Genomic DNA, 56987 nt, shown 5'->3' with positions numbered 1-56987 from the left:
CCCAACGTTCGATATTGCCGGTATTGGCATTGTAAAAATCGGGCGAGGTAAAGCTGGGGCCACGGGTGTTGGTTTGTGTTTTGTCGAAACCAAATAACAGATTGGCAAACACTTTGGCGGTATCGCTGAGATGATAGGCTCCACTCAGGTAACCATCGTAGTTTTCTTTCTTCGACTGTACTGTCCAGTAATTATTGTAGTATTGGTCTGTGGTGCAGCGCCCGTTTCTGTTCGTCACGTTACCGCCAAACAGGCCGCCATATCCTTGACATCCGGGGCTGATATACGCACTGGTTTCCAGATTACGTCGATATCCGACAGTAGAACCCTCGGGATAGCTGTTCATGAAATCGCGTTGGCTACCCCAGATAGGATCACGTTTAGTGGCTTCTAAACCGAAGAAACCATCAAAGCGGTCCCAAGTTCCACCGCCGCTCAATTGTAATTGATAGTTATCGCCGCCACCGCGCTCAGTAGTCCCTCCGCGTACATTGACGTCGACACCCTGGGCTTTGTCCTTCAGGATAATATTGACCACGCCAGCGATGGCATCAGAGCCGTATATGGCTGAGGCGCCGCTGCTTAATATCTCAATGCGATCGATAATAACGCTTGGAATATTGGCAATATTGGTGAAGTTCACCGATCCGCCATACGCATTGGGATAATCTGCCAAACGCCGCCCGTTGACCAGTACCAACGTATGGTTGGGGCCCAATCCCCGTAAATTAAGCGCATTGGCAGCGGGTTGCCAGGTGTTGCCGTAGTCTTCCCCCTGCGTCATCCCGGTATTCTGGGTCTGTGTGGCGATAGCATCATAAACGTTGCGATAGCCGCGCGCTTTCATCTCTTCCCCGGTTATCACCGTAACAGGAGAGGGGCCTTCCGCTTGCGCTCTGGGTATGCGAGAGCCGGTGACCGTAATCTTATTGAGGTTCTGATCCGGAATGGCGGTATCACGGGGGGCTGTATCAGTGGCTGACGCCGCCGCAGGGGCGATGGGTTCTTCCTCTGCCGCTACCGGTTCTTCTGCGGCGTGCAGATAAAACGGTATTGGCGCTAGCAATGATATTGCCAGCGATAAATAGAGTTTATTACGGATAATCCTTGTTGTTTTTTTTAATACCATTGCATTTAAGCCCGACATCCTCCCTCCTGATAAATTTGTCAGATATACCTAATGTGTGAGTGTTATTAGAGCGTCAATATTTAAGGCAAAACATCTTCGAGCCGATTTAAAAAAATCAGCTGTCAGTGTTGAAAATGGCCAATTAATTAAATTGGTCAGTGTTAAAATTTTATATTAATTACAACAACGTTTTGTTAACATAATTTCAATTTGTAAATATCCACTGAAAGTGTCGGGCATTGTGTCTTTGCATCGTTAGCTAAGGAAGTAATTAAACTGAGTTAGCATTTCTGAATTTTGTATTTAGCGTTGTTAATTAAATAATGTGAATAATATTCATGTGTAATCAGTGAAAGGTTTGGGGCGTGTGAACCTGGCGTGGATTTAATAAATATACCAAGGAGGTAATACGGTTAGGTGAGTTCGGGGAATATATTTATTTCTTGTTGTGATTATTACATGGCGTGATAAATTTCATTGCCAATAATAAAAAAAGAACCCGATGCCACAGCATCGGGTTCTTTAGCAGAATCAAACCGCCAATGCACCGGCGGTTAAAGAAAAACGGCCATTACAGCTTGTCGGCGTTTTCCGTCAGGTATTTGGCAACGCCATCCGGCGATGCGCCCATACCGGATTTACCTTTTTCCCACTGCGCCGGGCACACTTCGCCGTGCTCTTCGTGGAATTGCAGGGCATCAACCATACGCAGCATTTCATCAACGTTGCGGCCCAGCGGCAGATCGTTGACGACCTGATGGCGAACGACGCCTTCTTTATCAACAAGGAAAGAGCCGCGCAGTGCCACGCCAGCATCCGGGTGTTCAATGCCATAGGCTTTCTGGATTTCACGCTTCACGTCGGCGACCATGGCGTATTGCACCGGGCCGATACCGCCGCTTTTCACCGGCGTGTTGCGCCAGGCGTTGTGAACGAATTCGGAGTCAAACGAGACGCCAACCACTTCCACGCCGCGATCTTGAAACTCTTTGTAGCGGTGGTCAAAGGCGATCAGTTCTGACGGGCAGACGAAGGTAAAGTCCATCGGCCAGAAGAAAATCACTGCCGCTTTACCGCTGATATGCTTTTTCAGATTGAAGTTTTCAACGATTTCGCCATTGCCTAATACGGCAGCAGCGGTGAAGTCAGGGGCTTGACGCGTTACCAGGACCATAATAACTCCTGTAAAAGTGATTAAAAGGACGAGGATGAAAAAACAACAGGCAGTATAGGGTTTCTTCTTCTGTGAATACAGACCAACAGACCGATTAATGAGATAGGTTTTGTCTATCGAATTGGTTGGCAACACCCTGCATAAATTGACAGCCTTAGAGTTGTTGTAAGCGAGCCTGCTCCATAATGCGTGGATAGAAACACCAAAAATAGTCTTCAAAGGTGGTGTAGTGACGCTCGATATCCTCAAACGAGCCCGCTAACGCCGCTAACCGGGGGCGACGTATCGCCATGCGTTGCAGCACATCGGCAATAAAGGGCAGCTCGGCGTAGCGCTCCAGCCAGCGCTCACGCCACAGATAGTGATTCAGGTTTTGAAAGCGTTCTGGCGTGTCTGCCAGATGCGGCTCTATCTGAGTGCGAGCGATATCGACAAACGCTTCCAGCGATTGTTGCGGACACACACGCGTCCAGTGGCGGGCAAGAAAATGGTCCCACAGCACGTCAAGCGTAATGGGCGCCACGCGGCGGTAGTCGGCGCTGAAATGGGCGGCGGCGGCTTTCACTTCGGCCTGACTGTCCGTCAGCACATCGATGCGGCGGTGCAGGCGGATACCTGACACCACGTCATCGCTAAAGCCTTGTTGCGGGTTACCGCGCACAAAGTCTGCCATCAGGTTGCCGAGAAGCGAACTATCGGCTAGCGTGGCCAGGTGAAGATGAGCAAGAAAATTCATCCTGTCAGTTTACATCAATTTTATGCACCGTTTGCTTATTTGTTGCAGCCGCGCGCTTACGGCTCTAGACTAGACCGCCGTTTTTTTACCTGTTCCTGTTGAACACTCTTTCATAAATAGCACAACCAAGTGAATAGCCATGCGAGTCTCTGATTTTTCGTTTGAACTTCCCGAAGCGCTCATTGCGCACTATCCGCAGGCGCAGCGCAGCGGTTGCCGATTGCTGTCGCTGGACGGTCCGACGGGAGCCCTGACCCATGGTGTTTTCACCGATCTGCTGGATAAGCTGGCAGCGGGCGATCTGCTGGTGTTTAACAATACGCGCGTCATTCCAGCACGTCTGTTTGGCCAAAAGGCCAGCGGTGGCAAGATTGAGGTGCTGGTAGAGCGCGTACTGGACACACGGCGTGTGCTGGCCCATGTCAAAGCGTCCAAAGCGCCCAAGCCGGGAACGGAACTGTTGCTGGGAGAGGACGGCAGCGTTAAAGCCGTTATGGCTCAGCGTCACGATGCGCTGTTTGAGCTGCACTTTGAAGATACGCGCGATGTGTTGACGATATTAAACGATATCGGCCACATGCCGCTGCCGCCTTATATTGACCGGCCGGATGAAGATGCCGATCGTGAACTGTATCAAACGGTGTATAGTCAGCGCCCCGGCGCTGTTGCCGCACCGACGGCGGGCCTGCATTTTGATGAGCCGCTACTGGCTGCGCTGCGCGAGAAAGGGGTTGAAATGGCGTTTGTCACCCTGCATGTCGGCGCAGGCACTTTCCAGCCCGTGCGGGTTGATACCATCGAAGATCACATCATGCACGCGGAGTATGCTGAAGTGCCGCAGGAGGTGGTCGATGCTGTGCTGGCGTGTAAAGCGCGCGGTAATCGCGTGATCGCCGTTGGCACCACCTCAGTGCGTTCATTGGAAAGTGCGGCGCAGGCAGCGCAAGAAGCGCTAATTGCTCCTTTCTTCGGTGATACCCGCATTTTTATCTATCCCGGCTATCATTATCGCGTGATCGACGCGCTGGTGACTAACTTCCATCTGCCGGAATCAACGCTGATCATGCTGGTGTCTGCGTTTGCGGGCTATCAGCACACCATGGCGGCTTACCGTGCGGCGGTGAGCGAACAGTATCGCTTTTTCAGCTACGGCGACGCCATGTTTATTACGCGCAATCCTGCGGCTGAAGCAGAGCAGGTTGCCAATGCGGCGGACAGCGACGCCTAAGTTTTTTGAAAGCAAACGCATAATCGCGTCGCAGAGTGCAATCTGTTGGCGTGTTGACTGACTTACTATACCCAAAATAATTCGAGTTGCAGGAAGGCGGCAAGTGAGTGAATCCCGATGAGCTTACTCAGGTAAGTGATTCGGGTGAATGAATGCCGCTAACGCACCTGCAACTTGAAGTATGAAGGGTACAATAACAACATCGGACTGTTTATCCGGTGCTGGAGGCAAAGTGAAATACGAATTGTTGCAAACCGACGGCCGCGCGCGCCGTGGCCGTCTTGTTTTTGAACGTGGCGTAGTGGAAACCCCAGCGTTTATGCCGGTTGGCACCTACGGCACGGTAAAGGGCATGACGCCCGAGGAAGTGAAAGAAACCGGCGCACAAATTCTGCTGGGTAACACCTTCCACCTGTGGCTGCGTCCAGGCCAAGAGATCATGAAGCTGCATGGCGATTTGCATGATTTCATGCAGTGGCATGGCCCTATCCTGACCGATTCCGGCGGGTTTCAGGTATTCAGCCTGGGTGACATCCGCAAAATCACCGAAGAGGGTGTGCACTTCCGTAACCCGATCAACGGCGACCCGATTTTCCTTAGCCCGGAAAAATCGATGGAAATCCAGTACGATCTCGGCTCTGATATCGTGATGATTTTCGATGAGTGTACGCCTTATCCTGCTGATTGGGATTATGCCAAACGCTCGATGGAAATGTCGCTGCGTTGGGCGAAACGCAGCCGCGATCGTTTTGATGAACTCAATAACAACAACGCGTTATTTGGTATCATTCAGGGAAGTGTTTACGAAGATTTACGCGATGTCTCAGTAAAAGGGCTGGTAGAGATTGGCTTTGATGGGTACGCTGTGGGCGGCCTGGCAGTCGGGGAGCCGAAGGCGGATATGCACCGCATTCTGGAGCATGTTTGTCCGCAGATCCCGGCGGATAAACCCCGTTATCTGATGGGGATCGGCAAGCCTGAGGATCTGGTGGAAGGCGTGCGGCGTGGCATCGACATGTTTGACTGTGTGATGCCAACGCGCAATGCACGCAACGGCCACCTGTTTGTTACCGACGGCGTGGTAAAAATCCGCAATGCGGTACACAAGGATGATACTCGTCCACTGGATGAGCACTGTGATTGCTACACGTGTCGCAATTATAGCCGCGCTTACTTGCATCATCTCGACCGTTGCAACGAAATACTCGGCGCGCGCCTCAATACCATCCACAATTTGCGGTATTATCAACGATTGATGGCGGGTTTACGTCAGGCCATCGAAGAGGGTAAATTAGAGCACTTTGTGGCGGATTTTTACCAACGGATTGGCAAGCCAGCGCCTTCCCTTGCTGAAACGGCGGCAGGTCAACACGACTGACGACGCGGTTTTCATCGCTGCTGCGCGTGATGTGTACGGTTGAAGCGTTTTAGGCACATTTGGATTTCATATACTTTTGCACACGTTTGGTTTGATAACAAAGAGGATAGTTAAATGAGTTTTTTCATTTCTGATGCTGTGGCTGCAACTGGCGCTCCGGCACAAAGCCCGTACTCTCTGGTGATTATGCTGGCTGTTTTTGGTCTGATTTTTTACTTCATGATTCTGCGTCCTCAGCAAAAACGCGCTAAAGATCACAAGAAACTGATGGACTCCATTTCCAAAGGGGATGAAGTGCTGACGACGGGCGGTCTGGTGGGTCGTGTGACGAAAGTCTCTGAGACTGGGTACATCGCTATCGCGCTGAACGACACCAATGAAGTGGTTATCAAACGTGATTTTGTGGCTGCCGTATTGCCAAAGGGCACCATCAAAGCCCTGTAATTTTTGATTTTCCCGAAGGGAACTGCCGTGTTAAACCGTTATCCTTTGTGGAAGTACCTGATGCTGGTCGTGGCATTGCTCATCGGCCTGCTTTATGCACTTCCTAACCTGTATGGTGAGGATCCGGCGGTACAAATCACTGGCGCGCGAGGTATCGCCGCCAGTGAGTCAACGCTGATCCAAGTCCAGAATGTATTACAAGAACAGCAGATCACCAGCAAATCGCTCGCGTTAGAAAGTGGTGCGATCCTTGCCCGTTTCTCCACCCCCGATATTCAACTGCGCGTCCGTGAAGCGCTGGTGAATGCATTGGGTGAGAAATATGTCGTTGCATTGAACCTGGCCCCCGCTACGCCAAACTGGCTGCGCATGCTGCGTGCGGAACCCATGAAACTGGGTCTCGACCTGCGCGGCGGCGTACACTTCCTGATGGAAGTGGATATGGAAACGGCATTAGGTAAACTGCAAGAGCAGACCATGGATTCCCTGCGCAGCGATCTGCGTGAAAAGGGCATCCCTTACGCCACGGTGCGTAAAGCCGATGACAATACCGTAGAGATCCGTTTCCGCGATGCGGCAACGCGCAACGACGCTATTTCGTATCTTACCACCCGTCATCGCGATCTGGTGTTTAACGCCAGTGGCGATAACCTGATGCGTGCGATGATGAGCGCCGAGCGTCTGCGTGAAGCGCGCGAATATGCCGTCCAGCAAAACATCAATATCCTGCGTAACCGTGTTAACCAACTGGGCGTGGCCGAACCGCTGGTTCAGCGTCAGGGTGCGGATCGCATCGTGGTTGAGCTGCCCGGTATTCAGGACACTGCGCGTGCCAAGGAAATTCTGGGGGCGACAGCAACGCTGGAATTCCGTCTGGTAAACAGTTCTGCGGACGTGACGGCCGCGGCCAATGGCCGTGTTCCGGTTGATTCCGAAGTGAAGAACATGCGTGATGGCACCCCGGTGGTGCTGTATAAGCGTGTCATCCTCACCGGTGACCACATTACCGATTCCACTTCGGGTGCCGATGAATACGGTCGTCCGCAGGTGAATATCTCGCTGGACAGCGCGGGCGGTAACGCCATGTCCAATTTCACCAAGGACAGCATCGGTAAACCGATGGCAACCTTGTTTGTGGAATACAAGGACAGCGGTAAGAAAGATGCCACATCCGGTCGTTCCATTCTGGAAAAACATGAAGAAGTGATCAACGTCGCGACCATTCAGTCGCGTCTGGGTAACAGCTTCCGTATTACCGGTATCGACAACCCGAACGAAGCGCGTCAACTCTCACTGTTGCTGCGTGCCGGTGCATTGATTGCCCCGATCCAGATTGTTGAAGAGCGCACCATCGGGCCAACGCTGGGGATGCAAAATATCACCCAGGGGCTTGAAGCCTGCTTGTGGGGGTTGGTGGCGTCGATCGTGTTTATGGTGGTGTTCTACAAAGGGTTTGGTGTCATTGCGACCACTGCGCTGGTGGCTAACCTGGTGCTGATTGTCGGGGTGATGTCACTGTTGCCGGGGGCGACGCTCACCATGCCGGGGATTGCCGGTATCGTGTTGACGCTGGCGGTGGCGGTGGATGCCAACGTACTGATTAACGAACGTATCAAAGAAGAATTCAGGAACGGGCGCACGGTTCAGCAAGCCATTCATGAAGGGTACAAAGGTGCGTTCTCCAGTATCGTCGATGCCAACCTGACAACGATGATCACGGCAGTGATTCTGTACGCTGTGGGGACCGGTTCAATCAAAGGCTTTGCCATTACGACAGCGATTGGGGTTGCGACCTCGATGTTTACCGCTATTGTTGGCACCCGTGCGATTGTGAACCTGGTTTACGGCGGCAAACGCGTTAACAAGCTGTCTATTTGAGGAGTGCGTCGTGGCACAGGAATATACTGTTGAACAGCTCAACTATGGTCGTAAAGTCTATGACTTTATGCGTTGGGATAACGTCGCGTTCGTCATTTCGGGCACTTTGTTAATCCTGTCACTGATTGTTATGGGTGTGCGCGGGTTTAACTGGGGGTTGGATTTCACCGGTGGTACGGTGATTGAAATCAACCTGGAAAAACCAGCCGATCTGGACTTGATTCGTGACTCGCTGGAAAAAGCCGGTTTTGCCGATCCGTTGATTCAGAACTTCGGTAGCAGCCGTGATGTGATGGTGCGCATGCCGCCGAGCGTGGGCACGTCAGGTCAGGAACTGGGCAACAAAGTGGTTAGCGTGATTAACCAGGGCACGGAACAGAGTGCAACGGTAAAGCGCATCGAGTTTGTTGGACCGAGTGTAGGTAACGATTTGGCGCAAGACGGTGCTATGGCATTGCTGGCCGCGTTGATCTGTATCTTGATCTACGTAGGATTCCGCTTTGAATGGCGTCTGGCGTTGGGGGCGGTGCTGGCATTGGCGCACGACGTGATCATCACCATGGGGGTGTTCTCGCTGTTTCAAATCGAGATCGATTTGACCATCGTCGCATCGCTGATGTCGGTTATCGGTTACTCGTTGAACGACAGCATCGTGGTATCTGACCGTATTCGTGAAAACTTCCGCAAGATTCGCCGCGGTACGCCTTACGAAATCATGAACGTGTCGCTGACTCAGACGTTGAGCCGTACCTTGATGACCTCTGGCACCACGCTGGGTGTGGTATTGATGCTCTACATTTTCGGCGGTGCGATGCTGGAAGGTTTCTCGCTGGCAATGCTGATCGGGGTGTCTATCGGTACCATCTCCTCCATCTACGTGGCTTCCGCGCTGGCGCTGAAGCTCGGGATGAAGCGCGAACACCTGCTGGTGCAGAAAGTCGAGAAGGAAGGGGCGGATCAACCCTCCATCTTGCCTTAAGGCCGTTTGATAACGTTGAGAGAAATCCCTGCTACGGCAGGGATTTTTTTTATATCAAGGGCGGCTGGTTTCCACTTGATGCAGCCGGATAAACCCGAGCTGCTCCGGTGTGACACCGCTTAGCCGCACGCCAAATATGGCTTCGGTTTTGGGCAATAGGGGGGCGTCGAGCATCAGTTGCTGGGTGTGTGTTTCGCTTGGCAACGGCTTGCTGCTGACCGGATCGATCTGACCCCAGTCGAGTTGCGCGTGAAACGCAGGCAGTGCTGTATCTTCCAGTAGCCGAATGTGCAACAGCGCCTGGGTGCCATTGGCCTCGGGTTCAATATGGCTCAGGGAAATGCTCAGTTTGCCAATATTGCTTTCTAAAATTGCGCTGTTTTTCGCGCTGGGCAGCAGGTACACACCGTGGGTAGAGTGACTGTTTAAGGTATTTTGCTGCTCCAGGGCTAACGCCTGTGCCGTCAGGGTTTGTAATTGCCGGTTAAGCTGCCCGACTTCCCGTTGCAGCGTAGGCGTTTGCGGAGGCGCTGAACAGCCCGTCAGCGCCAGCATCAAGAGACCAGATGTACGATAATAGTTATTCATTCAGGTATTTACCTCATTGCATTATGCCTTTCTCGTGTCGTCTTTACGTGGCAAGTATATAAGCGTAGTGGCGAATGAGAGTTAAATCATGCCGCGTTTATGCAGGCACCTATGCAAATATTTGTCTGTAAGCGCTGGATATTTGGGTTAGTCAATCAAATCAGGGTAAACTAAGCGCAAGAGAAGCTAATCATCGGGATATGTTATGCACTGCCCATTCTGCTCTGCTGTTGATACCAAAGTTATTGATTCTCGTCTGGTTGGCGAAGGCACGCAGGTGCGGCGTCGCCGTCAGTGTCTGGTGTGCAATGAGCGCTTTACCACGTTTGAAGTGGCGGAGCTAGTGATGCCCCGGGTGATCAAAAGCAATGACGTTCGCGAGCCCTTTAACGAAGAGAAATTGCGTAAAGGGATGCTGAAAGCGCTGGAAAAACGGCCGGTCAGTGCGGATGATGTCGAAAACGCCCTCAATCATATCAAATCTCAACTGCGTGCTACGGGTGAGCGTGAAGTCACCGCTAAGATGATCGGCAATTTGGTGATGGATGCCCTGAAGCGCCTGGATAAAGTCGCTTATATTCGTTTTGCCTCCGTATACCGTAGCTTTGAGGATATTCGGGAGTTTGGCGAAGAGATTGCTCGGTTACAGGATTAGTCATATGGAACGGCAAGATGAATTCTGGATGGCTCGTGCGCTTGAACTAGCGCGGCGTGGGCGTTTTACTACCTCGCCAAACCCTAACGTTGGCTGTGTGATTGTGCGCGACGGTGAAATGGTCGGCGAAGGTTATCACCTGCGCGCCGGTGAACCACATGCGGAAGTGCATGCGCTGCGCATGGCGGGTGAACGGGCCCGAGGCGCGACCGCCTATGTGACGTTGGAGCCGTGTAGCCACCACGGGCGCACGCCGCCCTGTGCGGATGCGTTGATTGCAGCGGGTGTGGCGCGCGTCGTGGCGGCGATGCAAGATCCCAACCCTCAGGTAGCCGGGCGTGGTTTACACCGTTTACAGCAGGCGGGTATCGTCGTCAGTCACGGCTTGATGATGCAAGATGCCGAGCAGGTTAATCTGGGTTTTCTCAAACGGATGCGCACCGGCGTTCCGTATGTTCGTCTTAAAGTGGCCGCTTCGCTAGACGGTCGCACGGCGATGGCGTCCGGAGAGAGCAAGTGGATTACTTCTCCCGAGGCGCGTCAAGATGTGCAACGCTTTCGTGCTCAAAGCGCCGCCATCCTTAGCAGCAGTGCTACCGTACTGGCGGACGATCCGTTGTTAACGGTACGCTGGGATACGTTGGATGCCACTACGCAACAGCAGCTTCCCGATGTGGCGCTGCCTCAGCCTGTGCGCGTGATCGTCGACAGCCATGGACGCGTAACGCCTCAGCATCAACTGGTCCATCAACCGGGCCAAACCTGGCTGGCGAGTACCCAACCGAACAATGATAGCGCATGGCCTGAAAGCGTGACACACCTGACGCTGCCAGCTCACGGTGGTGGCGTCGATTTGGTTGCGCTAATGATGACGCTTGGCAAGCGCCAGATTAATTCGGTGTGGGTTGAAGCCGGTGCGACGCTGGTAGGCGCGCTGTTGAATGCGGGCGTGGTCGATGAGCTGATCGTGTACATGGCCCCGAAACTGTTAGGGCATGATGCCCGGGCCCTGTGTGTGTTGCCGGGGTTGACGCAGTTGGCGCAAGCGCCTTCATTTACGCTGACGGAGGTGTGCCAGATTGGCCCCGATCTCCGTCTGCGTTTGATACCGCAATCCTGACGTCGATATCCTGTGGTTTTGGTTTGCTTTGGCCTCAATGGGGGGCGGCAGACAAAACCGGATACGCCGTCGCAAGAATGTGATAGAATCCGCCCCCCTGCGGGGTATTAGCATGCGATTATGATTATAAGGAACGCTATGAACGTCATTGAAGGTGTTGTTGCCACCCCTGATGCCCGCGTCGCGATTGCGATTGCCCGTTTCAACAATTTTATCAACGATAGCCTGCTGGAAGGCGCTATCGATGCGCTGAAACGTATTGGTCAGGTCAAAGATGAAAACATTACCGTCGTGTGGGTACCGGGCGCCTATGAGCTTCCGCTGACCGCGCGCGCGCTGACAAAAAATGGCTATGACGCCGTCGTGGCACTGGGAACGGTTATCCGTGGCGGTACTGCGCACTTTGAATATGTTGCGGGTGAGTGCAGCTCCGGGCTGGCGCATGTTGCCATGAACAGCGATATCCCAGTGACGTTTGGCGTTTTAACGACAGAAAGCATCGAGCAGGCGATTGAACGCGCTGTCACCAAAGCGGGCAATAAAGGTGCAGAAGCTGCGCTGACCGCGCTGGAAATGATTAACGTATTGAAAGCTATCAAATAAGTTTGATTAAGAAAGGGGTATTCCGTGAAACCTGCTGCTCGTCGCCGCGCTCGTGAATGTGCGGTTCAAGCGCTGTATTCCTGGCAATTGTCTAAGAATGACATTGCCGATATTGAACTGCAATTCCTGAGTGAGCAGGATGTCAAAGATGTCGACATCAGCTACTTTCGTGAGTTGCTGGCGGGCGTCGCCATGCAGGCAGAAAAACTGGATGCATTAATGGCACCCTACCTGTCACGCCAGCTCGAAGAGTTGGGGCAGGTGGAGCGCGCCGTACTGCGTATTGCCCTGTTCGAACTGAGCAAACGCGACGACGTCCCTTACAAGGTTGCCATCAACGAAGCCATTGAACTGGCGAAAGTGTTCGGTGCGGAAGATAGCCACAAGTTTGTCAACGGCGTATTGGATAAAGTCGCTCCAACGGTGCGCCAAACCAAGAAGTAACGCTCAGGGCTGGAATACCGGCCCTGTTCGCGATTGTTTTTGACGGAAACGGTTATGGTTTACGGTGAGTTTGATCTGATTGCCCGCTATTTCAATCGTGCGAACGCCTACAAGGCGGGAAACCCGCGTCGTGATGTGGAATTGGGGATTGGCGACGATTGTGCGTTGCTCACAGTGGCAGAAAAGCAGCTTTTAGCCGTCAGTACCGACACGCTGGTGTCGGGTGTGCATTTCCTACCGACTATCGATCCTGCTGATTTGGGTTACAAATCGCTGGCCGTTAACTTAAGCGATCTGGCTGCCATGGGAGCCGATCCTGCCTGGCTCTCTCTGGCCATTACCTTGCCCGACATCAACAGTGAATGGCTGGCAGCCTACAGCGATAGCCTGTTCACGCTGCTGGACTACTATGGTATGCAGCTGATTGGCGGCGATACCACGCGCGGCCCGCTCAGTCTTACGTTGACCATCCACGGATTGGTGCCCACCGGTCGTGCGCTCACCCGTGCTGGTGCCCGCATTGGCGATTGGATCTATGTGACCGGAACGCTGGGTGACAGTGCCGCGGGGTTGGCAATTTTGCAACAACGTTTGCAGGTGAGTGACAGCGTGGTGCGCCAGTCATTGGTGCTGCGCCATTTGCGTCCGCAGCCGCGCATTCTGCAAGGTCAGGCGTTGCGCACGCTTGCCAGCGCGGCTATCGATCTGTCGGATGGGTTGATCTCGGATTTACGCCATATTTTAGCCGCCAGCGATTGCGGCGCGCGCGTGCAGCTTGATGCTATTCCTTATTCATCGGCAATGATGCAATACGTTGAGCCCGATCAGGCGTTGCGCTGGGCGCTGTCTGGCGGGGAAGATTATGAATTGTGCTTTACCGTGCCGGAAATTAATCGTGGAGCGATCGACATGGCGCTGGGCCAACTTGGGGTGGGGTATACCTGCATTGGTCAGATAGCGCCGTCGTCCGAGGGACTACGCTTTTTCCGTGGTGATAACACAGTGGAACTGAACTGGAAAGGCTATGACCACTTCAGCCAATGACCGAGAAGCCAAGCGCGCCGCTAAGCAGCGCTTGCGCCTGAGTAATCCCTGGCATCTGCTGGCAACCGGGTTTGGCAGTGGCCTTTCACCCTGGATGCCCGGCACGGCGGGATCGCTGGCGGCGATCCCCGTGTGGTATCTGCTCTCCTTCCTGCCCTGGCAACTGTATTCGCTGACTATCATGTTCAGCATTTGCATCGGTGTTTACCTGTGTCATCAAACGGCCAAAGACATGGGCGTGCACGATCAAGGCAGCATCGTTTGGGATGAATTTGTCGGGATGTGGATCACGCTGATGGCGATCCCGGATGAACAGTGGCAGTGGGTGCTGGCTGGGTTTGTGGTGTTTCGTGTTCTGGATATTTTCAAACCCTGGCCGATACGCTGGTTCGATCGCAATGTCCATGGCGGCATGGGGATCATGATTGATGATATTGTGGCGGGGGTTATCTCCGCTGGCATTATCTACTGGATCGGGCACCACTGGCCGCTATTTTCTTAAACTATACCCTGAATAATTCGAGTTGCAGGAAGGCGGTGAGCGCATGCAACTTGAAATATGACGGGCATACATGCGCAGTGGTTGACCGGGGCGACTGCCCCGGTCGATACAACGATTATTGCAGCCATTCATCAATGCGACGCTCGATTCCAGCCGCATCCAATCCCAGGTCGTGACGTACTTCTTCCTGTGTCCCTTGGGGAATAAAGCGGTCTGGCAGCCCCAGATTTAATACCGGAACGCCCAGGCGTTGCGCCATCACCACTTCATTCACGCCGCTGCCCGCACCGCCCATCAATGCGTTCTCTTCCAGCGTTACCAGCAGATCGTGGCTTTTTGCCAGTTCAGCGATCAGTGCTTCATCCAGCGGTTTGACGAAGCGCATGTCGACCAATGTTGCGTTGCGCTTTTCGGCAGCCCGTTGCGCTTCCGGCAGCAGTGTACCGAAGTTGAGGATGGCGACTTTCTCGCCCGTGCGTCGTACCACCCCTTTACCGATAGGCAATTCCTGCAACGGCTCAAGCGTGGCACCGGTACCGGTACCGCGTGGGTAGCGCACGGCACAAGGGCCGTCTTGATAACGGTAGCCGGTAAACAACATCTGGCGACATTCGTTCTCATCGCTCGGGGCCATGATAACCAGATCGGGAATGCAACGCAGGAAGGACAAATCAAACGCCCCCTGATGCGTTTGGCCGTCCGCGCCCACAATACCCCCGCGATCGATAGCGAACAGTACCGGCAGGTTCTGAATGGCGACGTCGTGAATCACCTGATCGTAGGCACGTTGCAAAAAGGTGGAATAGATTGCCACCACCGGTTTGTACCCGCCCAGCGCTAAACCGGCAGCAAAGGTGACGGCGTGCTGCTCGGCAATGGCAACATCAAAATATTGCTGTGGGTAGTCACGAGAGAAGCGCACCATGCCTGAGCCTTCGCGCATCGCTGGCGTTACCGCCATCAGCTTGCTGTCTTTGGCGGCGATTTCACACAGCCAATCACCGAAAATGGCCGAGTAGCTGGGAAGGCTTGCCTTGCTTTTGGGCAAGGTGCCGCTGGCCGGATCAAATTTGGGCACGGCATGCCAACTGATAGGATCTTGCTCTGCCGGCGCATAACCACGGCCTTTTTTGGTCATGATATGCAGCAGTTGCGGGCCTTTCAGACTGCGCATGTTTTTCAGGGTTTGCGCCAGTCCGACCACATCATGGCCGTCAACCGGGCCGATGTAGTTAAAGCCAAGCTCTTCAAACAGCGTGCCGGGTACCACCATGCCTTTCAAGTGCTCTTCCGTGCGTTTGACCAGCTCTTTGATAGGCGGGATGCCAGACAGCACCTTCTTACCGCCTTCGCGCAGGGTGGAGTAGAGTTTGCCGGACAACAGTTGCGCCAGGTGATTGTTAAGCGCACCGACGTTCTCGGAAATAGACATCTCATTGTCGTTCAGCACCACCAGCAGATCGGAACGGATATCGCCTGCGTGGTTCATGGCTTCAAACGCCATACCCGCTGTCAGTGCGCCGTCGCCGATTACGCACACGGTGCGGCGTCCTTTGCCTTCACGTTCGGCGGCGACTGCCATGCCGAGTCCGGCGCTGATCGACGTTGAGGAGTGACCGACGCTTAACACATCGTATTCACTCTCACCGCGCCAGGGGAACGGGTGCAGGCCGCCTTTTTGGCGGATAGTGGCAATGCGATCGCGGCGACCAGTGATAATCTTGTGAGGATAGGCCTGGTGGCCGACATCCCACACCAGATGGTCAAATGGCGTGTTGTAGACATAGTGCAGCGCTACGGTGAGTTCAACGGTGCCGAGCCCCGACGCAAAGTGGCCGCTGGAGCGACTCACGCTGTCCAGCAGATATTGACGAAGTTCATCGCACAGTTTAGGCAGGCTGTCACGCGGCAGCATGCGCAGTTCGTCAGGTGTTTCCACTAAAGCCAGTGTCGGGTACTTTGCAATATCAAAACTCATTTGCGACTCATTCTGAGGTGTAATCCCCATTTTCTCTCAAGCGGCGAATGGAATGTCCATCCGGGCGTTGCCACCGCGCGGCACGCTTGAAATCCACTGGGTGATGTTGAAATTATTTATCTCGCTCGACGATATAATTCGCCAATGCCCGTAGTACCGTGGTATCGAGCGGCGTTGCGCTGGCCGCTTGCAGTTCATCCAATGCTGCCAGCGATTCCTGATAGAGATCCGACGCCTTTGCCCTCGCACTGTCAAGCCCGAGCAAGCCGGGATAGGTACTTTTGCCCAGTTGCTGATCGGCGCCTTGTCGCTTGCCGGTGGTGGCGCTGTCGCCAATCACATCAAGGATGTCATCCTGTACCTGAAAGGCCAGACCGATGGCATTGGCATAGCGATCGAGGTGGGGCAGTGCCGCCCGACCCACAGAGCCAGCGCTGAGCGCGCCAAGCCTGACTGCCGTGCGAATCAATGCGCCGGTTTTGTGGTGATGAATTTGCTCCAGCGCGATGAGATCGACTTGCTTGCCCTCTGCGGCCAAATCCAGCGCTTGTCCACCACACATGCCTGCCACGCCGCTGGCTTGTGCCAGTTCTGCGACCATTGAGAGACGATCGCGGTCGCTGACTTCCGGCATGGCACCGTCAGCCAGAATGGAGAAGGCTAACGTTTGCAGCGCATCCCCGGCCAGAACCGCAGTGGCTTCGCCAAATTTAATGTGGCAGGTCGGTTGACCACGGCGCAGGTCATCATCGTCCATGGCCGGTAAATCGTCATGAATCAGCGAATAGGCGTGGATAGATTCTACTGCGGCAGCCGGTGCATCCAGGCTGCTCAGCGGAATGCCGAAAAGTTGCCCGGTGGTATAAACCAAAAAAGGCCGGAGGCGTTTGCCTCCCAGCAGCGCGCCGTAGGCCATGGCATCCACCAGCGGACTGCCCTGAAACGGCAAGTCGGTGATAAAACGGTTCAATGCCTGATTAACGCGATCGGCATGGACGCTTAATTGCTCAGCGAATTCCGTCATAGCGGCTTACTGTTCGGGGTTGTCGTGCCCTGAGTGAAAGGGGACAGCGTGGCATCAGGCTCGTCGCTGAGCAGGATCTGCACGCGTTGCTCTGCCTGTTGCAACTGCAACTGTCCCTGACGTGCCAACTGAATGCCATTTTCGAAGGCGCTCAGCGCGGCTTCCAATGGCAAATCGCCCGATTCAAGGCGGGTGACAATCTGTTCCAGCTGTTGCAGCGCATCCTCAAAACTCAGCGCTGAGTCAGCGGTATTCAGCGTTTCGCTGTTTGCCTCTGCGTGAGGCGACGTTTTTTTTGCAGGCATGACTCTATTTTACATCCTGATCGCTAAGTGATGCTGTTCTTTTAGTGTCGTTAATCGTTACTGTTCGCTACTGGTCCATCGCACAGATAAGCACATCCTTCCTGCGCGCAGCGTGCGAGAAGATGATATACTCCGCGCCCTGGATGCTATTGGTAAAATCACCCCATGGAACGAGTTTACCAATAACGTGAATGTAGCACTCGGGTTAACACTTACGCCCATTTGACCAAGTAACGACAGCCATCATGAAGTTTATCATTAAATTGTTCCCGGAAATCACCATCAAGAGTCAATCTGTGCGGTTGCGCTTTATTAAGATACTTACCGGTAACATTCGTAACGTGCTTAAGCAGTATGACGACCAACTGGCCGTCGTCCGTCATTGGGATCATATCGAAGTCCGCGCCAAAGAGGAAAGCCAACGCGAAGAGATTCGCGATGCGTTAACCCGTATTCCCGGCATTCATCATATTCTGGATGTTGAAGACCACGCTTACACCGACGTGCACGACATTTTTGAACAAACGCTGGCCCTGTATCGTCCGCAACTGGAAGGGAAAAGCTTCTGTGTGCGCGTGAAACGGCGCGGTAAGCACGACTTCTCTTCACAGGATGTCGAGCGTTATGTGGGCGGTGGACTTAATCAGCACATCGACAGTGCGCGCGTGAATCTCACCACGCCGCAGGTTACGGTTCATCTGGAGATAGAACAGGATCGTTTGCTGCTGATCAAAGGGCGTTATGAAGGCATCGGTGGTTTCCCGATCGGTACGCAAGAAGATGTGCTGTCGCTGATTTCCGGCGGGTTCGATTCGGGTGTGTCCAGCTATATGCTCATCCGCCGCGGCTGTCGCGTGCACTACTGCTTTTTCAATCTGGGCGGTGCTGCACATGAAATTGGTGTTAAACAGGTCGCCCACTATTTGTGGAAACGCTTTGGCAGTTCGCATCGCGTGCGCTTTGTTGCTATCGATTTTGAACCCGTGGTAGGCGAGATCCTGGAAAAAGTGGATGACGGCCAGATGGGCGTGGTGCTTAAACGCATGATGGTGCGTGCCGCTTCGCGTATTGCGGAGCGTTATGGCGTTCAGGCGTTGGTAACCGGGGAAGCGTTAGGGCAGGTTTCAAGCCAAACGTTGACCAACCTGCGTCTCATCGATAATGCCTCGGATACACTGATTCTGCGTCCGCTGATTTCGCACGACAAAGAACACATCATCAAGCTGGCGCGTCATTTAGGCACGGAAGATTTTGCCAAAACCATGCCTGAGTATTGCGGGGTAATTTCCAAAAGCCCAACAGTAAAAGCCGTCAAATCCAAAATCGAAGAGGAAGAAGGTAAGTTCGACTTTGAGATTCTGGACCGGGTGGTCTTTGAAGCGCGCAATATTGATATCCGTGATATTGCCACCCAGACTTCACAAGAGGTCACGGAAGTCGAAACCGTGGCATCGCTGTCTGCCGACGATATTTTGCTGGATATTCGCTCTGTGGATGAGCAAGACGATCGTCCGCTTGCGCTGGCAGGTGTCGAAATTAAATCGCTGCCGTTCTACAAGCTCAGCACCCAGTTCGGCGATCTCGATCAGGACAAGACTTACCTGCTGTACTGTGAACGCGGTGTGATGAGCCGTTTGCAGGCGCTGTATCTGCGTGAGCAGGGGTTCACTAACGTGAAGGTATACCGCCCTTAACCTCTGTGCATCATTCTCCGCGTGTGCGGAGGATGAATGACTCATTGGCTTTATTACAACCGTTTTGCTGCATCGCGATAGGCGGCAGAACGTTCCCGCTTTCCGATCGCGACCATATAGACCGTGACAACATCGTCTTTGACCTGATAAATCATTCTGTAGCCTGAACGGCGTAGTTTTATTTTATAATCGTTCGGCAGTTCTCTTAATCTGTTTTATGCTACGTGTGGATTCTGAAGAATCTCAGCCAGTTTCTTTTTAAATTGCTCTCTGACGGTTGAACCTAGCTTGCGCCATTTTTTGAGTGCATTAGCATCAAAATCCAAAGAATAAGTCATCAAAATTCCTTTTTAAATGACGTTATCTACCCATTTGTTTCCTTTCTAAAGGTCATCGAGCGTCACTCTCACGGGCTTAGGATTTTTCAGCCGTTGGCGAGCAACCTCAATGAGTGCTGCATCCTCATCGCTTAACAGCACTTGGCGAAAGGGCAACCGTTCATTGGTGGCAACATATTCCAGCGTTTGACGCAGTAGTTCAGAAGGCGTCATCCCCAGTTTCTCCAAGACACTAAAGGAGCGCGCTTTAAGCTCATCATCAATGCGAATGTTCAAGTGTCCCATGATGTCTCCGTTTAATAGGATAGTATGCAATGACAAGTGTAATTACCTTTGTGATGGCGTTATGGCAAACTCTCTTTAGGTCATCAACGCCAATAACCATTGTGCCATGGCATCACTCCCGGTAATCATAAATGCCCGGTGGCAGCACCAATTGCGCTGCCACCTCTGCCGCTTTGGCACGCCCGGACAGTAAATCAATCAGCTTCAAGGCGAAATCCATGCTGGTGCCGGGGCCCTGGCTGGTCAGCAGATTAACGCGTGGATCGAACACTACGCGCTTATCCATCCATTTTTCTGGCGCGATTTTCTCTTTTAGCGTGGGGTATCCCGTCATATTGCCGACGGGAAACAGCTGGTGGTGTTCCAACACCAGTGCAGGCACGGCACAGATAGCGGCCACGATTTTCCCTTCCTGATGTTTTTGGCGAATACATTCCACCAGTAACGGGCTGTCGCGAAAGCACTCAGCTCCTTTGACTCCGCCCGGTAACACGATGGCATCAAACGGGTTATCTGCAACAGAAACCAGCGGTGCATCCGCCACCAATCTAGCGCCACGCGAGCAGGTTACTGTTGTTGCGCCGTCGCTGGCGACGCTGGCTACCGTAACAGCAATACCGGCGCGTACCAGCAGGTCGAACGTGGTGATGGCCTCGGTTTCTTCGCTACCAGGAGCCAGACAGAGGAGTACCGATGCGGTCATATTCGCTTTCCTTTAGCTTAATCATTTCAAATAAACGGCTGTTTTCCGGCAGCGTTAGCCCGTGGGCACGGGCCCGTTGCAGCAGATAGCCGGTAATATAATCAATCTCGGTATGACGCTGGGCTCGGATATCTTGCAGCATGGAGGAGGTATTTTCGGCGGTATTCTGAATCAGTTGATCTACGTACACTTTCACCTGCTCCAGTGAATCGGGGTGGCCTTCGCGCTCCATGACACGCACGATCTCCTGACACAGCAGGTCTATTTGCTCGGGATAAGCGCTTAACGCCCCATTTTTGCAGTTATAGAGCACGGTTAAGGGATTGATCACGCAGTTCGCGGCCAGCTTACGCCAGCACGTCACGGCAATATTATTGTACCAGGCGACATCCGGCAGTGCCTGGTGCAGCAATGCGGCCAGCGCAGAGTGCGTATCGCTGTGAGGAACCGCGCCACGGCTGTTGCCGCTGGTAATGGCACCAATGTGCGTGGTTCCTCCGGCAACGTGTACCACCAGCGTTGCATCGCGGCGGGCTGCGTGAGTCGTGACCCCTTGTAACAGCGGTTGGGTCAATACCGGCAACTCTTCGCGGGTGCCCATGCCATTGTGCAACAACAGAATGGTACAGTTGGGGGCGATAGTCGGTAATAAGGCGCTGACGGCATCGGAAACCTGCCAGGCTTTGAGGGTTACCAATAGCAATTCGCTCTGCATCAGGTGCTCGGGATCGTTTGTCGGCAGCATCAGATTGCACAGTTTTCCGTCCAGCATTTGTACATTGACCGCACAGTACGGTGCGGGGAACCGCATCCATCCCTGAACGTCGTGGCCTTGCTGATGTAATGCGGCAAGCCAAAGCTGACCCAGTGCGCCGCAACCCAGCACGGTAATTTTCATCTGAGGTTTCCTTTATCGATGCGCGTAGCACGCAGTGTGATGGCGGCGGTTATCTTTTGATTCATTCAGCCCAACAATGACGTATTATGGCGCGTGAGAAAGGGACTGCAAGCGCCAAGGTGGGCGGATGTTGTTTCTCTGCGGGGAACAGGTATCATGCATGCCACATAACCCTATTCCTACGCATAAATCAGGGAGAATTGATTATGCCATCTTTCGATATTGTATCGGAAATCGATATGCAGGAAATCCGCAACGCGGTCGAGAATGCGTCACGTGAACTGACTAATCGCTGGGATTTTCGCAACGTACCGGCGAGCTTTGAGCTGAATGAGAAAAACGAACAGATCAAAGTGGCCAGCGAGTCAGATTTTCAGGTGCAGCAACTGGTTGATATTCTGCGCGAAAAACTGGTGAAGCGCGGTATCGACGCCGGCGCGTTAGAGGTGCCGGAAGAGATGGAACACAGCGGAAAGACCTACAGTGTTAATGCCAAATTGAAGCAGGGCATTGAACCTGAACAGGCGAAAAAAATCGTCAAGCTGATCAAGGACAGCAAACTGAAAGTGCAAACCCAGATTCAGGGTGAGCAACTGCGCGTAACCGGCAAAGCGCGTGACGATTTGCAAAGCGTCATGGCATTGATTCGCGGAGCCAATCTGGGACAGCCCTTCCAGTTCACCAACTTCCGCGATTAACCGTAAAGGGCCAGCAATGCTGGCCTAATATGACTTACGCTTGCCCGATCAGCGCTTCGAGCTGTTGACGGTTAGTCTTCTGACGATCGATTTTGACATAGGCGCTGCGTTCTTCCGGCACCACGATGGCTTCAGCCACGCCGGGGTGTATGCGTATTTTCTGTGCTAGCGCGGCGTCGCTCAGTGCGTCATCGGGCAGTGCAATGCGCAAACTGCTCAGATAGGGCGGTTCCTTCATGCTGACGCCAACTATCAGCCACAGCGCGCACAGCAGCGCTCCTGCTGCAAACACCCAAGCCGCACCGTGGAATTGAAACAGTGCGCCGCCCATGCTGCCGCCGATAGCAACGCCGATAAATTGGGTAGTGGAATAGACTCCCATGGCAGTGCCTTTATAACCCGCCGGTGCTTCTTTGCTGATCAGTGAGGGCAGTAGCGCTTCCATAATATTAAACGCCAGAAAAAACAGCTGAACGCCTGCCACAATCGGCCAGAATTGGCTGCCCGCCATCCATAAAACCACCTCTGCAGCGAACAGCACAATGATACAGCCGACAAACACCCGCTTCATCTGCCGCTTCACTTCAGCGTAGATGATAAAGGGCAGCACGCAGACAAAGGAAACCAGCATAGTGTACAGATACACCTTCCAGTGTGATTCTGCCGGCAGGCCCGCTTGTTCCAGCACGCGCGGCAGGGCGACAAAACTCGACATCAGCAGGATATGCAGGCACATAATGCCGATATTGAGTTTTACCAGTCGGCTGTTACCCAGTACCTGGCGAATGCTGCCGCGCACGATGGCGGATTCCCGATTGAGGGCATGGCTAGCGGCGTTGGGGATCAGTGTCAGGGTTATCACAATACCGAGCGATGCGAGCAGGGCCATACACCAGAACAGGGACTGTAATCCCCAGGCGTGCGCAACGATCGGTCCGAGCACCATGGCGATGGCAAAGGTCACGCCGAAACTGATGCCGATAAAAGCCATTGCTTTGGTGCGATTTTGTTCGCGCGTGAGATCGGATAGCAACGCCATAACGGCGGCGGAGATCGCTCCTGCGCCTTGTAACGCACGCCCTAGAATAATGCCCCAGATAGACGTGCTGAGGGCGGCAATCACGCTACCGAGCACAAACATCAGCAGACCGATAACGATGAGCGGTTTACGCCCAACACGGTCGGAAAGTAAACCAAAAGGCACCTGAAACAGCGCTTGCATCAGGCCATAGATACCAATCGCGAGGCCAATTAGCGATTCGCTGGCCCCTTGTAATGCCATGCCATAGGTTGTGAGCACTGGCAACACCATAAACATGCCGAGCATCCGCAGGGAAAAAACTGCACCCAAGCCCCAGGTTGCGCGCCGTTCGCGCGGCGTCATGATGTTGTCTGTGAGGGATGTATCGTTCATGAAAACCTCAAATTCGCGTTGGCGCTATTGTAGTGCCTTACTCATCGGGCCGTAAATGGCGGTATTGTTACTTGATTTGGCGCGCGGTCATAAAATGACAGGATAAATGCAGCAAACGTGGGGGGGGAAGGGCGAAAAAAAACAGACGATAAGCATCGTCTGTTTTTAGGGGGCGAACGGTCAGGCGTTAGCGCAGTGCGGTGATCATCACATCTTGCATTGGCGCCATGGAGTCGACAGACATCATCACGCTCAGTGATGTGATGGCAACGATCGAGAACACAAACAGTTTGCGCGCCCACACTTTGTCATCATTGGGTTTTTTGTAGCCCGACAGTGCCATGCCTAACCACCAGATGCTCACGGAGGCAGCCACCACCAGATATTTATAGCCGGCATAGCCACCCAGCGACAGCATCAGCGTAGCCACCATAAACGCGATGATATACAGCGTAATATGGTTTTTAGCCACGGAAATGCCTTTTACCACCGGCAATACCGGAATGTTGGCAGCCTGATAATCCTTGAAACGGAAAATGGCGATAGCGTAGGAGTGCGGCATTTGCCACAGGCTGAAGATCAACAGCAGGATCAACGCGCCTGCATCGAACTGATTGCTCACGGCACAATACCCGATAACCGGCGGTGCGGCACCGGACAAGCTGCCGATCAACGTGCCGTATACCGAGTGGCGCTTCATATACAGGCTGTAGACGCCAACGTATACCGCAAAGCCCATGACGGAAAGCCACATGGCTAACGGGTTTGCCGCCACGTAGAGCAACGCAAAACCGGCAATACCTAACGCAGCCGCATAACTCAGTGAAACCTTGACCGAAATCAGCCCCTTCACCATCACTCTGTTTTTGGTTCTCTCCATCTTTTTGTCAATGTCACGGTCGATTACGTTGTTGAAGACGCAACCGGACGCAACCACCAACGACACCCCAAGCAGGGTAGCGATAAAGAGGGGGTAATCAATGCTGCCTTTGGACGCCAGCAGAAATCCCCCGATAACAGAAATCAGGTTGCCAAAAATGATCCCTGGTTTTGTGACTTGTAGGTATTGCTTAATCATCATGTCTGGCTCGATTACGGAATCATCATATTGTGGTGCGCGCTCAGCATAATCCAGATGGATCCTACTACCACGATGGCGATAATCAGAATGGCGAACACCAACGCTACCACGTTCCAGCGCTGTTCAGAAGAACTGTTCAGGTGCAGGAAGTAGACCAGGTGAACCAGTATCTGTACCACGGCGCAGCCAACCACACCGGCCATGATCACGCTGGGGGAGGCGGCACCCGCCATCACCAGACCAAACGGGATCACGGTCAGAATGACCGACATCACAAAGCCGATGACATAAGACTGTACGCTACCGTGGCTGGCGCCGTGATCGGTCGTTGAATGACTCATTACATCGCCCCCATCAGATAAACTACGGTAAAGACGCAAATCCACACCACGTCAAGGAAGTGCCAGAACAGGCTCAGACACATCAAACGGGTTTTCACGGTAGGAGTGATACCCCAGCGTGATACCTGAATCATCATCACCACCAGCCAGATAAGGCCTGAGGTTACGTGAACGCCGTGGGTGCCGACCAGCGCGAAAAAGGCTGACAGGAACGCACTGCGATCCGGGCCGTATCCTTCTGCGATCAGATGATGGAATTCATAAATTTCCATCCCGATAAACACCAGACCAAACAGGAAGGTGATAGCCAGCCAGGTGTTAATGCGTGCTACGTTGCCTTTGTACATGGCGATCATCGCCATGCCGAAGGTGATACTACTCAACAGCAGCGCGAAGGTTTCGACCAGCACAAACTTGAGATCAAACAGATCTTTTCCGGACGGACCGCCCGCCGTGCCGGTTACCAGCACGGCATAGGTGGCGAACAGCGAGCCGAAAATGATCAAATCGCTCATGAGGTAAACCCAGAACCCCAGCACCTTGGTGCCGCTGGCGTCGTGGTGCCCATGCTCGGCATGGGCGTCATGAGCCGCGTGATGATGCGTCAGAGTTTCAGTTGTCATGTTTCACACCTGCTTTGCTGATATTGTCGAAGTGCTGGTTTTCAATCTCTTCGATTTGTTTGACCGGAACGTAGTAATCCACATCGCGGTTAAAACTGTGCACAATCCAGGTCACGATCATGCCGACGAAACCGGCAATCGCCATCCACCAGATATGCCAGATCATCGCGAAGCCGAATACCAGGCTGAACGCTGAGATGATCACGCCGGCACCGGTGTTTTTCGGCATATGAATTTCTTCATAGCTGGCCGGTTTCTTGTAGGCATCACCACGCTCTTTCTGTTCCCAGAACGCATCGCGTTCCTGCACGTCAGGCACGATGGCGAAGTTGTAGAACGGCGGCGGAGACGAGGTTGCCCACTCCAGCGTGCGGCCACCCCACGGGTCACCGGTCAAATCGCGGTTTTGGTCGCGATCGCGGATACTGACATAGAACTGCATCAGTTGGCACAGTACGCCAAGGCCAATCAGTGCGGCACCGACAGAGGCAACCACCAGCAGTGAGTGGAATTGCGGATCGAACTGTTGGCTAAGACGACGGGTCATGCCCATAAAGCCCAGCACATACAACGGCATAAAGGCGGTGAAGAAGCCGATAATCCAGAACCAGAACGCGCGTTTGCCCCAGGTTTCGTTCAGCGTGAAGCCAAACGCTTTCGGGAACCAGTAGGTAATACCGGCAAAAATACCAAACACCACGCCGCCGATGATGACGTTATGGAAGTGGGCAATCAGGAACAAACTGTTGTGCAGCACAAAGTTGGCACCCGGTACCGCCAGTAGCACCCCAGTCATCCCACCAATGGTAAAGGTGATGATAAACCCGGTGGTCCACAACATGGCGGAATTCGGCTGAATTCGGCCCTGGTACATGGTGAACAGCCAGTTGAAAATTTTCACCCCGGTCGGGATGGAAATGATCATGGTGGCGATACCAAAGAAGGCGTTAACGTTCGCGCCAGACCCCATGGTGAAGAAGTGGTGCAGCCAGACGATAAACGACAGTACGGTAATGGCAATGGTCGCCCACACCAGCGAGGTGTAACCGAACAGACGCTTTTTACAGAAGGTGGTAACCACTTCGGAGTAAACGCCGAAAATTGGCAGAACCAGAATGTACACCTCAGGATGGCCCCAGGCCCAGATGAGGTTGATGTACATCATCATGTTGCCGCCCATATCATTGGTAAAGAAATGGGTGCCCAGATAGCGATCCAGCGTCAGCAACGCGATGGTCACGGTCAAAATCGGGAAGGCGGCGATGATCAGCACGTTGGTGCACAGTGCCGTCCAGGTAAAGACCGGCATTTTCATCAGCGTCATACCCGGTGCGCGCATACGGATAATGGTCGCGAAGAAGTTGACACCGGTCAGCGTGGTACCCAGACCGGAGATCTGTAGACTCCATATCCAGTAATCGACCCCTACGCCGGGACTGTACTCCTTGCCGGAAAGCGGCGGATAGGCCACCCAGCCGGTTTGCGCAAATTCACCGATACCCAGCGACAGGTTGATCAGGACAACCCCCACCACGAACAGCCAGAAACTGAGCGAGTTAAGGAAAGGGAAGGCCACGTCGCGAGCGCCGATTTGCAGCGGCACCGCCAGGTTCATCAAACCGACCACAAACGGCGTTGCCACGAAGAAAATCATGATCACGCCGTGCGCGGTAAATATCTGATCGTAGTGGTGGGCATTCAGGAAGCCTGCCTCACCGGCAGACGCCAGCACCTGTTGACCGCGCATCATGATGGCATCGGCAAAGCCGCGAATCATCATGATAAACGCAACGATCATATACATGATGCCGATACGCTTGTGGTCTACCGAGGTGAACCACTCCGCCCACAACCACTTCCATTTACCAAAATAAGTGATGGCCGCCAACAGGGCGAGGCCGCCGACGATGATGCCGGCCACCGTAACCATAATAATGGGTTCATGATACGGAACCGCATCAAGCGTTAGTTTTCCTAACATCGTCTTATCCCTCGGCGCCTTGGTGCGAGGCGTGCTCGCTCATGTTCATATTGTCACCGTGTTGCATGCCGCCTTGCTGCGTTTCACTTTCAGCGTGATGATGCGCAGGCGCACCGCCGCTTTGCGTGAATTTGCGAATCAGGTTTTCAAACAGCTCAGGTTGCACGCTGGAGAAGTACTCTACCGGGTGGAATTCGCTGGGTTTGGCCAGAGTATTGAATTCCTCCGTGTTGTTCAGCGTTTTGCTGGAGGCACGCACGGTGGCAACCCACTGGTCGAATTCCTGCTGGCTAGGTGTGGCAATGGCAGTAAATTTCATGCCAGAGAAACCTTTACCACTGTAACCACCAGAAATACCGTCATATTTGCCCGGCTCGTTGGCGATAAGATGCAGTTTGGTTTGCATACCGGCCATCGCGTAAATCTGTCCACCCAGACGCGGAATGAAGAAGGAGTTCATTACGGTGTCGGAGGTGATTTTGAAATTCACCGGCACATTGGTCGGGAACGCTAACTCGTTGACCGTGGCGATACCCAATTCCGGGTAAACAAACAGCCACTTCCAGTCGAGTGAAATCACTTCGACGGTAATCGGCTTGGCCTCAGAGACCAACGGCTTATACGGATCCAGTGAATGGGTGGTTTTCCAGGTAATGGTACCCAGAATAAGAATGATGATGATGGGAACTGTCCATACCACCGCTTCAATCTTGTTGGAGTGTGACCAGTTCGGGGTGTATTTTGCTTTGGTGTTGGAAGCGCGAAACTTCCAGGCAAAAGCGATGGTCATCACGATTACCGGAATAACCACGATCAACATCAACCCGAGTGCCGTCAGAATCAACGACCGTTGCTCCAACCCGACCTGTCCTTTGGGGTTCATTAATGCCATATCACAACTGCTCAGTAGTGCTGCGGCAGCGAATAAAGACAACATCCCAAAAGTTTTATTGTATTTCCTGAGTCTCATCTAGCGACCTCAATAACAAGGGCTCTATTGTCATTTCATGCGAGCGGGCATTTTACGGTAAGGTTACTGCACTGTAAACATGATTAAGGTTATGTCAGCGCTTTGTTGCTGATTTTTGCCCTGAATGTCACAATTACCTTGTCGTTAGGAAAAATTTATTAAAAACAGTGAATTAAAATTTATCCCGTAGAGAAGTATGGATGGATAAAAAAAAATTACAACCCGCCTGTACGGGAATTTTCTATCTAACCGACAGGGCTGCCTCTCACACATTTTCCCAACAATTAAATAGCCAGAAAAAAGTGAGCCAACGTAAAAAAATAACGTTGGCTGCTAGGGCCTGTTGACAATCATCGCCAAGAACCTGTTTTTTTGTAAAAGAATCTGTTTACATTCTGTCTTTTTTGGAAAAGCAGAATGCCAAGATTGATGCTCAGTGATGACCAATACGAACGGATTAGCCCGTTTTTGCCGGGAAAGGATTCGGATCCGGGACGAACAGCAGCAGATAATCGGCTTTTTGTCGAAGCGGTTTTATGGATCGCCCGAACTGGAAGCCCATGGAGAGATTTACCACCCGATTTCGGACTCTGGAACTGTGTGTACAAACGCTTTGCCAGATGGTCACGGGCAGAAATATGGCATTCCGTTTTTGCTGAACTTGCGGGCGATGCCGATTTCGAGGAAATCTTCATCGACAGCACTATCGTACGGGTTCATCAGCATGCAGCGGGCGCTCCCAAAAAAACGGTGACCAGTCGATTGGTCGTTCTCGCGGGGGATTGACAACCAAGATTCACGCTCTGGTTGATGGGCTGGGCATGCTTGCCCGTTTTAGTTTGACTGGTGGTCAAAAGAGCGACACCAGAGAAGCATTGCCTTTACTTGGTGAATTGAAACCTTCAAGCTTGGCTGCAGACAAAGCCTACGATACGAATGTGATTCTACAATATCTGGAGTCGGTAGGCATTCAGGCTGTCATCCCCAGCAAAGAGAATCGCCGTGAGCAACGCCCACTGGACAAACATCTTTACGCTTCACGCAATTTGATCGAACGTTTCTTTTGCCGTATCAAGCAATTTCGACGCGTAGCTACACGCTTCGACAAACTCTCAAAACGCTTCGCATCATTCGTTGCGCTCGCTGCTGCATTCGTCTGGCTGTGTTAATTGTCAACAGCCCCTAGGTTACCGATACGATTTTTCGCGCACGATATCGGTGATTTCCCACTGATTATGCTATGCTGCTGTACTCGTTAACGAGTATGGCAGCCCGCGATGACCCCTTTATCACATACCGATCCTGCGTTTTCTGAACACGGCAATGAAGACTGGCTCAAATTTGTTGAGCTAGTGAAGCTCTCCGTGGCGGAAGATCTGCATCACCCTCTGTTGCAACTGTTATTGACGCCAGACGAACGCACGGCGCTTGCTACGCGTGTGCGCATCATTCAGGAGTTAATGCGAGGAGAGATGAGCCAGCGTGAATTGAAAAACGAATTGGGTGCTGGTATTGCGACCATTACGCGCGGATCTAACAGTTTAAAAGCGGCATCGCCTGCACTGAAACAGTGGCTGGACGCACAACTGCTGCCAGAGGGTAAATAGGTCTGTTGGATATCATAAAGGTTAAGGGGCATCGCGCCCCTTAAACGGGTCAGCTCGGCTGGCTGTAAATGGGGTTGTGGAAGGGTACCAACGCTAACAACAGTGCCTGATAGTAGACGCTGGTGCGCGTCAGTTTACCGTCGGTGAACACCCCAATTGCACCACCCTGATGTTTAATGTCCTGAATGCCGGTCAAACGTGCCATTTCGTCTCCCAGCTCTCTTCCTTCCTTGATTCCTTGTAATATACTTTCCGGCAGCACCAGGCTGGCGGAGCGTGATTCACCACGCAGATGTGGGTTTTCAATCACCATCCAGGCGAACGTCATGCTCTCTTCAATGCCCGCTTCTACGCCGACCCAGAAATTGGCCTCGGGCCGGACCTGACGGGCGCGCATAACGCGGTTGCGGGCCCCGGTACGCGTTTCGGTGGAACCCAAGGGCTGATGAGAAACGCCGCTGTCGACATCAACACCTTCGATGCGACAGTTTTCTTCGCCAAAGACATCCGTGAATGCGAGTGTAATAGCCTTAATTTTTGCCGGGTTGGTAGTGGCAGCGACAACATGGTACATAACGGTTCATACTCTTTTAGTTAATTTGACGCAGTATAATGGAAAAAAGCGATGTTACAGGTATATCTTGTTCGCCACGGTGAAACGGAATGGAACGTGGCTCGGCGTATTCAGGGACAATCCGACAGCTCGTTGACCGCACAAGGAGAACAGCAGGCCTATCAAGTTGCGAACCGTGTTAAAACGCTAGGCATTACGCATATCTTTACCAGCGATTTAGGGAGGACGCGCCGCACCACGGAGATTATTGCGCAGTCTTGCCACCACTGTGAAGTGGTTGAAGACCCTAATTTGCGTGAGCTGAATATGGGCGTGCTGGAAATGCGCGACATCGATACGCTCAGTCCGCAGGAGGAAACCTGGCGCAAGCAACTGGTGGACGGCACGCCGAATGGCCGTATTCCTGAAGGGGAATCCATGGCGGAGATGGCAACGCGTATGCATCAGGTGCTCGATCGCTGTCTGGCGCTGCCGCCCGGCAGTCGTCCGCTGCTGGTCAGTCATGGTATGGCCCTCGGCTGCTTGTTAAGCACCATCCTTGGGCTGCCCGACAGTGCAGAACGCCGTTTGCGGCTGCGTAACTGCTCGCTCTCCCGCATCGATTATCAGCAGAGCCCGTGGTTGGCGTCCGGCTGGGTCGTGGAAACCGCCGGGGATGTTTCTCATCTTGATACCCCGGCATTGGATGAACTCCAGCGTTAACAGTGTGCGCGCTTAGCGACGGATAGGGATCAGGTATTCGCAGCGGATCACTTTCGGTGGTCCGTCTTCTTTCGTGCCATTCGGGGTGAAACGCTCCGCATCACAGCCATCGCGGCGTGTTAGCTCGAAGGTAGGCAGGTGTCGTACAGGCTGATAATAAAATCCTGTAGCGCATCCGTGGGGCCTTCATAGACGAACAAGGCGTACTCGCCGCCGGGCAGCGTAATCGGCTCGCCGGGGTGAACCCCTTCCGGAACGTGCTCGGGTTCCACCGCGGTGGTATAGAGCACGTCATGTTCGTCTTCTTTATCCTTGCTCGGGCGGGCGTGATGCAGACCATACAGCAAAGGGGGAATGCATTTGGCTTCGCCCAGGTACTGCCGCCAAAAATGCACGCGCATTTCCGTACGGAAATTACAGATTTGTTCCAAAGAGCAGTTGCAGTTTTGCGTGACGCCCACCAACTGTGTATCCGGCAGCGTGACAAACTCAGGCTGCGGCAGCGTGAATTCACCTAAACGCAACGGAGGGCGAATACCGTAGGTATTCCACTCTTCAGCACGGCGGTAAGAGGCTGGCGTCTGAGCAAACTGTTTTTTGAACGCGCGAGTGAACGTTTGCTGCGAATCGAAGCGGTATTGCTGCGCGATATCGAGGATCGGCCTGCCGGTCATACACAGTGCCATCGCGGCTTTGGTCAACCGGCGTGCGCGAATATACGCGCCAATGGCGTGCCCAGTGACATCTTTGAACATACGTTGTAGGTGCCATTTGGAGTAGCCGGCTTTTGCTGCCACGTTATCCAGCGACAGTGGCTGGTCAAGGTGGTTTTCCAGCCAATTGAGCAGGTCACGTATGATACTGGCTTGATCCATAGAACATCCTCGATAGAACACACAAAGCACGAAGCGCATAGAGATCAGGCATCATAGCAACTTTTTGCTGTTGTCACCGCTTAAGATTTTTGAATAATTTATACAAACAATCCGGTGAAATTTGCATACTTTAGCCCTATATCTAGTAGCGGCATCGTCAGCGGGGGAAAAACCCCTGTAACTTGTTTCCAGACAGAGAGAAATATCGATGAAAAACGCATTAATCATGGGAGCCTGTATGGCGCTGCTGAGCGTGGGCAGCGTCGCCAGGGCGGAACAGATTGGTTCTGTAGATACGGTTTTCAAACTGCTGGGGCCAGACCATAAAATTGTGGTGGAAGCCTTTGACGATCCTGACGTTGCGAACGTGACCTGCTATTTAAGCCGCGCGAAAACCGGCGGCATCAAGGGGGGGTTAGGCTTGGCAGAGGATACCTCCGATGCTGCCATTTCCTGTCAGCAGGTTGGGCCGATTACGCTGTCAGATAAGATCAAGAAAAGTGATGATAGTGGCACGGTGGTGTTCCAAAAGCGCACGTCACTGGTGTTCAAAAAACTTCAGGTGGTCCGTTTTTATGATGAGAAGCGCAACGCCTTGGTCTACCTGACCTACTCCGATCGTTTGGTCGACGGCTCGCCAAAAAACGCCTTGAGCGCAGTGCCGATCATTCCCTGGGGCAAGAGCGAGTAGTGTGTTAGGGAACACGTGCTGAGACAGGAAAGGCCATTTCCCCCTTGTCATCCTCGGCGAAAGCCGGGGAACTTTGTGAGAAGAAACGCGTTTCACCTGCAAGGGATTCCCGCCTGCGCGGGAATGAGGGTGGGGCGTAAATGGACATTGGCAGATTATGCGGCGACTGATATGCCTCATTAACGCACATAAGGCATAACTATCAGGGGTTAAACAATGAATTCAACGATCTGCATAGAACAAAAGTTCTCTCTTAATGAACTGACAGGGAATACCATTAGCGAATGTCGGTTCATCAATTGCGATTTCTCACATGCAGATCTGACAGACACCGTGTTCAAAAATTGCCATTTCTATGATGATGAAAGCCAGACGGGATGTGATTTTACGCATTCGGTACTCAAGGAAGCGAGATTTATTGGGTGCGATTTGAGCCTGTGTAATTTCCGGTACGCAGACGCGTTTGGTATTGAGATCAGAGAGTGCCGCGCGCAGGGGGCCGATTTCCGTAGCGCCAGTTTCATGAACAAAATTACAGAGCGAGTTTGGTTTTGCAGTGCTTTCATTATTAAATCAAATCTGAGCTATACCAACTTCTCAAAAGCCGTATTAGAGAAATGTGAACTGTGGGAAAACCGCTGGACGGCGGAAAATGTGCTTGGTGCTTCCTTTATTGGATCAGATCTCTCTGGCGGTGAATTTAACGAGTTTGACTGGCGCTCAGCTAATTTTACATTTTGTGACCTCACAGGCGCTGCATTGGGGAACCTCACTATCAGGGATACCGAGCTCGATGGCGTGAAGCTTGATATGAATCAGGCAGGTCAACTTCTGATGGATTTAGGGATTATTTTACAAGGCTAGAACGGGGTTGATGCTTTGCCGCTGAACGCGAATGAAAACAGGCATAAAAGCGATTGGCGAGAGTCGAGTCTGAGTTAAAAATAAAAGGCCGAAACCAGCAGGTTTCGGCCTTTTGAAATAACGGGCGGTGAGCGTTAGTCTTCCAGATCGCCGCAGAAACGGTAGCCTTCGCCGTGAATGGTGGCGATGATTTCTGGCGTATCGGCAGTGGATTCGAAATGCTTACGGATGCGGCGAATCGTCACGTCCACGGTGCGGTCGTGCGGTTTCAGCTCGCGGCCGGTCATTTTCTTCAACAGCTCGGCACGGGTCTGAATCTTGCCGGGGTTTTCGCAGAAATGCAGCATGGCGCGGAACTCGCTGCGCGGCAGCTTGTACTGCTCACCCGCTGGGCTGATCAGCGAACGGCTGTTGATGTCCAGCTCCCAACCATTGAAGCGGTAGCTTTCTACCAGACGACGCTCTTCGCTTACACCGCCCAAATTCATGGTACGGGACAGCAAATTGCGCGCACGGATAGTCAGCTCACGTGGGTTAAACGGTTTGGTGATGTAATCATCCGCACCGATTTCCAGGCCGAGGATCTTATCCACTTCGTTATCACGTCCGGTCAGGAACATCAGCGCGACGCTGGCCTGTTCACGCAGTTCGCGCGCTAACAGCAGGCCATTTTTGCCGGGCAGATTGATGTCCATGATCACCAGATTGATATCATGTTCGGACAGGATATGGTGCATCTCAGCGCCGTCAGTGGCTTCGTGAACGACATATCCTTCAGCCTCAAAGATGCTCTTGAGGGTGTTGCGAGTTACCAACTCGTCTTCGACAATAAGAATGTGCGGGGTCTGCATGTTTGCTACCTAAAATTGCCAACTAATTATAGAATTCGGAAGTACAGAAGTCGCCATCGGTCTTTTCGTGCCCGCACGCGCGGTGCGAGGTTATAGGGCTTTTACCGGAGTTTGGGGCGCAAAGGGCACGTTCACACTCGCAATGTAGACTAAAGTACGCAAATACGTTCCTGGTGCATGCCTGACTTCACCCGATGCGGCACGTTGCTACAGCAATGACATCTCCGCGTATCGGTTGCCTGACGCTGACAAAATTCCGCGTGAATCAGTTGCGCGGGCAGCGCCAGTGCTTTCTACGTGATAACCGGCGATATCAGATGATAATCAGGCTAACTCAACTACGCCTAAAGTGGTGCATAGTTTAACCTTATTAACAGCAACATAACAGTAAGCGCCGATTTTGATCGCTCACAAATCTACGGTTCCGTTGACATATATCAAATTTCATTGTAGCACGTTAACTATTTTGTGAAAAATACTTATAAAATTGCCAGCTTAAGTCACAAACTGCCTGATTTGGATACGATTCAGCAGCGCAAGCGGCCGCAGTGAACGCGAAACGTCATTACGCGATAGTCATTGTATAATGCATTGATATTAAAGCATATGTAATGATTTTTTTGGTTTTTATTCCTTTTTAAGCCTGACCCGCATTTTTTACCGTAAGGTAACGCTCGAATGTTTCATTTCTGTTAATTTAAACGAGGCTAGCGGGACGGGGCATACCGGGTATTGCATGTCCGCCAGCCATTTTCTCTTCTTTGGAGGTTTTGTGCAGTTTTTTATTGTGCTGGTCGCGCCAGCCCGCCCAGAGAACGTGGGGGCGGCAGCCAGAGCCATGAAAACCATGGGGTTTCATTCACTGCGTATTGTTGACAGTCAGGCGCACCTTGAGCCAGGTGCACGCCGCGTGGCGCACGGGGCCGGTGATATTCTGGATAATGTGACCTGCTACCCTACGCTCGCTGATGCATTGGCCGATGTGGATTTTACCGTCGCGACGACGGCGCGCTCGCGAGCCCGATTTCACTATTACTGCACGCCGACAGCGTTGCTTGGGTTGATGCAGGAGAAACAGCAGTGGGTCGGTTCGGCTGCGCTGGTGTTTGGCCGTGAAGATTCTGGCCTCACCAACGACGAGTTGGCGCTGGCGGATATATTGACGGGTGTGCCGATGCAGGCAGATTACCCGTCACTGAATTTAGGGCAGGCTGTCATGGTCTATTGTTACCAGTTGGCGCCGCTGATGCAGGTGCAGGCAGAGACTGCCGAAGCCGCTCAAGCCGGGCAGTTGGGGGCGCTGCGCCATCGGCTGGAAAAGCTGTTGGTGACGTTGCAGGTAGACGATGACGAGAAACTGCGAGATTGGCTACTGCAACGCATCGGGTTGTTACAGCAGCGGGATACCGCCATGTTGCATACACTGCTGCACGATATTGAGAAGGCGCTGAAGTGAGATGAAAAAAAGAAATCCATTGACTTCATGTCGCGATTGCCTTAACTAATAGAGGATAGAAACCGATTTGTTGATCGAGAGTCCTTTACGCATGCGTCACATCAGCCTGACCACCACCATTACTACCAGTAACGGTGCGGGCTGACGCGTAGAAAAGAATCTGAAAAAGCCCGCACCTAAACAGTGCGGGCTTTTTTTTTACGGCGAAGAGCAGGTTCCGCCGACCCGGGCCGCCAGCGGCGGCAGCCAAAAGCGCACGGCGTGTTTTGGTGACTGAAACTCAGGAGAAGAGATAAAAATGCGAGTGTTGAAATTTGGCGGGACTTCCGTGGCGAATGCGGCGCGTTTTGCGCGCGTTGCCGATATCATCGAGAGCAATGCGCGTCAGGGACAGGTTGCCACCGTGCTGTCTGCCCCGGCGAAAATCACCAACCACCTGGTGGCGATGATTGATAAAACCGTTGCGGGCCAAGATATTCTGCCGCATATCAATGATGCCGAAACTATCTTTTCTTCTCTGCTAAAAGGGCTGGCAGAATCCCAGCCGGGTTTCCCGTATGAGCGCTTGTCCACGCTGGTACAACAAGAGCTGGGCCAGTTGAAACAGGTTCTGCACGGCATTTCACTGCTGGGGCAGTGTCCGGACAGCGTCAATGCCAGCATTATCTGCCGTGGCGAGAAACTCTCTATTGCTATCATGGAGGCGGTATTTCAGGCCCGTGGTTATAAGGTCTCGGTTATCGATCCGGTAAAACGTTTGCTGGCGCAGGGACATTATCTGGAATCGACCGTGGATATCGCGGAATCCACGCGCCGTATTGCCGAGCAAGGCATTCCTTCCGATCACGTGATTCTGATGGCAGGGTTCACCGCGGGTAATGATAAAGGGGAACTGGTGGTACTGGGCCGCAATGGCTCTGACTACTCAGCCGCCGTGTTGGCCGCCTGTTTACGCGCAGACTGCTGTGAAATCTGGACTGACGTGGACGGTGTCTACACCTGCGACCCGCGTCAGGTGCCTGATGCGAGACTGCTGAAGTCAATGTCGTATCAGGAAGCGATGGAGCTTTCCTACTTCGGTGCCAAAGTGCTTCACCCCCGTACCATCGCCCCCATCGCCCAGTTCCAAATTCCCTGCCTGATCAAAAACACTGAAAATCCTCAAGCGCCCGGCACCCTGATTGGTCTGGACAGCTCGGATACCCAATATCCGGTAAAAGGCATCACTAACCTGAACAACATGGCGATGTTTAACGTCTCCGGCCCTGGCATGAAGGGGATGGTGGGGATGGCTGCGCGCGTGTTTGCGGCGATGTCCCGTGCGGGCATCTCGGTGGTGCTGATCACACAGTCTTCTTCCGAGTACAGCATCAGCTTCTGCGTGTCGCAAAGCGAATTGGCTCGTTCCAAGAAAACGCTGGAAGATGAATTCTATCTGGAACTGAAAGACGGCGTGCTGGAGCCGCTGGATATCACCGAACGTCTGGCGATCATTTCTGTGGTGGGTGACGGTATGCGCACGCTGCGCGGCCTTTCTGCCCGTCTGTTCTCCGCATTGGCCAGTGCCAATATCAATATCATCGCGATTGCGCAGGGTTCCTCTGAGCGCTCCATCTCTGTGGTGGTGGATAACGACGTGGCGGTGACTGGCGTGCGTGTGGCGCACCAGATGCTGTTTAACACCGATCAGGTGATCGATGTGTTTGTTATCGGCGTAGGCGGTGTGGGCGGCGCTTTGCTGGAGCAGATTCATCGCCAGCAGCCGTGGCTGAAACAGAAACATATCGATCTGCGTGTCTGCGGTATTGCCAACTCCAAAGCGCTGCTGACCAATATTAACGGCATTGCGCTCGACTCCTGGCGCGAAGCGCTGAATGAGGCGCGTGAACCCTTCAATCTGGGTCGCCTGATTCGTCTGGTGAAAGAGTATCATCTGCTTAACCCGGTTATCGTGGACTGTACCTCTAATCAGGCGGTGGCCGATCAATATGCTGACTTTCTGGCCGATGGCTTCCATGTGGTTACGCCCAACAAAAAGGCTAACACCGGTTCCATGAGCTATTACCAGCAACTGCGCAGCGCTGCCGGTAAATCTCGTCGCAAATTCCTGTATGACACCAACGTCGGTGCCGGGCTTCCGGTCATTGAAAACCTGCAAAACCTGTTGAATGCCGGGGATGAACTGCTGCGTTTCACCGGCATTCTCTCGGGGTCGCTCTCCTTTATCTTCGGTAAGCTGGATGAAGGGATGAGTTTGTCGCAGGCGACGTTGCAGGCGAAAGCCAATGGTTACACCGAACCCGATCCGCGTGACGATCTGTCCGGCATGGATGTGGCGCGCAAGCTGTTGATCCTGGCGCGTGAAGCGGGCTATAAGCTGGAGCTGGCCGATATCGACGTAGAGTCGGTGCTGCCGCCGTCCTTTGATGCTTCGGGTGATGTCGATGCCTTTATGGCGCGTTTACCCGAGTTGGATGCGCCATTCAGTGAAAAAGTGGCGCACGCGCGAGAAGCAGGTAAAGTGTTGCGTTATGTCGGCGTGATTGAAGAAGGGCGCTGCAAAGTACAAATTAGCGCAGTGGGTGGTAACGATCCGCTGTTCAAAGTGAAAGACGGTGAGAATGCGCTGGCGTTCTATAGCCAGTATTACCAGCCATTGCCGCTGGTGCTGCGCGGTTATGGCGCGGGTAATGATGTGACTGCGGCCGGTGTTTTTGCCGATCTGTTGCGTACGCTGTCATGGAAGTCAGGAGTATAATGATGGTTAAAATTTATGCGCCCGCGTCGATCGGCAACGTCAGCGTTGGGTTTGATGTACTGGGCGCGGCGGTTACGCCGGTTGATGGCTCACTGTTGGGCGATTGCGTGACCGTAACGGCGGCTGAGAGCTTCAGCTTACGCAACGAAGGCCGTTTTGTCGGCAAACTGCCGAGTGAGCCGAAAGAGAACATTCTCTACCAGTGTTGGGAGCGTTTTTGTCAGGAAGTGGGGAAAACCATTCCTGTCGCCATGACGCTGGAAAAGAACATGCCGATCGGCTCGGGTCTGGGATCCAGTGCCTGTTCTGTGGTTGCCGGCCTGATGGCGATGAACGAATTTTGTGGCAAACCGCTGGATGATACGCGTTTGCTGGCGCTGATGGGGGAGCTGGAAGGGCGTATTTCTGGCAGCGTGCACTACGATAATGTCGCGCCGTGCTTCCTGGGCGGTATTCAACTGATGATCGAGCAAAACGGCATCATCAGCCAGCCGGTGCCTGCGTTTGACGATTGGCTGTGGGTCATGGCCTATCCGGGGATCAAAGTGTCCACGGCGGAAGCGCGTGCCATTCTGCCCGCACAGTATCGCCGTCAGGATTGCATCAGCCATGGTCGTTATCTGGCGGGCTTTATTCACGCTTGCCATACCCGCCAGCCTGCGCTGGCGGCGGCGTTGATGCAGGATGTGATCGCTGAGCCGTACCGTACGCGCCTGCTGCCTGGTTTTGCCGATGCGCGTCAGGCGGCAAAAGATATCGGTGCGCTGGCGTGCGGTATCTCTGGTTCAGGGCCGACGCTGTTTTCCGTGTGCGATGATATGGAAAAGGCACAGCGTTTGGCCAGTTGGCTGCAAGATAACTATTTGCAGAACGATGAAGGGTTTGTTCATATTTGCCGTCTGGACACGACAGGCGCACGTCAATTGGGATAAGGCATGAAACTTTACAACTTAAAAGACCACAACGAGCAGGTCAGCTTCTCGCAGGCGATCAAACAGGGGCTTGGACGCCAGCAAGGGCTGTTCTTCCCGCTGGAACTGCCTGAGTTCAGTTCGACGGAAATCGATGACCTGCTGGAACTGGATCTGGTTACGCGCAGCAGCCGCATTCTTTCTGCCTATCTGGGTGATGAGATTGCACCGGAAACCGTTTATCAACGTGTTAAAGCGGCGTTTACCTTCCCGGCTCCGGTTGCTACGGTCTCTGACGATATCGCCTCTCTGGAGCTGTTCCACGGTCCAACATTAGCGTTTAAGGATTTTGGCGGGCGCTTTATGGCGCAGATGCTGGCACAGGTCTCCAACGGGGAAAAAGTCACCATTTTGACGGCCACTTCCGGTGATACCGGTGCGGCGGTTGCGCACGCGTTTTACGGTCTGGAAAATGTGCGCGTGGTGATTCTGTATCCTCGCGGCAAAATCAGTCCGTTGCAGGAGAAGTTGTTCTGTACGCTGGGCGGTAACATCTATACCATCGCGATCGACAGTGACTTCGACGCGTGCCAGGCGCTGGTGAAGCAGGCGTTTGACGATGAAGAATTGAAGCAGGCTATTGGCCTGAATTCTGCCAACTCCATCAATATCAGCCGCTTGTTGGCACAAATCTGCTATTACTTTGAAGCCGTGGCGCAGTTGCCTGCCGCCGCGCGTCAGCAACTGGTAGTGTCGGTGCCGAGTGGCAACTTTGGTGATTTGACCGCCGGTCTATTGGCTAAATCCCTCGGCTTGCCGATCAAACGCTTTATCGCTGCCACCAATGCCAATGACACCGTGCCACGTTATCTCAGCAACGGCGAATGGGCACCCAACCCGACAGTCGCAACGCTGTCTAACGCCATGGATGTCAGCCAGCCGAACAACTGGCCGCGCGTCGAGGAGCTGTTCCGACGTAAAAATTGGGCGCTGCCAACGCTGGGATTTGGTGCGGTGAGTGATGACGTGACCAAAGCGACGATGCATGAACTGGAAGCGCTGGGCTACACCTCCGAACCGCATGCGGCCATTGCTTATCGCCTGCTGCGCGACCAACTCCAGCCGGGCGAGTTCGGCTTGTTCCTGGGAACAGCGCATCCGGCGAAATTCAAAGAGAGCGTAGAAGCCATTCTGGATAAAACGCTGGATCTGCCGGAAGCACTGGCGCAGCGTGCGGATCTGGAATTGCTCTCGCACAACTTTGCACCTGATTTCGCGCAGTTGCGTCAGTTCCTGATGGCGTTGCCGGAATAAATTCTGTTGTTGATCGTTCCCCGCGCAGTGCGGGGAACGGTAACCTTTACTGCGCGTGGCGTTTAAAAATCAATTCCTGCTCGGTCGCGCCATATCCCGCAAAGCAGTAACCTTCCAGATTGAAATCTTGTAACTGCTCAACCTGCGTCAGCCGGTTTTTGATAATAAAACGGCTCATCAAACCGCGCGCCTTTTTGGCGTAGAAGCTGATCACCTTGAACGTGCCGTTTTTCTCATCCAGAAACACCGGTTTTATCAGCGTGGCGTTGAGCTTTTTGGCATTGACGGATTTGAAGTATTCATCAGACGCCAGGTTGACAAGAATCTCATCCCCCTGCGCCTGTAGCGCCTGATTGAGGTGCTGCGTGATGGTATCGCCCCAGAAGTGATAAAGATCTTTGCCAGCTTTATTCTCCAGGCGTGTGCCCATTTCCAGACGATAGGGTTGCATCAGGTCCAGCGGGCGAAGTACGCCATACAGCCCGGATAACATGCGCAGATGCTGCTGGGCAAAATCGAAATCTGCCTCGCTAAAATCTTCTGCGGCAAGCCCGGTATACACGTCGCCTTTGAAGGCTAACAGGGCCTGGCGCGCATTGTCGGGGGTGAAATGGGGCTGCCATTCACTAAAGCGTCCCGCGTTGAGATCTGCCAGTTTGTCACTGATGCCCATCAATGAGGCGATCTGTGCTGGTGTGAGCCGTTTACACTGGGCGATCAGTTCACTGGCGTAGTCCAGCAGCGCGGGCTGTGTGTAACGCTCGGTGGCTAACGGGCTGGTGTAATCCAGCGTTTTCGCTGGCGAAATGGTGATCAACATGGCATGGCTCCCCTGTTTTTGTTGCACGTACTGTAGCAAAAAACACGGAAAAAAGGGGCGATGGCTGTAACAGGAAAAGGCTGTCTTGCACGGGGGGCGGTGCGTGTTATTATCGAAACATAAGCGATCAGTAAGAAACACAAGACGACGTTCATATACCCACAACGAGATATGCCAACATGACGGATAAACTGACTTCCTTACGCCAATTGACCACGGTCGTGGCTGATACCGGTGATATCGCCGCGATGAAGCTCTACAAACCGCAGGATGCTACCACCAACCCTTCCCTGATTCTGAACGCGGCGCAAATTCCTGAATACCGCTCTTTGATTGAAGACGCGGTGAAATGGGCGCGTGAGCAGAGCAGCAAACGGGAACAGCAGCTTGTCGATGCCACGGACAAACTGGCCGTCAATATTGGTCTGGAAATCCTGAAACTGATCCCTGGCCGCATCTCCACGGAGGTGGATGCTCGCCTCTCTTATGACACTGAAGCGAGCGTTGCCAAAGCCAAACATCTGATCAAGCTCTATAACGATGCGGGCATCAGTAACGATCGCATTCTGATCAAACTGGCTTCAACCTGGCAGGGCATCCGCGCCGCCGAACAGTTGGAAAAAGAAGGCATCAACTGTAACCTGACGCTGCTGTTCTCTTTTGCTCAAGCGCGTGCCTGTGCGGAAGCGGGTGTCTTCCTGATCTCTCCGTTCGTGGGCCGTATTCTGGACTGGTACAAAGCCAACACAGATAAGAAAGAGTATGCGCCGCAGGAAGATCCGGGCGTTATCTCCGTTACTGAAATCTACGAGTACTACAAAGCGCACGGTTACGAAACCGTGGTGATGGGTGCCAGCTTCCGTAACAGCGGCGAAATTCTTGAGTTGGCCGGCTGCGATCGCCTGACCATTGCGCCAGCATTGCTGAAAGAATTGTCGGAATCCACCGGCGATGTGCCGCGTAAACTGGCTTACAGCGGTGAGATCAAAGCGCGCCCGGCGAAAATGACTGAAGCCGAGTTCTACTGGCAGCACAATCAGGATCCGATGGCCGTTGACAAACTGGCAGACGGTATTCGCAAGTTTGCGATCGATCAGGGCAAGCTGGAAAAAATGATTGAAGATCTGCTGTAATCAACGCAGAAAACAACGAAAGCCGGGCTCCCCCGGCTTTTTTATTATTGCCGTTTCGTCCGGCTATAGCGCAACGCGGTTCCGCTCACGTTTTGCCAGATAGAGTTTCTCATCGGCACGCTTCATCACCTGGGCCAGGTCTTCCTGCGCGATGTGATATTCCACCAACCCGATACTGACGGAGAGCTTCATCTTCTGGCCTGAAGACGAGGCGCTGGTGGCGTTGCTCACGGCCACTCTTGCCCGTTCAGCCACCCAGTAAGCGTCATCCAGCGCGATATTGGGCAGCACGATGGCGAACTCATCGCCGCCCAAACGGCCGAAGATTTCCTCTTTGCGAAACGAGTTTTTCAGGATGGCGGCTACGGTTTTCAACGCATCGTCGCCGCCATCGTGGCCCAGGGTGTCGTTCACGTTTTTAAAGTGATCGATATCGATCAGAATGACACTGGTCGGGCGCCGGGTCACAGTGGCGATTTGCAGTACCTTGTTGGCCGCATGGTAAAAGGCATCGCGGCGCAGGTAGCCCGTCAAATCGTCGTAGCGGGCGGTGGTGGGCAGCTCAATCAGGTATTTTTTGGCAAACAGCGAGAGCACGCTGCCTAACATGGCCGCGAGTAACGCCATAAACGCGGCAATGAGCAGCGATGAAAACGACCCCACGGTTTTGTACAGTGTCGGTTCACTCAATACGCCGGTGGTGCGGATGATCACACCGTGCAGTTCGTCCAGCGGCGACATCAGCGGAAAAATGGTGGTATAGGTGCCTTTTCCCGCATATTGTCCCATCGCGGGCAGCTTGTCTTTGCACAAGCGTAGGATGGTCATGTCGTTGAAGGTCAAATCCAATTGCGACAGGTGAGTGATGCATTCCGACTGTGTGTCGCGCGTGTTGAAACCCAGCGTCCTGACGCGCACCTGGGTAAAATCGCCGGTCAAAAAACGGATGTCGCTGTCTTTGACTTCACCGCCGGTGTTATAGGATTGATAAATATTAATAATACTATCAAGGTTGTGCCGCTGAGTATCCCACTCCGCCTGGCGATCGTGATAGATAACGAACAGCGCGGCAGAAAAAACGACGGAACCAAAGAAGAAGAATGCAGATACCGGATGAGAGATGAGTTTGAGTAATTGATATTTCAGACCGGCCATGATCGTTTCCTTGGTACTCGCGCGTACAGCTGCCGCCAGCAATGCGCTAACATACTCAGTGTCGGCGCTAAGTGGCCGTGACTTTAAATATAAACGCAATCTTTTTTCTTTGGCGGCATAAAAACCCGCTTATCTCACATTATTGCTGATAACCTAGCGCCTTAAACGACGTGCTGCTCTCATGCATGGAAAAGATTGTTAAAATCAGATTTTAACTGACAGAGATGTTGTTATGAATGAATTGCGAATTGGCTTGTTATCCATCTCCGACCGCGCCTCAAGCGGGATTTATCAGGACAAGGGCATCCCTGCATTAGAGGCGTGGCTTGCTGCTGCGTTGACGACGCCCTTTGACGTGGAATCCCGCCTCATTCCTGATGAGCAGCCGTTAATTGAACAGGCACTGTGTGAGTTGGTGGATGAGCGTCAGTGCCATCTGGTGCTGACAACTGGCGGCACGGGACCCGCACGGCGCGATGTCACGCCGGATGCCACGCTGGCGGTAGCCGATCGAGAAATGCCGGGCTTTGGCGAGCAGATGCGTCAGATTAGCTTACGCTTTGTGCCTACGGCGATTTTATCGCGTCAGGTGGGGGTTATTCGTAAACAGGCATTAATCCTGAACCTGCCGGGACAACCCAAATCGATCAAAGAGACGCTGGAAGGGTTGAAAGATGATGCAGGAAACGTAGTGGTGCCAGGGATTTTTGCCAGTGTACCGTATTGTATACAGCTGCTGGAAGGACCTTATATCGAAACTGATCCGCAAGTGGTAGCAGCATTTCGCCCCAAGAGTGCGATCCGCGACACAAAAAGCTAAAGTTAGCCCCTTTTAAACATAAACTACAGCTTTGCTGGAGTGTAAAATTTTAGTCGTTATAGTAATATTAGCTTTACAAAAAGACGGCAAATTATTTTTCTCTCACTCTGGCCTTATTCGGTAACTTATGAACGGTGATAACGCTCCATCACAACAATCGTCAGCACAGCCATCGCCACAGCCTCAATTATCACAACAACAGCGCCAACTGAACGGGCAGGATTACAAAACGCTCTCCCTGGCGGCGCTGGGTGGCGCGTTGGAGTTCTACGATTTCATCATTTTCGTGTTTTTCGCCGCGGTCATTGGCGAACTGTTTTTCCCGCCTGATATTCCTGAGTGGCTGCGCCAGTTGCAAACTTTCGGTATTTTTGCGGCAGGCTACCTGGCCCGCCCGTTGGGGGGCATCATCATGGCCCACTTTGGCGATCTGGTGGGACGTAAAAAGATGTTCAGCCTGAGTATCTTTCTGATGGCGGTACCTACGCTCGCCATGGGGATGCTGCCGACCTATGAAAATATGGGGATCGCGGCACCGGTATTGCTGCTGTTGATGCGCATTTTACAGGGCGCCGCGATTGGTGGCGAAGTGCCGGGAGCCTGGGTATTTGTCTCTGAACACGTGCCGCGTTCTCGCATTGGGCTGGCGTGTGGCATTCTGACGGCCGGGCTGACGCTCGGTATTCTGCTTGGTTCTGCGATTGCGACACTGCTTAATAGTACATTAACGCCGCAGCAGATTGTCGGCGGTGGCTGGCGTATCCCGTTCTTCCTCGGCGGTATCTTTGGTTTCTTTGCCATGTATCTGCGTCGCTGGCTGCAAGAGACGCCGGTGTTTATGGAGATGCAGGCGCACAAACGTCTGGCGGACGAATTACCGCTTAAATCGGTGGTGATGAAACACAAAACGGCGGTTGTGGTGTCGATGCTGCTGACCTGGTTGCTCTCAGCCTGCATTGTGGTGGTGATCCTGATGGCACCGACCTATTTGCAAAAAGTACACGGCATCCCCGCGTCGATGGCGTTGCAGGCCAACTGTCTGGCGACCATCACCCTGATGATTGGCTGTGTGGCCGTCGGGATGATTGTCGATCGTATCGGAGCCGGAAAAACGTTTATTTTCGGCAGCATTCTGCTGGCGGCGGGCTGCGCTTTCTTCTATCTGGTGGCCGCGCGCGATCCTTCGTTGCTGTTCTTAGGGTATGCGGTTGCGGGATTGTGCGTTGGCGTGGTCGGTGCGGTGCCTTATGTGATGGTGCACGCCTTTCCGCCTGAAGTGCGCTTCTCGGGCATCTCGTTCTCTTACAATGTCTCTTATGCGATTTTCGGTGGCCTGACGCCGATAAGCGTTACGTTGATGATGCAGATAACGCCTATCGCACCCGCCGTTTATGTGCTGGCATTGTCTGGGCTTGGTTTGCTGCTGGGGCTGTATCTCTACCAGACACAGTCGCGCCGTCGCGTGATGCTCACCGAGTCGGCACAGAGCCTGTAGTATTTCGTGCATGCACTGTGATAAGAAAACAAAAAAGCCCGGCGCATAGCGCCGGGCTTTTTATTGCGGGTCTTTTATTGCGAGCTTTTATTGCAAGTAGTGCGAGGCGCTTAGTGTGCTGCGCCGCGTGCACCAATCGGCAGGACCGTACGGCCAAACTGCGCGTTCAGCACTTCTGCCATCGCCAGATAAATGGCGCTGGCACCGCAGATAATGCCTTCATAGCCCGCGATGGTCAGCAGGCCGTGGTTGCCGGTGAAGTTACCGATAGCCAGCAGGGCAAACAGCAGCGTCAGGCTGGCAAATACGAACTGCAACGCACGGTTGGCGCACAGTGTGCCAAAGAACATAAACAGGGTGAAAACGCCCCACAGGCCCAGAAATACCCCGAGGAACTGTGCGTCACTGGCTTCTGCCAGACCCATTTTCGGCAGCATCAGAATGCCGACCAGCGTCAGCCAGAATGCACCGTAAGAGGTGAATGCGGTCACGCCAAAGGTGTTGCCTTTCTTGTATTCCAACAGCCCTGCGATGATCTGGGCGATGCCGCCGTAGAAAATCCCCATGCTGAGAATAATAGAAGAGAGTGGGAAAAAGCCTGCGTTATGCAGATTAAGAAGAATGGTGGTCATCCCGAAGCCCATCAGTCCTAACGGACCGGGATTCGCCAGCGAGTTCGTTTGCATAAATCCTCAGAATACAATAGTGGAGTTGTGTAGCTTGCTCGATGCCGCGTTCTGTCGGTGTTTCCTGATCTCTGGCGAGCTGTCCTTGCTCGTCGTCCCGATAGACCTTGCTGTCTCACTGTGAACGCTATTTAACTGTGCAAACATTGTCACAATCAAAGCGCTGTAACGGTAAAAACAACGCAACGGTGAAATTTTCAAAAAAAATTTTAATTGCGGCGCGGCATAATAGCGGGACGAATGCGCGGATACAACAAGGCGCAGGAGGAATAGTTTGATCATAAAGGGGATCGTCTGCATTTTTTTTTCGCTCCCCCCCTTGATGAGCAAATTGTTGTCCCCATCTTATTTCCAACCGAAACGGTTTGACCTCTTGTAACGTGATGTGCTGGGCAGTGTGAGTTTGCCTGAGGCATCGAAGAACAGCGTGTGGATGAGGAGACCTCGTGAGGGCAAAAATTGATTAATTGCACCTTGTTGAGTTGAAAATCCCCTTTTCGCCCACATAGTAGGTTGAACAACCACACCGAATACGACTTTTTAGTGGAGATGTTTAGATGGGTAAGATTATTGGTATCGACCTGGGTACAACCAACTCTTGTGTAGCGATTATGGACGGTACGCAGGTTAAAGTACTGGAAAACAGCGAGGGCGATCGCACAACGCCTTCTATTATTGCTTATACGCAAGATGGTGAAATTCTGGTTGGCCAGCCCGCTAAACGTCAGGCTGTGACTAACCCGAAAAACACCCTGTTTGCTATCAAGCGTCTGATTGGCCGTCGCTTCAAAGATGAAGAGGTGCAGCGTGATAGCAACATCATGCCGTACAACATCGTTGCAGCAGATAATGGCGATGCCTGGCTGGAAGTGAAAGATCAGAAAATGGCACCGCCGCAGATCTCTGCTGAAGTGCTGAAAAAAATGAAGAAAACGGCAGAAGACTACCTCGGTGAAACCATCACTGAAGCGGTTATCACCGTGCCGGCGTATTTTAACGATGCGCAACGTCAGGCTACCAAAGATGCAGGCCGCATCGCCGGGCTGGAAGTAAAACGTATCATCAACGAACCGACAGCGGCTGCGCTGGCCTACGGTCTCGATAAAGAAGTGGGCAACCGCACCATTGCGGTTTACGACCTGGGTGGTGGTACGTTTGATATCTCCATCATCGAAATCGATGAAGTTGACGGCGAAAAAGCCTTTGAAGTTCTGGCAACCAATGGTGATACCCACCTGGGTGGTGAAGACTTCGACAGCCGTATGATCAACTACCTGGTTGACGAGTTTAAGAAAGAGAAAGGCTTTGACCTGCGCAACGATCCGTTGGCGATGCAGCGTCTGAAAGAAGCCGCAGAAAAAGCTAAAATTGAGCTGTCTTCTGCGCAACAGACCGACGTTAACCTGCCGTACATCACGGCGGATGCGACTGGTCCGAAACACCTGAACATCAAAGTGACTCGCGCCAAGTTGGAGTCGCTGGTAGAAGAGCTGGTGACCCGTTCGCTGGAGCCATTGAAAGTCGCATTGCAGGATGCCGGGCTGTCCGTTTCTGACGTGCAGGACGTGATTCTGGTGGGTGGTCAAACCCGTATGCCACTGGTGCAGAAGAAAGTGGCTGACTTCTTTGGCAAAGAACCGCGCAAAGACGTTAACCCGGATGAAGCTGTGGCGATCGGTGCCGCGGTGCAGGGCGGCGTGTTGGCCGGTGACGTTAAAGACGTGCTGCTGCTGGACGTTACCCCGTTGTCACTGGGTATCGAAACCATGGGTGGCGTGATGACGCCGCTGATTACCAAGAACACCACCATCCCGACCAAACACAGCCAGGTGTTCTCTACGGCGGAAGATAACCAGTCCGCAGTAACCATCCATGTGTTGCAGGGTGAACGTAAACGCGCACACGATAACAAATCACTGGGTCAGTTTAACCTGGATGGTATTCAGGGCGCGCCGCGCGGTATGCCGCAGATCGAAGTCACTTTTGACATCGACGCCGACGGTATCCTGCACGTGTCTGCTAAAGACAAAAACAGCGGTCGCGAGCAAAACATCACCATCAAAGCGTCTTCGGGCTTGAATGAAGATGAAATCCAGAAGATGGTGCGTGATGCTGAAGCCAATGCGGAAGCTGACCGTAAGTTTGAAGAGCTGGTACAGACGCGTAATCAGGGCGATCATCTGCTGCACAGCACCCGTAAGCAGCTGGAAGAGTCTGGTGACAAGCTGGCCGCTAACGATAAAACCGCGATTGAAGATGGCCTGAAAGCGCTGGAAAATGCACTGAAAGGCGAAGATAAAGCGGAGATCGAAGCGAAGATCCAAACGTTGATCGAAGCGTCTGCCAAGCTGCTGGAAGCATCGCAACAGCAGGCCCAAGCGGGTGCAGGCAACGCAGATGATGCGGCACGCAAAGAAGACGACGTCGTAGACGCTGAATTCGAAGAAGTGAAAGATAAAAAATAATCGCCCTTAGGCGGGCGCAACAACGGCGATAAGCCGTTGCTGGCAAACCAGGCACGGGCGTCGAGGAAACTCTGCGCCCGTGCACGCATGTTGAGGGCAGGAAAAAACATGGCGAAGCAAGATTATTACGAAGCACTCGGCGTTGCCAAAGACGCCGATGAGCGGGAGATCAAAAAGGCTTATAAGCGCCTGGCGATGAAGTTTCACCCGGACCGTAATCCCGGTGATAAAGAGGCTGAAGCAAAATTTAAAGAGATCAAAGAAGCCTATGAAATTCTGACGGATGCGCAGAAACGGGCGGCTTACGATCAATACGGCCACGCCGCGTTCGAACAAGGCGGTATGGGCGGTGGTGGTGCTGGCGGTTTCGGCGGCGGCGCAGATTTTGGCGATATCTTTGGCGACGTATTCGGCGATATTTTCGGCGGTGGGCGTCGTCAACGTGCCAGCCGCGGGGCCGATTTACGCTATAACATGGAGTTGACGCTGGAAGAAGCGGTTCGTGGCGTCGCCAAAGAGATCCGCATTCCGACGCTTGAAGAGTGCGACTCCTGTCATGGTAGCGGCGCAAAACCGGGCAGTTCGCCGGTAACCTGCCCAACCTGCCATGGCAATGGCCAGGTGCAGATGCGTCAAGGGTTCTTTACCGTTCAGCAAACCTGTCCGCACTGTCATGGACGCGGCAAGATCATTAAAGATCCTTGCAACAAGTGTCATGGTCATGGCCGCGTGGAAACCAGTAAAACGCTGTCGGTGAAGATCCCTGCGGGCGTGGATACGGGCGATCGTATTCGCTTGTCCGGTGAAGGTGAGGCCGGGGAACACGGTGCACCTGCGGGCGATCTCTACGTTCAGGTGCAGGTAAAACCGCATCCTATCTTCCAGCGTGAAGAGAACAATCTCTACTGCGAAGTTCCCATCAACTTTGCGATGGCAGCCATGGGCGGCGAGATTGAAGTGCCGACGTTAGATGGCCGCGTGAAATTGAAAGTGCCTGCGGAAACCCAAACTGGCAAATTGTTCCGCATGCGTGGCAAAGGTGTGAAATCGGTACGCGGTGGTGCGCAGGGAGACCTGCTGTGTCGCGTGGTGGTTGAAACGCCGGTTAATCTTAATGAGCGCCAGAAGCAACTGCTGAAAGAGTTGGAAGAGAGTTTCGGTGGACCTTCCGGAGAGAGAAATAGCCCTCGCTCTAAAAGCTTCTTTGATGGCGTGAAGAAGTTTTTCGATGACCTGACCCGATAACGTTGCAGGTTCAGACAAAAAAACCGGTGATGTATCACCGGTTTTTTTATGCCCACCGTTTCTATCCACAGGGCCCTCACCGGTTAAATCTATATCCCGCTGCTTGCTAATGACTTATTTGAACCGATATCATTAGATTTTATAGGGAAATAATTAGGGATAAAAATGAAACTGGGAAAGGTCGTGTTATTTTCGGCATTAGTCGCCTGCTATGCCAATGTTCAGGCTGCCGGATTTAACTGCTCGCTCGAAAACCTCAATGAAACCGAAAAAACAATATGCAGCACGCCTGCGCTGAGTGGCATCGACTCCATCGCGAATCGACGTTACACGATTGCCATAGATAATAGTGTGGCTAAAGGCTCTCTGATGAGGGAGCAACGCGAATGGTTGGTACGAAGAAATGCGTGTGGCACTAACGTTGACTGCATAAAATCTGAATATCAGCAGCAGATTCGCTATCTTGAAATGGTTCACCCATTTTCTTCTGTCAGAAATTTGTTTGGCAAATGGTTGGATAAGCCGTTAGAAAAAGGGATGAAAACCGCATCGGGCTTTGCCATCGAAGAAGCGCCCTGGAAGATAAAAAGGCTGTTTCGTTTTCGCGGTGAAATGCGCAAGTATGATGAAAATAATGATGGTTACTGGCGTTTGCTAACGCACCGGATTATCAATGGTGATTTAGCCATCTTTTTTGCGGTGGCGAATTCGACCAATACCAAAATCTACATGTACACCGATTCGGCGCCTCACAGCAATGACTTAACACTGGTTGCGCTTTTTGATTACAAGATGAGCACCGTATATACCCCGGTGGTGAGCTATCATGTGACGGACGACAATATCCTTAGCTATTCCATCAGTTACGGTCGCGGTGATTACCATTATGAAAAGCAGTTTGAGATAGAAGTATCGGATAAAGGGCTGTCGGCCCCCAAAGAAGTCCCTGCTACCACCGTCAGAGATTACGATGAGGAAGGGGGTGAGGTGTGGACGGGATATTGTGGTATTGTAACCTGTACCAGCCGAGGTGGTTCTCCCGATGGAAAATGGCGTATTGCGGCAACGGACAGTATTTTCTATTTTCCCTCAGATCGCCCCGATCTCGGTGTTGATGTTTTTCTGCCTCAATTAGATCCCAATGAGAATAAATCATCTCAATGGGAATATGACCGTCGCTATACCTGGGGGGATAAAAACGCGTTCTATTTTGATAATGATGGCGGTGTTGCCTGCGTTTGGAAAACCGATATCGAAAAGAAAACTACGACAAGAATATTGCCCGTTGAAGGCTTAGTACACCCTTATTATATAAAATACAAAGGTAAGGATTACATTGTTTCCCGACACCTCTCTTATGAAGGTGAATATGGTAACAGGGGCAGCGATGGTTATCTTGATGGATACTATATTGCTACCGAATAACAACGCTGTTTTTATTTTATAGGCAATGCCGAAAACGTTTTACAACAATGGCGCGAGATTTCGCGCCATATTGTTCTCTTGCTGAGGTTTAGTGGCTTACGACCTGGGTTTTAAGGGACGAAGCATCACGCCCTTTTTAAACTCATCCATGACTGAGTTATATTGTGGTGTTGTTGTGGGTTTAATGCTTTTCTTTTCACGGACCACCGGTGCTGAACTTACCGTATCCGTCTGGATGATTCTTGGCGGTACATACGATGCTGGTGGCATTGGGGGCGGCGGAGGCGGCATCCCCATGTTACCCGGTTTTACCGGTGTTGGCGGCGTAAACGTGCTCAGTTTAGCAGGCGCTGGTGCAGGCGTGGAACGAGTTTTTTTAATCGGTACAGGGCGACCTGCGGCTAAACGGCTGTTGAGATCCTGTAGGATTTTGCCGTGTTTGCTCGCGAAACTGTCTGAGAGTTTTCGCGCATAAATAACGTTGCGTTCACTGATCGGCAACGGTTTGGCGGGTACGGTAGATAACGCTTTGGCTGAAGGCATAAACGTTATTGCATTGTTTGATGCTTTTTGAAAATCATGTTTTATAACCCTAATTGTCGTATTTTTTGCCGCTGGTGGCGGTAAGGGTGGCATGAATTTCTTCATCAATGTGCTAATGTTACTGGATATGGTACGCATATAGCCTCCTAAAGCTAGATTAATTTTTTCAAAGTTCAATGAAATAATAATTGAGTGAAAATTGTATCGCTTTAATAATCCGCTGAACCCTTGGCATTAATAAGCGATGCTCCCTTCAAAACGCGTAGAAATCGTTGTCAGACTGTCGTCGAAACGATCGGGAGAATATTTCATTAAGTTTTCTAGTTTAGTTTTTAATGCCGGATCGTTATCACTACCAGAGGATGGTAAATTCTCAAGCTTGGGTTTTAACTGCTTTGATAACGTCTCTATTTCTGCCATTAGCTGGTGATGGGCATGTTTTGACAGTTGGTCTTTAATTTCCGGGTTCATCAACGCATCAGGATAGTGCCGAGTTACCGCGTCTAGCGTAGGTCTGATATAGGGGTTCGCGCCAGCACCCGTTGGCGTGAAGGCTTTATCACGCTGTGGAGCGTTGCCTGAAAGCCCTGCGTCCTGTGCGGCGCTGCCGATGGTATGCAGGTAGGCATTACGAATGCCGTCACACAATCCTTTATGGTAGGCAATTTGCGCAGCGGTTGAGAGAACGTCTCCATCATGGCGTGCGTGGCCTTTGGTTTTTAAGAGATGATTCAGCACCGCTTCGTGGCTAACGATTTCAAGCTGCGTGTGTGGATACGGCATATTGCTTGCGCGTGCGTCAGCGGAACCCCGTTGATGCCGGGTAATTTCTTGCGTCACGGCGTCAAGGGCCTTTAGCGATCCTGTGGCCAGACTGACATGGCGTCCCTTCTGATAGGCCGTGGCAACCGTATCTTGCAGGCTGTTCCTGAGCAAACTGCGGCCCGCCATTTTGACTATCCCTTTCTGCAACAACGTGACGATGTGGTTCATGCCAAACGCTTTCACCATCGGTTTGTCTTTTATTTTTTCCAGCTTGTCCAACGCACCTGTGACTTTGGTTTGGGCTTGCTGTGGCTGCGATGTTTGAGCATAGGAGCTCGCCTGCCGAATGTCCTGTTGCGTGTCAGCGGGAAGGGTGCTGAGCAGTGTGTTCTGAACCGGTTTGGCGCTGTGCTCCAGACGCTTTAAGAAGTTGTCTTTATGGTTGCTGTAGATGGCGCAGAGGGCTGAGTCGATTGCCTGGCTGGCATAGTGGGTATCAGCCATGCCCTTTTCGACAATTCCAAATTCCGTTACGGCGCTATCGACCAGGGTTTTGGCTTTTGTCAGCGCTTCCCGGCTGGTGGTGTTGGCAGCCAATGCGGTTGCCGTATGTTGAGTGGGGGGGCGGCCCAGAATTGGCCCCGAGATGGCCTGTCGGGTCAATCGTTTTCCCGTGTCCGGTTTGCGTAAATGACTTGTGGTGATCTGCTGCTTAGCTTCGTGCGCGAGGGTAGCCATGATTTTTTGTCGAGCTGAATGGGCATGAGCTGGTTTTGCCGCGCGGACCTGTTGCCCAGAGTCGGCAGGTTGAGTCGCGGTGGCGGCCTGTTTTGACTGATTAAACAGAGCCACCGCGCGCACATTGATACACTGCGTGAAGGGGTTGATGAACTGTACTAACCGGTTATTTTTGGGGGGCGTTATCACTCCGTCAGTGGCAGATCTGCCGCTCGGCACGCTGGCCTGTTGTGCTCTGTTGCCAAGCCCGTTCACGGTGTTTAACCCAGAGGGCCTTTGTGCTGTTATCGGTGACGTTTGTTGCGCTTTTGGCTCCTGGATCGTCAATATGACGGGAGACGATTTTTTGACTACTGGTGCTACCATAGAGAACCTCATGAATGCTGGATACTTTTTGGGCGCCAGCATAAAGTAGCGGTTAATTTGGACTATAAAAAAAGAGCCTTACAGATTGAATCGTCATAAGGAGAGAATGGAGGCAAGGTAACGCCAGGGGAAATATGAGGGATGTGCGTTGAACGCATTGATACAAAAAAACCGGCCAGAGCCGGTTTTTTCTTACAACGAGGAAGACAGATATCTACGCAAGCAATGATTACAGTGCGTTGATCTGAGCAGCCAGGTTGGATTTATGACGAGATGCTTTGTTCTTGTGGATCAGACCTTTGCTAGCCTGACGATCCACAATCGGTTGCATGTCGTTAAACGCTTTTTGTGCAGCTTCTTTATCGCCAGTAGCGATCGCGGCGTATACTTTCTTGATGAAAGTACGCATCATGGAACGACGGCTAGCGTTGTGCTTGCGACGCTTCTCAGACTGTACGGCGCGTTTCTTAGCTGATTTGATATTAGCCAAGGTCCAACTCCCAAATATATTCTATCGAGGACAATTCAAAGGCCGAGGAATATGCCCGTTTAGCCTTCGTTTGTCAATGGATTTGTGCAAATAAGCGCCGTTTGTACGCCGACGCTTGTTACGTTGTGATGGCGCAGGATTTTAACAGCTTCGCGCTCGGGAATACAGCGTTTCCCGACAGAAATTCGCGTTTACCTGACGAACTTTTGATAAGAAAGAGGAATTTTTGCTCCGGCAAGGTCAGGGAGCGGAAGCGCTTTTGCGCGTTATCAACAGGCGTCACTGAGCAATTGCGTGACAAAAGGCGTGAATCGCGCCTTAACCTTAACCGCTGTACAAGGTATAATCCGCCGATTTCCATATCGTTAACCAAACTGTTCCTGAGTCGCCATGCAGCTAATCCGCGGTATACACAATCTCCGGGCACGCCATTATGGTTGTGTGCTCACCATCGGCAATTTTGACGGCGTACACCGTGGGCATCAAATGCTGCTTGAGCGACTAAAGCAGGAGGGGCTGGCGCGTAATTTGCCGGTGATGGTGATGACGTTCGAGCCACAGCCGCTCGAACTGTTTGCTGCCGATCAGGCACCTGCACGACTTACCCGACTGCGCGACAAGGTGAACTACCTGGCGCGCGCAGGCGTTGACGCGCTATTGTGCGTGAAGTTTGACGCGGCGTTTGCCGCACAGGATGCGCAAGACTTTGTGCGCCACCTTCTGGTGGAAAAACTGGGTGTCAAATTTCTCGTTGTGGGGGATGACTTCCGCTTCGGGGCTGGTCGCAGCGGTGATTTCCTGTTATTACAGAAGGCAGGGCAGGCCCATGGCTTTGAGGTCATCAGCACGACAACGTTCTGCAATGGCGGTAGGCGCGTCAGCAGTACCGCAGTACGTGACGCCCTGCTGCATGACGATTTGCCGCTGGCACAGGAATTGTTGGGCCACCCTTACAGTATTTCCGGGCGTGTGGTGCACGGTAAAGCGCTAGGCAGAACGTTGGGATTTCCCACCGCGAATCTGCCGATGAAACGCCAGGTGTCTCCGGTCAGTGGCGTGTATGCCGTTGAAGTCTACGGTCTGGGCCCGACGCCGTTTCCCGGCGTCGCCAATATCGGCACCCGGCCAACGGTAGACGGCGATAAACGCCAGCAGTTGGAAGTGCACCTGCTGGATGTCGCCATGGATCTGTACGGGTGTCATATAGAAGTGGCGCTGTGTAAGAAAATACGAAATGAGCAGCGGTTTGCGTCGCTAGAGGCATTGACGCAGCAAATCGCCGAGGATGTGGTGACGGCCCGGACGTTTTTCGGGTTAGCAGCACCGGTGTAATATTCATACCCCAAGGTATGGCCGAAACTAAATCGAGAATCTAATGAGTGACTACAAAACTACCCTGAATTTGCCGGAAACAGGGTTCCCGATGCGTGGCGATCTGGCCAAGCGTGAACCTGACATGCTGAAACGTTGGTATGAACAGGATTTGTACGGAATTATTCGTCAGGCGAAAAAGGGCAAGAAATCCTTCATTTTGCATGACGGCCCTCCGTATGCAAATGGCAACATTCACATTGGTCACTCAGTTAACAAGATTCTGAAAGATATTATTGTCAAATCCAAAGGGTTGGCCGGCTATGATTCGCCGTACGTGCCAGGATGGGACTGCCATGGCCTGCCTATCGAACTGAAGGTTGAGCAACTGATTGGCAAGCCGGGCGAGAAGGTGAGCGCGGCGGAGTTTCGTCAGGCCTGCCGCAAGTATGCGGCGGAGCAGGTTGAAGGGCAGAAGAAAGACTTTATCCGCCTCGGCGTGCTGGGCGATTGGGATCGCCCGTATCTGACCATGGATTTCAACACCGAGGCGAATATCATTCGCGCTCTCGGCAAGATCATCGACAACGGGCATCTGCACAAAGGGGCTAAACCGGTGCACTGGTGTGCCGATTGCGGTTCTGCCCTGGCGGAAGCCGAGGTGGAGTATTACGACAAAACCTCTCCATCTA

At 52.7% G+C, this 56987-nt stretch carries 54 protein-coding genes, 2 pseudogenes and 1 other annotated feature (2 of these 57 only partly in view); of the genes and pseudogenes, 30 read left to right on the top strand and 26 right to left on the bottom strand.

Annotated elements, in window-relative coordinates; all coding sequences use genetic code 11:
- From K6K13_RS18505 to K6K13_RS18495, 3 genes are all read right to left on the bottom strand, one after another.
- On the bottom strand, nucleotides 1–1147 hold the beginning of the coding sequence (locus K6K13_RS18505) for a TonB-dependent receptor plug domain-containing protein (RefSeq protein WP_222158296.1). 1604 nt of this gene lie to the left of the window's left edge; the window shows 1147 of its 2751 coding nt (coding positions 1–1147); the start codon lies at nucleotides 1145–1147; its stop codon lies off the left edge, out of view.
- A gap of 553 nt (nucleotides 1148–1700) precedes the next feature.
- Nucleotides 1701–2303: a peroxiredoxin C gene (locus K6K13_RS18500; protein ID WP_222158295.1), complete on the bottom strand. Its 603-nt coding sequence runs from the start codon at nucleotides 2301–2303 to the stop codon at nucleotides 1701–1703.
- Between the two features lie 154 nt (nucleotides 2304–2457).
- Entirely contained in the window at nucleotides 2458–3039 is a 582-nt protein-coding gene (locus tag K6K13_RS18495) for an acyl carrier protein phosphodiesterase (protein ID WP_222158294.1), read from the bottom strand.
- 139 nt (nucleotides 3040–3178) lie between these two features.
- Between K6K13_RS18495 and queA the strand changes: the two genes are divergently transcribed.
- The 5 genes from queA (at nucleotide 3179) to secF (ending at nucleotide 8946) form a co-directional block, all read left to right on the top strand.
- Nucleotides 3179–4267 carry a tRNA preQ1(34) S-adenosylmethionine ribosyltransferase-isomerase QueA gene (queA, locus tag K6K13_RS18490; RefSeq protein ID WP_222158293.1) on the top strand — a complete coding sequence of 363 codons (1089 nt, stop codon included), beginning with the start codon at nucleotides 3179–3181 and terminating at the stop codon, nucleotides 4265–4267.
- 232 nt (nucleotides 4268–4499) lie between these two features.
- On the top strand, nucleotides 4500–5645 hold the full coding sequence (tgt, locus tag K6K13_RS18485; RefSeq protein ID WP_222158292.1) for a tRNA guanosine(34) transglycosylase Tgt: 1146 nt from the start codon (nucleotides 4500–4502) through the stop codon (nucleotides 5643–5645).
- 114 nt (nucleotides 5646–5759) lie between these two features.
- The gene (gene yajC, locus K6K13_RS18480; protein WP_222158291.1) at nucleotides 5760–6089 is read left to right on the top strand and encodes a preprotein translocase subunit YajC; all 330 of its coding nucleotides are present in this window, start codon (nucleotides 5760–5762) and stop codon (nucleotides 6087–6089) included.
- A 27-nt stretch (nucleotides 6090–6116) separates the two neighbouring features.
- Nucleotides 6117–7967: a protein translocase subunit SecD gene (gene secD / locus K6K13_RS18475; RefSeq protein WP_222158290.1), complete on the top strand. Its 1851-nt coding sequence runs from the start codon at nucleotides 6117–6119 to the stop codon at nucleotides 7965–7967.
- Between the two features lie 10 nt (nucleotides 7968–7977).
- Complete coding sequence (gene secF / locus K6K13_RS18470; protein ID WP_222158289.1) at nucleotides 7978–8946, top strand: protein translocase subunit SecF; 969 nt, start codon at nucleotides 7978–7980, stop codon at nucleotides 8944–8946.
- Nucleotides 8947–9000: 54 nt separating this feature from the next.
- Here secF and K6K13_RS18465 read toward each other — a convergent pair whose 3' ends face one another.
- On the bottom strand, nucleotides 9001–9534 hold the full coding sequence (locus tag K6K13_RS18465) for a SadB/YajI family lipoprotein (RefSeq protein ID WP_222158288.1): 534 nt from the start codon (nucleotides 9532–9534) through the stop codon (nucleotides 9001–9003).
- A 205-nt stretch (nucleotides 9535–9739) separates the two neighbouring features.
- On the opposite strand from K6K13_RS18465, the gene nrdR reads away from it, so the two are divergent.
- The 6 genes from nrdR (at nucleotide 9740) to pgpA (ending at nucleotide 13902) form a co-directional block, all read left to right on the top strand.
- On the top strand, nucleotides 9740–10189 hold the full coding sequence (nrdR, locus tag K6K13_RS18460) for a transcriptional regulator NrdR (protein WP_222158287.1): 450 nt from the start codon (nucleotides 9740–9742) through the stop codon (nucleotides 10187–10189).
- A gap of 4 nt (nucleotides 10190–10193) precedes the next feature.
- On the top strand, nucleotides 10194–11309 hold the full coding sequence (ribD, locus tag K6K13_RS18455) for a bifunctional diaminohydroxyphosphoribosylaminopyrimidine deaminase/5-amino-6-(5-phosphoribosylamino)uracil reductase RibD (RefSeq protein ID WP_222158286.1): 1116 nt from the start codon (nucleotides 10194–10196) through the stop codon (nucleotides 11307–11309).
- A gap of 138 nt (nucleotides 11310–11447) precedes the next feature.
- On the top strand, nucleotides 11448–11912 hold the full coding sequence (ribH, locus tag K6K13_RS18450) for a 6,7-dimethyl-8-ribityllumazine synthase (RefSeq protein WP_222158285.1): 465 nt from the start codon (nucleotides 11448–11450) through the stop codon (nucleotides 11910–11912).
- Nucleotides 11913–11936: 24 nt separating this feature from the next.
- Nucleotides 11937–12356 (top strand): transcription antitermination factor NusB, encoded by a 420-nt coding sequence (gene nusB, locus K6K13_RS18445; RefSeq protein ID WP_222158284.1) that lies wholly within the window; start codon nucleotides 11937–11939, stop codon nucleotides 12354–12356.
- Between the two features lie 54 nt (nucleotides 12357–12410).
- Entirely contained in the window at nucleotides 12411–13400 is a 990-nt protein-coding gene (thiL, locus tag K6K13_RS18440) for a thiamine-phosphate kinase (RefSeq protein ID WP_222158283.1), read from the top strand.
- The gene (gene pgpA, locus K6K13_RS18435) at nucleotides 13381–13902 is read left to right on the top strand and encodes a phosphatidylglycerophosphatase A (protein ID WP_222158282.1); all 522 of its coding nucleotides are present in this window, start codon (nucleotides 13381–13383) and stop codon (nucleotides 13900–13902) included. Before thiL ends, pgpA begins: the two co-directional genes overlap by 20 nt.
- 115 nt (nucleotides 13903–14017) lie before the next feature.
- On the opposite strand, the gene dxs is transcribed toward pgpA, so the two are convergent.
- The 3 genes from dxs to xseB all read right to left on the bottom strand — a co-directional run bounded on the left by dxs (nucleotide 14018) and on the right by xseB (nucleotide 17209).
- Nucleotides 14018–15880, bottom strand: a complete 1863-nt coding sequence (dxs, locus tag K6K13_RS18430; protein ID WP_222158281.1) for a 1-deoxy-D-xylulose-5-phosphate synthase — start codon at nucleotides 15878–15880, stop codon at nucleotides 14018–14020.
- A 112-nt stretch (nucleotides 15881–15992) separates the two neighbouring features.
- Nucleotides 15993–16904, bottom strand: a complete 912-nt coding sequence (ispA, locus tag K6K13_RS18425) for a (2E,6E)-farnesyl diphosphate synthase (protein WP_222158280.1) — start codon at nucleotides 16902–16904, stop codon at nucleotides 15993–15995.
- The gene (gene xseB, locus K6K13_RS18420) at nucleotides 16901–17209 is read right to left on the bottom strand and encodes an exodeoxyribonuclease VII small subunit (protein WP_222158279.1); all 309 of its coding nucleotides are present in this window, start codon (nucleotides 17207–17209) and stop codon (nucleotides 16901–16903) included. The genes ispA and xseB overlap by 4 nt, the downstream gene beginning before the upstream one ends.
- 245 nt (nucleotides 17210–17454) lie before the next feature.
- Between xseB and thiI the strand changes: the two genes are divergently transcribed.
- Complete coding sequence (gene thiI, locus K6K13_RS18415; RefSeq protein ID WP_222158278.1) at nucleotides 17455–18903, top strand: tRNA uracil 4-sulfurtransferase ThiI; 1449 nt, start codon at nucleotides 17455–17457, stop codon at nucleotides 18901–18903.
- Between the two features lie 53 nt (nucleotides 18904–18956).
- Here thiI and K6K13_RS18410 read toward each other — a convergent pair.
- The 4 genes and pseudogenes from K6K13_RS18410 to panE form a co-directional block, all read right to left on the bottom strand.
- A pseudogene (locus K6K13_RS18410) lies at nucleotides 18957–19241 on the bottom strand (type II toxin-antitoxin system RelE family toxin).
- A gap of 45 nt (nucleotides 19242–19286) precedes the next feature.
- The gene (locus K6K13_RS18405; protein WP_222158277.1) at nucleotides 19287–19526 is read right to left on the bottom strand and encodes a type II toxin-antitoxin system RelB/DinJ family antitoxin; all 240 of its coding nucleotides are present in this window, start codon (nucleotides 19524–19526) and stop codon (nucleotides 19287–19289) included.
- A 112-nt stretch (nucleotides 19527–19638) separates the two neighbouring features.
- The gene (gene yajL, locus K6K13_RS18400) at nucleotides 19639–20229 is read right to left on the bottom strand and encodes a protein deglycase YajL (protein ID WP_222158276.1); all 591 of its coding nucleotides are present in this window, start codon (nucleotides 20227–20229) and stop codon (nucleotides 19639–19641) included.
- The gene (panE, locus tag K6K13_RS18395) at nucleotides 20192–21127 is read right to left on the bottom strand and encodes a 2-dehydropantoate 2-reductase (protein ID WP_222158275.1); all 936 of its coding nucleotides are present in this window, start codon (nucleotides 21125–21127) and stop codon (nucleotides 20192–20194) included. The genes yajL and panE overlap by 38 nt, the downstream gene beginning before the upstream one ends.
- Before the next feature lie 206 nt (nucleotides 21128–21333).
- Between panE and K6K13_RS18390 the strand changes: the two genes are divergently transcribed.
- On the top strand, nucleotides 21334–21825 hold the full coding sequence (locus K6K13_RS18390) for a YajQ family cyclic di-GMP-binding protein (RefSeq protein WP_222158274.1): 492 nt from the start codon (nucleotides 21334–21336) through the stop codon (nucleotides 21823–21825).
- Between the two features lie 34 nt (nucleotides 21826–21859).
- Here K6K13_RS18390 and K6K13_RS18385 read toward each other — a convergent pair whose 3' ends face one another.
- The 6 genes from K6K13_RS18385 to cyoA form a co-directional block, all read right to left on the bottom strand.
- Nucleotides 21860–23239: an MFS transporter gene (locus K6K13_RS18385; protein WP_222158273.1), complete on the bottom strand. Its 1380-nt coding sequence runs from the start codon at nucleotides 23237–23239 to the stop codon at nucleotides 21860–21862.
- 187 nt (nucleotides 23240–23426) lie between these two features.
- Nucleotides 23427–24317, bottom strand: a complete 891-nt coding sequence (cyoE, locus tag K6K13_RS18380; protein WP_222161171.1) for a heme o synthase — start codon at nucleotides 24315–24317, stop codon at nucleotides 23427–23429.
- 14 nt (nucleotides 24318–24331) lie between these two features.
- Nucleotides 24332–24661, bottom strand: a complete 330-nt coding sequence (locus tag K6K13_RS18375) for a cytochrome o ubiquinol oxidase subunit IV (protein WP_222158272.1) — start codon at nucleotides 24659–24661, stop codon at nucleotides 24332–24334.
- On the bottom strand, nucleotides 24661–25284 hold the full coding sequence (locus K6K13_RS18370; protein ID WP_222158271.1) for a cytochrome o ubiquinol oxidase subunit III: 624 nt from the start codon (nucleotides 25282–25284) through the stop codon (nucleotides 24661–24663). The genes K6K13_RS18375 and K6K13_RS18370 overlap by 1 nt, the downstream gene beginning before the upstream one ends.
- A complete protein-coding gene (gene cyoB / locus K6K13_RS18365) occupies nucleotides 25274–27265 on the bottom strand; it encodes a cytochrome o ubiquinol oxidase subunit I (RefSeq protein WP_222158270.1) in 1992 nt (663 codons plus the stop codon). The genes K6K13_RS18370 and cyoB overlap by 11 nt, the downstream gene beginning before the upstream one ends.
- Nucleotides 27266–27269: 4 nt before the next feature.
- Nucleotides 27270–28235 carry a cytochrome o ubiquinol oxidase subunit II gene (cyoA, locus tag K6K13_RS18360; RefSeq protein WP_222158269.1) on the bottom strand — a complete coding sequence of 322 codons (966 nt, stop codon included), beginning with the start codon at nucleotides 28233–28235 and terminating at the stop codon, nucleotides 27270–27272.
- Nucleotides 28236–28652: 417 nt separating this feature from the next.
- On the opposite strand from cyoA, the gene K6K13_RS18355 reads away from it, so the two are divergent.
- Both K6K13_RS18355 and trpR read left to right on the top strand, forming a co-directional pair.
- Nucleotides 28653–29404, top strand: a protein-coding gene (locus K6K13_RS18355) for an IS5 family transposase (RefSeq protein ID WP_252120271.1) whose coding sequence is annotated in 2 segments (ribosomal slippage) — nucleotides 28653–28986 and nucleotides 28986–29404 — 753 coding nt in all. Because the reading frame shifts where the segments join, the coding sequence is not laid out codon by codon here.
- Nucleotides 29405–29512: 108 nt separating this feature from the next.
- Nucleotides 29513–29842: a trp operon repressor gene (gene trpR, locus K6K13_RS18350; RefSeq protein WP_222158268.1), complete on the top strand. Its 330-nt coding sequence runs from the start codon at nucleotides 29513–29515 to the stop codon at nucleotides 29840–29842.
- A gap of 49 nt (nucleotides 29843–29891) precedes the next feature.
- Here trpR and yjjX read toward each other — a convergent pair whose 3' ends face one another.
- Nucleotides 29892–30416: an inosine/xanthosine triphosphatase gene (gene yjjX, locus K6K13_RS18345; RefSeq protein WP_222158267.1), complete on the bottom strand. Its 525-nt coding sequence runs from the start codon at nucleotides 30414–30416 to the stop codon at nucleotides 29892–29894.
- Nucleotides 30417–30467: 51 nt separating this feature from the next.
- On the opposite strand from yjjX, the gene gpmB reads away from it, so the two are divergent.
- Nucleotides 30468–31118, top strand: a complete 651-nt coding sequence (gene gpmB / locus K6K13_RS18340; RefSeq protein WP_222158266.1) for a 2,3-diphosphoglycerate-dependent phosphoglycerate mutase GpmB — start codon at nucleotides 30468–30470, stop codon at nucleotides 31116–31118.
- A 12-nt stretch (nucleotides 31119–31130) separates the two neighbouring features.
- Here the strand turns inward: gpmB and robA are convergent.
- Nucleotides 31131–31993, bottom strand: a pseudogene (gene robA, locus K6K13_RS18335) (MDR efflux pump AcrAB transcriptional activator RobA).
- A gap of 226 nt (nucleotides 31994–32219) precedes the next feature.
- Between robA and creA the strand changes: the two are divergent.
- Both creA and K6K13_RS18325 read left to right on the top strand, forming a co-directional pair.
- On the top strand, nucleotides 32220–32684 hold the full coding sequence (gene creA / locus K6K13_RS18330; protein ID WP_413542244.1) for a protein CreA: 465 nt from the start codon (nucleotides 32220–32222) through the stop codon (nucleotides 32682–32684).
- 216 nt (nucleotides 32685–32900) lie between these two features.
- Nucleotides 32901–33548 (top strand): Qnr family pentapeptide repeat protein, encoded by a 648-nt coding sequence (locus K6K13_RS18325; protein WP_222158264.1) that lies wholly within the window; start codon nucleotides 32901–32903, stop codon nucleotides 33546–33548.
- A 134-nt stretch (nucleotides 33549–33682) separates the two neighbouring features.
- Here K6K13_RS18325 and arcA read toward each other — a convergent pair whose 3' ends face one another.
- Nucleotides 33683–34399, bottom strand: a complete 717-nt coding sequence (arcA, locus tag K6K13_RS18320; RefSeq protein WP_195311984.1) for a two-component system response regulator ArcA — start codon at nucleotides 34397–34399, stop codon at nucleotides 33683–33685.
- A 772-nt stretch (nucleotides 34400–35171) separates the two neighbouring features.
- Here arcA and K6K13_RS18315 point away from each other — a divergent pair.
- From K6K13_RS18315 to thrC, 4 genes are all read left to right on the top strand, one after another.
- Entirely contained in the window at nucleotides 35172–35855 is a 684-nt protein-coding gene (locus K6K13_RS18315) for a tRNA/rRNA methyltransferase (RefSeq protein WP_222158263.1), read from the top strand.
- 98 nt (nucleotides 35856–35953) lie between these two features.
- Nucleotides 35954–36055: a sequence feature (Thr leader region), on the top strand.
- A gap of 98 nt (nucleotides 36056–36153) precedes the next feature.
- Entirely contained in the window at nucleotides 36154–38613 is a 2460-nt protein-coding gene (gene thrA, locus K6K13_RS18310) for a bifunctional aspartate kinase/homoserine dehydrogenase I (RefSeq protein WP_222158262.1), read from the top strand.
- Nucleotides 38614–38615: 2 nt separating this feature from the next.
- Entirely contained in the window at nucleotides 38616–39545 is a 930-nt protein-coding gene (gene thrB / locus K6K13_RS18305; protein WP_222161170.1) for a homoserine kinase, read from the top strand.
- 3 nt (nucleotides 39546–39548) lie between these two features.
- Entirely contained in the window at nucleotides 39549–40838 is a 1290-nt protein-coding gene (thrC, locus tag K6K13_RS18300) for a threonine synthase (RefSeq protein ID WP_222158261.1), read from the top strand.
- A gap of 46 nt (nucleotides 40839–40884) precedes the next feature.
- Here the strand turns inward: thrC and yaaA are convergent, their stop codons facing one another.
- Complete coding sequence (gene yaaA, locus K6K13_RS18295) at nucleotides 40885–41658, bottom strand: peroxide stress protein YaaA (protein ID WP_222158260.1); 774 nt, start codon at nucleotides 41656–41658, stop codon at nucleotides 40885–40887.
- A 179-nt stretch (nucleotides 41659–41837) separates the two neighbouring features.
- Between yaaA and tal the strand changes: the two genes are divergently transcribed.
- Nucleotides 41838–42791: a transaldolase gene (gene tal / locus K6K13_RS18290; protein WP_222158259.1), complete on the top strand. Its 954-nt coding sequence runs from the start codon at nucleotides 41838–41840 to the stop codon at nucleotides 42789–42791.
- A gap of 63 nt (nucleotides 42792–42854) precedes the next feature.
- Here tal and K6K13_RS18285 read toward each other — a convergent pair whose 3' ends face one another.
- Entirely contained in the window at nucleotides 42855–43946 is a 1092-nt protein-coding gene (locus K6K13_RS18285; RefSeq protein ID WP_222158258.1) for a GGDEF domain-containing protein, read from the bottom strand.
- A 232-nt stretch (nucleotides 43947–44178) separates the two neighbouring features.
- On the opposite strand from K6K13_RS18285, the gene mog reads away from it, so the two are divergent.
- Together mog and K6K13_RS18275 are read left to right on the top strand one after the other, a co-directional pair.
- Nucleotides 44179–44766: a molybdopterin adenylyltransferase gene (mog, locus tag K6K13_RS18280; protein WP_222158257.1), complete on the top strand. Its 588-nt coding sequence runs from the start codon at nucleotides 44179–44181 to the stop codon at nucleotides 44764–44766.
- A gap of 127 nt (nucleotides 44767–44893) precedes the next feature.
- Nucleotides 44894–46261, top strand: a complete 1368-nt coding sequence (locus K6K13_RS18275; RefSeq protein ID WP_222158256.1) for an MFS transporter — start codon at nucleotides 44894–44896, stop codon at nucleotides 46259–46261.
- 110 nt (nucleotides 46262–46371) lie between these two features.
- Here K6K13_RS18275 and satP read toward each other — a convergent pair whose 3' ends face one another.
- Nucleotides 46372–46947: an acetate uptake transporter gene (gene satP / locus K6K13_RS18270; protein ID WP_222158255.1), complete on the bottom strand. Its 576-nt coding sequence runs from the start codon at nucleotides 46945–46947 to the stop codon at nucleotides 46372–46374.
- Nucleotides 46948–47504: 557 nt separating this feature from the next.
- Between satP and dnaK the strand changes: the two genes are divergently transcribed.
- From dnaK to K6K13_RS18255, 3 genes are all read left to right on the top strand, one after another.
- A complete protein-coding gene (dnaK, locus tag K6K13_RS18265; RefSeq protein ID WP_222158254.1) occupies nucleotides 47505–49412 on the top strand; it encodes a molecular chaperone DnaK in 1908 nt (635 codons plus the stop codon).
- Nucleotides 49413–49520: 108 nt separating this feature from the next.
- Nucleotides 49521–50657, top strand: coding sequence for a molecular chaperone DnaJ (gene dnaJ / locus K6K13_RS18260; protein WP_222158253.1), 1137 nt, complete (start codon nucleotides 49521–49523; stop codon nucleotides 50655–50657).
- 165 nt (nucleotides 50658–50822) lie between these two features.
- The gene (locus tag K6K13_RS18255; RefSeq protein ID WP_222158252.1) at nucleotides 50823–52082 is read left to right on the top strand and encodes a lysozyme inhibitor LprI family protein; all 1260 of its coding nucleotides are present in this window, start codon (nucleotides 50823–50825) and stop codon (nucleotides 52080–52082) included.
- A 96-nt stretch (nucleotides 52083–52178) separates the two neighbouring features.
- On the opposite strand, the gene K6K13_RS18250 is transcribed toward K6K13_RS18255, so the two are convergent.
- From K6K13_RS18250 to rpsT, 3 genes are all read right to left on the bottom strand, one after another.
- Entirely contained in the window at nucleotides 52179–52763 is a 585-nt protein-coding gene (locus tag K6K13_RS18250; RefSeq protein WP_222158251.1) for a hypothetical protein, read from the bottom strand.
- A gap of 96 nt (nucleotides 52764–52859) precedes the next feature.
- Nucleotides 52860–54128: a hypothetical protein gene (locus K6K13_RS18245; protein WP_222158250.1), complete on the bottom strand. Its 1269-nt coding sequence runs from the start codon at nucleotides 54126–54128 to the stop codon at nucleotides 52860–52862.
- 595 nt (nucleotides 54129–54723) lie between these two features.
- On the bottom strand, nucleotides 54724–54984 hold the full coding sequence (gene rpsT, locus K6K13_RS18240; RefSeq protein ID WP_222158249.1) for a 30S ribosomal protein S20: 261 nt from the start codon (nucleotides 54982–54984) through the stop codon (nucleotides 54724–54726).
- 390 nt (nucleotides 54985–55374) lie between these two features.
- On the opposite strand from rpsT, the gene ribF reads away from it, so the two are divergent.
- Together ribF and ileS are read left to right on the top strand one after the other, a co-directional pair.
- Nucleotides 55375–56316, top strand: coding sequence for a bifunctional riboflavin kinase/FAD synthetase (ribF, locus tag K6K13_RS18235; RefSeq protein ID WP_222158248.1), 942 nt, complete (start codon nucleotides 55375–55377; stop codon nucleotides 56314–56316).
- Nucleotides 56317–56359: 43 nt separating this feature from the next.
- Nucleotides 56360–56987 carry the beginning of an isoleucine--tRNA ligase gene (gene ileS, locus K6K13_RS18230; RefSeq protein WP_222158247.1) on the top strand. 2186 nt of this gene lie beyond the right edge of the window, so the window shows 628 of its 2814 coding nt (coding positions 1–628); the start codon lies at nucleotides 56360–56362; its stop codon lies off the right edge, out of view.

Origin of the sequence: Symbiopectobacterium purcellii (assembly GCF_019797845.1) — a bacterium.
Taxonomy (GTDB): Bacteria; Pseudomonadota; Gammaproteobacteria; order Enterobacterales; family Enterobacteriaceae; genus Symbiopectobacterium; species Symbiopectobacterium purcellii.
The sequence above is the reverse complement of the archived record's forward strand: the minus strand, read 5'-3'. Positions and strand labels throughout refer to the sequence as shown.

What these genes read in the sequence shown, in the direction of transcription:
- K6K13_RS18500 (WP_222158295.1), bottom strand. Translation starts at nt 2,303, where the DNA reads ATGGTCCTGGTAACGCGTCAAGCCCCTGACTTCACCGCTGCTGCCGTA.
- K6K13_RS18495 (WP_222158294.1), bottom strand. Translation starts at nt 3,039, where the DNA reads ATGAATTTTCTTGCTCATCTTCACCTGGCCACGCTAGCCGATAGTTCG.
- queA (WP_222158293.1), top strand. Translation starts at nt 3,179, where the DNA reads ATGCGAGTCTCTGATTTTTCGTTTGAACTTCCCGAAGCGCTCATTGCG.
- yajC (WP_222158291.1), top strand. Translation starts at nt 5,760, where the DNA reads ATGAGTTTTTTCATTTCTGATGCTGTGGCTGCAACTGGCGCTCCGGCA.
- K6K13_RS18465 (WP_222158288.1), bottom strand. Translation starts at nt 9,534, where the DNA reads ATGAATAACTATTATCGTACATCTGGTCTCTTGATGCTGGCGCTGACG.
- nrdR (WP_222158287.1), top strand. Translation starts at nt 9,740, where the DNA reads ATGCACTGCCCATTCTGCTCTGCTGTTGATACCAAAGTTATTGATTCT.
- ribD (WP_222158286.1), top strand. Translation starts at nt 10,194, where the DNA reads ATGGAACGGCAAGATGAATTCTGGATGGCTCGTGCGCTTGAACTAGCG.
- ribH (WP_222158285.1), top strand. Translation starts at nt 11,448, where the DNA reads ATGAACGTCATTGAAGGTGTTGTTGCCACCCCTGATGCCCGCGTCGCG.
- thiL (WP_222158283.1), top strand. Translation starts at nt 12,411, where the DNA reads ATGGTTTACGGTGAGTTTGATCTGATTGCCCGCTATTTCAATCGTGCG.
- pgpA (WP_222158282.1), top strand. Translation starts at nt 13,381, where the DNA reads ATGACCACTTCAGCCAATGACCGAGAAGCCAAGCGCGCCGCTAAGCAG.
- dxs (WP_222158281.1), bottom strand. Translation starts at nt 15,880, where the DNA reads ATGAGTTTTGATATTGCAAAGTACCCGACACTGGCTTTAGTGGAAACA.
- ispA (WP_222158280.1), bottom strand. Translation starts at nt 16,904, where the DNA reads ATGACGGAATTCGCTGAGCAATTAAGCGTCCATGCCGATCGCGTTAAT.
- xseB (WP_222158279.1), bottom strand. Translation starts at nt 17,209, where the DNA reads ATGCCTGCAAAAAAAACGTCGCCTCACGCAGAGGCAAACAGCGAAACG.
- thiI (WP_222158278.1), top strand. Translation starts at nt 17,455, where the DNA reads ATGAAGTTTATCATTAAATTGTTCCCGGAAATCACCATCAAGAGTCAA.
- K6K13_RS18405 (WP_222158277.1), bottom strand. Translation starts at nt 19,526, where the DNA reads ATGGGACACTTGAACATTCGCATTGATGATGAGCTTAAAGCGCGCTCC.
- yajL (WP_222158276.1), bottom strand. Translation starts at nt 20,229, where the DNA reads ATGACCGCATCGGTACTCCTCTGTCTGGCTCCTGGTAGCGAAGAAACC.
- panE (WP_222158275.1), bottom strand. Translation starts at nt 21,127, where the DNA reads ATGAAAATTACCGTGCTGGGTTGCGGCGCACTGGGTCAGCTTTGGCTT.
- K6K13_RS18390 (WP_222158274.1), top strand. Translation starts at nt 21,334, where the DNA reads ATGCCATCTTTCGATATTGTATCGGAAATCGATATGCAGGAAATCCGC.
- K6K13_RS18385 (WP_222158273.1), bottom strand. Translation starts at nt 23,239, where the DNA reads ATGAACGATACATCCCTCACAGACAACATCATGACGCCGCGCGAACGG.
- cyoE (WP_222161171.1), bottom strand. Translation starts at nt 24,317, where the DNA reads ATGATTAAGCAATACCTACAAGTCACAAAACCAGGGATCATTTTTGGC.
- K6K13_RS18375 (WP_222158272.1), bottom strand. Translation starts at nt 24,661, where the DNA reads ATGAGTCATTCAACGACCGATCACGGCGCCAGCCACGGTAGCGTACAG.
- K6K13_RS18370 (WP_222158271.1), bottom strand. Translation starts at nt 25,284, where the DNA reads ATGACAACTGAAACTCTGACGCATCATCACGCGGCTCATGACGCCCAT.
- cyoB (WP_222158270.1), bottom strand. Translation starts at nt 27,265, where the DNA reads ATGTTAGGAAAACTAACGCTTGATGCGGTTCCGTATCATGAACCCATT.
- cyoA (WP_222158269.1), bottom strand. Translation starts at nt 28,235, where the DNA reads ATGAGACTCAGGAAATACAATAAAACTTTTGGGATGTTGTCTTTATTC.
- trpR (WP_222158268.1), top strand. Translation starts at nt 29,513, where the DNA reads ATGACCCCTTTATCACATACCGATCCTGCGTTTTCTGAACACGGCAAT.
- yjjX (WP_222158267.1), bottom strand. Translation starts at nt 30,416, where the DNA reads ATGTACCATGTTGTCGCTGCCACTACCAACCCGGCAAAAATTAAGGCT.
- gpmB (WP_222158266.1), top strand. Translation starts at nt 30,468, where the DNA reads ATGTTACAGGTATATCTTGTTCGCCACGGTGAAACGGAATGGAACGTG.
- creA (WP_413542244.1), top strand. Translation starts at nt 32,220, where the DNA reads ATGGGAGCCTGTATGGCGCTGCTGAGCGTGGGCAGCGTCGCCAGGGCG.
- K6K13_RS18325 (WP_222158264.1), top strand. Translation starts at nt 32,901, where the DNA reads ATGAATTCAACGATCTGCATAGAACAAAAGTTCTCTCTTAATGAACTG.
- arcA (WP_195311984.1), bottom strand. Translation starts at nt 34,399, where the DNA reads ATGCAGACCCCGCACATTCTTATTGTCGAAGACGAGTTGGTAACTCGC.
- thrA (WP_222158262.1), top strand. Translation starts at nt 36,154, where the DNA reads ATGCGAGTGTTGAAATTTGGCGGGACTTCCGTGGCGAATGCGGCGCGT.
- thrB (WP_222161170.1), top strand. Translation starts at nt 38,616, where the DNA reads ATGGTTAAAATTTATGCGCCCGCGTCGATCGGCAACGTCAGCGTTGGG.
- thrC (WP_222158261.1), top strand. Translation starts at nt 39,549, where the DNA reads ATGAAACTTTACAACTTAAAAGACCACAACGAGCAGGTCAGCTTCTCG.
- yaaA (WP_222158260.1), bottom strand. Translation starts at nt 41,658, where the DNA reads ATGTTGATCACCATTTCGCCAGCGAAAACGCTGGATTACACCAGCCCG.
- tal (WP_222158259.1), top strand. Translation starts at nt 41,838, where the DNA reads ATGACGGATAAACTGACTTCCTTACGCCAATTGACCACGGTCGTGGCT.
- K6K13_RS18285 (WP_222158258.1), bottom strand. Translation starts at nt 43,946, where the DNA reads ATGGCCGGTCTGAAATATCAATTACTCAAACTCATCTCTCATCCGGTA.
- mog (WP_222158257.1), top strand. Translation starts at nt 44,179, where the DNA reads ATGAATGAATTGCGAATTGGCTTGTTATCCATCTCCGACCGCGCCTCA.
- K6K13_RS18275 (WP_222158256.1), top strand. Translation starts at nt 44,894, where the DNA reads ATGAACGGTGATAACGCTCCATCACAACAATCGTCAGCACAGCCATCG.
- satP (WP_222158255.1), bottom strand. Translation starts at nt 46,947, where the DNA reads ATGCAAACGAACTCGCTGGCGAATCCCGGTCCGTTAGGACTGATGGGC.
- dnaK (WP_222158254.1), top strand. Translation starts at nt 47,505, where the DNA reads ATGGGTAAGATTATTGGTATCGACCTGGGTACAACCAACTCTTGTGTA.
- dnaJ (WP_222158253.1), top strand. Translation starts at nt 49,521, where the DNA reads ATGGCGAAGCAAGATTATTACGAAGCACTCGGCGTTGCCAAAGACGCC.
- K6K13_RS18255 (WP_222158252.1), top strand. Translation starts at nt 50,823, where the DNA reads ATGAAACTGGGAAAGGTCGTGTTATTTTCGGCATTAGTCGCCTGCTAT.
- K6K13_RS18250 (WP_222158251.1), bottom strand. Translation starts at nt 52,763, where the DNA reads ATGCGTACCATATCCAGTAACATTAGCACATTGATGAAGAAATTCATG.
- K6K13_RS18245 (WP_222158250.1), bottom strand. Translation starts at nt 54,128, where the DNA reads ATGGCTACCCTCGCGCACGAAGCTAAGCAGCAGATCACCACAAGTCAT.
- ribF (WP_222158248.1), top strand. Translation starts at nt 55,375, where the DNA reads ATGCAGCTAATCCGCGGTATACACAATCTCCGGGCACGCCATTATGGT.